This is a genomic window from Mesonia ostreae, from assembly GCF_031845265.1.
GTDB classification, from domain to species: Bacteria; Bacteroidota; Bacteroidia; order Flavobacteriales; family Flavobacteriaceae; genus Mesonia; species Mesonia ostreae.
Map to the genome: position 1 here is coordinate 1 of NZ_JAVRBG010000016.1, position 57,671 is coordinate 57,671.

At 35.7% G+C, this 57,671-nt stretch carries 51 protein-coding genes, 2 tRNA genes, 3 rRNA genes and 1 riboswitch (1 of these 57 running past the window's edge); of the genes, 28 read left to right on the top strand and 28 right to left on the bottom strand.

Going from position 1 to position 57,671, the window contains the following annotated elements:
- Positions 1 to 332: 332 nt before the first annotated feature.
- The 5 genes from rrf to RLT85_RS13405 form a co-directional block, all read right to left on the bottom strand.
- Positions 333 to 441 (bottom strand): 5S ribosomal RNA (gene rrf, locus RLT85_RS13385).
- A gap of 132 nt (positions 442 to 573) precedes the next feature.
- A 23S ribosomal RNA gene (locus tag RLT85_RS13390) occupies positions 574 to 3,406 on the bottom strand.
- A 166-nt stretch (positions 3,407 to 3,572) separates the two neighbouring features.
- Positions 3,573 to 3,646 (bottom strand) — tRNA-Ala (locus RLT85_RS13395).
- Between the two features lie 157 nt (positions 3,647 to 3,803).
- A tRNA-Ile gene (locus RLT85_RS13400) sits at positions 3,804 to 3,877 on the bottom strand.
- 108 nt (positions 3,878 to 3,985) lie between these two features.
- A 16S ribosomal RNA gene (locus RLT85_RS13405) occupies positions 3,986 to 5,509 on the bottom strand.
- Together the 16S, 23S and 5S rRNA genes with 2 tRNA genes alongside form the textbook arrangement of a ribosomal RNA operon.
- Positions 5,510 to 6,227: 718 nt before the next feature.
- Between RLT85_RS13405 and RLT85_RS13410 the strand changes: the two genes are divergently transcribed.
- From RLT85_RS13410 to RLT85_RS13420, 3 genes are all read left to right on the top strand, one after another.
- Positions 6,228 to 6,617, top strand: coding sequence for a DoxX family protein (locus RLT85_RS13410; protein ID WP_311402557.1), 390 nt, complete (start codon positions 6,228 to 6,230; stop codon positions 6,615 to 6,617).
- Positions 6,618 to 6,798: 181 nt separating this feature from the next.
- On the top strand, positions 6,799 to 7,377 hold the full coding sequence (locus tag RLT85_RS13415; RefSeq protein ID WP_311402558.1) for an alpha-ketoglutarate-dependent dioxygenase AlkB family protein: 579 nt from the start codon (positions 6,799 to 6,801) through the stop codon (positions 7,375 to 7,377).
- On the top strand, positions 7,374 to 7,658 hold the full coding sequence (locus RLT85_RS13420; RefSeq protein WP_311402559.1) for a TIGR03643 family protein: 285 nt from the start codon (positions 7,374 to 7,376) through the stop codon (positions 7,656 to 7,658). Before RLT85_RS13415 ends, RLT85_RS13420 begins: the two co-directional genes overlap by 4 nt.
- A gap of 86 nt (positions 7,659 to 7,744) precedes the next feature.
- Here RLT85_RS13420 and RLT85_RS13425 read toward each other — a convergent pair whose 3' ends face one another.
- Positions 7,745 to 8,530, bottom strand: coding sequence for a S1/P1 nuclease (locus RLT85_RS13425; protein ID WP_311402560.1), 786 nt, complete (start codon positions 8,528 to 8,530; stop codon positions 7,745 to 7,747).
- Between the two features lie 124 nt (positions 8,531 to 8,654).
- Here RLT85_RS13425 and RLT85_RS13430 point away from each other — a divergent pair, with 124 nt between their 5' ends.
- The 3 genes from RLT85_RS13430 to RLT85_RS13440 all read left to right on the top strand — a co-directional run bounded on the left by RLT85_RS13430 (position 8,655) and on the right by RLT85_RS13440 (position 11,828).
- The gene (locus RLT85_RS13430; RefSeq protein ID WP_311402561.1) at positions 8,655 to 9,584 is read left to right on the top strand and encodes an alpha/beta hydrolase; all 930 of its coding nucleotides are present in this window, start codon (positions 8,655 to 8,657) and stop codon (positions 9,582 to 9,584) included.
- A gap of 67 nt (positions 9,585 to 9,651) precedes the next feature.
- Positions 9,652 to 10,920, top strand: a complete 1,269-nt coding sequence (locus tag RLT85_RS13435; protein ID WP_311402562.1) for a DUF819 family protein — start codon at positions 9,652 to 9,654, stop codon at positions 10,918 to 10,920.
- A 176-nt stretch (positions 10,921 to 11,096) separates the two neighbouring features.
- The gene (locus RLT85_RS13440) at positions 11,097 to 11,828 is read left to right on the top strand and encodes a DUF4369 domain-containing protein (protein ID WP_311402563.1); all 732 of its coding nucleotides are present in this window, start codon (positions 11,097 to 11,099) and stop codon (positions 11,826 to 11,828) included.
- Between the two features lie 480 nt (positions 11,829 to 12,308).
- On the opposite strand, the gene RLT85_RS13445 is transcribed toward RLT85_RS13440, so the two are convergent.
- The 3 genes from RLT85_RS13445 to dnaK form a co-directional block, all read right to left on the bottom strand.
- Positions 12,309 to 13,310, bottom strand: coding sequence for an LLM class flavin-dependent oxidoreductase (locus RLT85_RS13445; protein ID WP_311402564.1), 1,002 nt, complete (start codon positions 13,308 to 13,310; stop codon positions 12,309 to 12,311).
- A 206-nt stretch (positions 13,311 to 13,516) separates the two neighbouring features.
- Positions 13,517 to 13,699: a hypothetical protein gene (locus RLT85_RS13450; protein WP_311402565.1), complete on the bottom strand. Its 183-nt coding sequence runs from the start codon at positions 13,697 to 13,699 to the stop codon at positions 13,517 to 13,519.
- Positions 13,700 to 13,934: 235 nt separating this feature from the next.
- Complete coding sequence (gene dnaK / locus RLT85_RS13455) at positions 13,935 to 15,848, bottom strand: molecular chaperone DnaK (protein WP_311402566.1); 1,914 nt, start codon at positions 15,846 to 15,848, stop codon at positions 13,935 to 13,937.
- 244 nt (positions 15,849 to 16,092) lie between these two features.
- On the opposite strand from dnaK, the gene RLT85_RS13460 reads away from it, so the two are divergent.
- Entirely contained in the window at positions 16,093 to 17,526 is a 1,434-nt protein-coding gene (locus RLT85_RS13460) for an L-serine ammonia-lyase (protein ID WP_311402567.1), read from the top strand.
- A gap of 81 nt (positions 17,527 to 17,607) precedes the next feature.
- Entirely contained in the window at positions 17,608 to 18,243 is a 636-nt protein-coding gene (locus RLT85_RS13465) for a SanA/YdcF family protein (protein ID WP_311402568.1), read from the top strand.
- 57 nt (positions 18,244 to 18,300) lie between these two features.
- Here RLT85_RS13465 and RLT85_RS13470 read toward each other — a convergent pair whose 3' ends face one another.
- From RLT85_RS13470 to RLT85_RS13485, 4 genes are read right to left on the bottom strand one after another with little or no spacing between them, the layout of a single operon-like run.
- Positions 18,301 to 18,942: a GFO_1091 family lipoprotein gene (locus tag RLT85_RS13470; protein WP_311402569.1), complete on the bottom strand. Its 642-nt coding sequence runs from the start codon at positions 18,940 to 18,942 to the stop codon at positions 18,301 to 18,303.
- Positions 18,943 to 18,954: 12 nt separating this feature from the next.
- Complete coding sequence (locus tag RLT85_RS13475; RefSeq protein WP_311402570.1) at positions 18,955 to 19,476, bottom strand: GFO_1090 family protein; 522 nt, start codon at positions 19,474 to 19,476, stop codon at positions 18,955 to 18,957.
- 10 nt (positions 19,477 to 19,486) lie between these two features.
- Complete coding sequence (locus RLT85_RS13480; RefSeq protein WP_311402571.1) at positions 19,487 to 19,942, bottom strand: PG0215 family putative anti-sigma factor; 456 nt, start codon at positions 19,940 to 19,942, stop codon at positions 19,487 to 19,489.
- Positions 19,929 to 20,441, bottom strand: a complete 513-nt coding sequence (locus RLT85_RS13485; RefSeq protein WP_311402572.1) for a GFO_1088 family ECF-type sigma factor — start codon at positions 20,439 to 20,441, stop codon at positions 19,929 to 19,931. Before RLT85_RS13485 ends, RLT85_RS13480 begins: the two co-directional genes overlap by 14 nt.
- Before the next feature lie 113 nt (positions 20,442 to 20,554).
- On the opposite strand from RLT85_RS13485, the gene RLT85_RS13490 reads away from it, so the two are divergent.
- Positions 20,555 to 21,949 (top strand): GFO_1087 family putative carboxy terminal peptidase, encoded by a 1,395-nt coding sequence (locus RLT85_RS13490; protein ID WP_311402573.1) that lies wholly within the window; start codon positions 20,555 to 20,557, stop codon positions 21,947 to 21,949.
- A 66-nt stretch (positions 21,950 to 22,015) separates the two neighbouring features.
- On the opposite strand, the gene RLT85_RS13495 is transcribed toward RLT85_RS13490, so the two are convergent.
- From RLT85_RS13495 to RLT85_RS13510, 4 genes are read right to left on the bottom strand one after another with little or no spacing between them, the layout of a single operon-like run.
- Positions 22,016 to 23,005, bottom strand: a complete 990-nt coding sequence (locus RLT85_RS13495) for a T9SS type A sorting domain-containing protein (RefSeq protein WP_311402574.1) — start codon at positions 23,003 to 23,005, stop codon at positions 22,016 to 22,018.
- Positions 23,005 to 24,300 carry a T9SS type A sorting domain-containing protein gene (locus tag RLT85_RS13500; protein ID WP_311402575.1) on the bottom strand — a complete coding sequence of 432 codons (1,296 nt, stop codon included), beginning with the start codon at positions 24,298 to 24,300 and terminating at the stop codon, positions 23,005 to 23,007. The genes RLT85_RS13495 and RLT85_RS13500 overlap by 1 nt, the downstream gene beginning before the upstream one ends.
- 20 nt (positions 24,301 to 24,320) lie before the next feature.
- Complete coding sequence (locus RLT85_RS13505) at positions 24,321 to 25,397, bottom strand: YncE family protein (protein WP_311402576.1); 1,077 nt, start codon at positions 25,395 to 25,397, stop codon at positions 24,321 to 24,323.
- 1 nt (position 25,398) lies between these two features.
- On the bottom strand, positions 25,399 to 27,231 hold the full coding sequence (locus tag RLT85_RS13510) for a TonB-dependent receptor plug domain-containing protein (protein WP_311402577.1): 1,833 nt from the start codon (positions 27,229 to 27,231) through the stop codon (positions 25,399 to 25,401).
- Between the two features lie 33 nt (positions 27,232 to 27,264).
- A riboswitch (cobalamin riboswitch) is annotated at positions 27,265 to 27,475 on the bottom strand.
- A gap of 65 nt (positions 27,476 to 27,540) precedes the next feature.
- On the opposite strand from RLT85_RS13510, the gene RLT85_RS13515 reads away from it, so the two are divergent.
- The 7 genes from RLT85_RS13515 to RLT85_RS13545 all read left to right on the top strand — a co-directional run bounded on the left by RLT85_RS13515 (position 27,541) and on the right by RLT85_RS13545 (position 33,457).
- The gene (locus RLT85_RS13515; RefSeq protein WP_311402578.1) at positions 27,541 to 28,677 is read left to right on the top strand and encodes an ABC transporter substrate-binding protein; all 1,137 of its coding nucleotides are present in this window, start codon (positions 27,541 to 27,543) and stop codon (positions 28,675 to 28,677) included.
- A gap of 1 nt (position 28,678) precedes the next feature.
- Positions 28,679 to 29,701 (top strand): iron chelate uptake ABC transporter family permease subunit, encoded by a 1,023-nt coding sequence (locus RLT85_RS13520; RefSeq protein WP_311402579.1) that lies wholly within the window; start codon positions 28,679 to 28,681, stop codon positions 29,699 to 29,701.
- A 2-nt stretch (positions 29,702 to 29,703) separates the two neighbouring features.
- Positions 29,704 to 30,486: an ABC transporter ATP-binding protein gene (locus RLT85_RS13525; RefSeq protein ID WP_311402580.1), complete on the top strand. Its 783-nt coding sequence runs from the start codon at positions 29,704 to 29,706 to the stop codon at positions 30,484 to 30,486.
- Positions 30,487 to 30,543: 57 nt separating this feature from the next.
- Positions 30,544 to 31,920, top strand: coding sequence for a DNA recombination protein RmuC (locus tag RLT85_RS13530; protein WP_311402581.1), 1,377 nt, complete (start codon positions 30,544 to 30,546; stop codon positions 31,918 to 31,920).
- Positions 31,921 to 31,931: 11 nt separating this feature from the next.
- Positions 31,932 to 32,297 carry a 6-phosphogluconate dehydrogenase gene (locus tag RLT85_RS13535; protein WP_311402582.1) on the top strand — a complete coding sequence of 122 codons (366 nt, stop codon included), beginning with the start codon at positions 31,932 to 31,934 and terminating at the stop codon, positions 32,295 to 32,297.
- Positions 32,298 to 32,448: 151 nt separating this feature from the next.
- Positions 32,449 to 32,991, top strand: coding sequence for an acyl-CoA thioesterase (locus RLT85_RS13540; protein ID WP_311402583.1), 543 nt, complete (start codon positions 32,449 to 32,451; stop codon positions 32,989 to 32,991).
- Positions 32,992 to 33,061: 70 nt separating this feature from the next.
- Positions 33,062 to 33,457 carry a lipocalin family protein gene (locus RLT85_RS13545; RefSeq protein WP_311402584.1) on the top strand — a complete coding sequence of 132 codons (396 nt, stop codon included), beginning with the start codon at positions 33,062 to 33,064 and terminating at the stop codon, positions 33,455 to 33,457.
- Positions 33,458 to 33,509: 52 nt separating this feature from the next.
- Here the strand turns inward: RLT85_RS13545 and RLT85_RS13550 are convergent, their stop codons facing one another.
- Positions 33,510 to 33,905, bottom strand: coding sequence for a DUF423 domain-containing protein (locus RLT85_RS13550; RefSeq protein WP_311402585.1), 396 nt, complete (start codon positions 33,903 to 33,905; stop codon positions 33,510 to 33,512).
- Between the two features lie 217 nt (positions 33,906 to 34,122).
- Here RLT85_RS13550 and RLT85_RS13555 point away from each other — a divergent pair, with 217 nt between their 5' ends.
- Positions 34,123 to 34,737 (top strand): transcriptional regulator, encoded by a 615-nt coding sequence (locus RLT85_RS13555; RefSeq protein WP_311402586.1) that lies wholly within the window; start codon positions 34,123 to 34,125, stop codon positions 34,735 to 34,737.
- A gap of 1 nt (position 34,738) precedes the next feature.
- Positions 34,739 to 35,446 carry a DUF3307 domain-containing protein gene (locus tag RLT85_RS13560; RefSeq protein ID WP_311402587.1) on the top strand — a complete coding sequence of 236 codons (708 nt, stop codon included), beginning with the start codon at positions 34,739 to 34,741 and terminating at the stop codon, positions 35,444 to 35,446.
- 147 nt (positions 35,447 to 35,593) lie between these two features.
- Here RLT85_RS13560 and RLT85_RS13565 read toward each other — a convergent pair whose 3' ends face one another.
- From RLT85_RS13565 to rpmH, 3 genes are all read right to left on the bottom strand, one after another.
- Entirely contained in the window at positions 35,594 to 36,064 is a 471-nt protein-coding gene (locus RLT85_RS13565) for a PepSY-like domain-containing protein (protein ID WP_311402588.1), read from the bottom strand.
- A 290-nt stretch (positions 36,065 to 36,354) separates the two neighbouring features.
- A complete protein-coding gene (gene carB, locus RLT85_RS13570; protein WP_311402589.1) occupies positions 36,355 to 39,207 on the bottom strand; it encodes a carbamoyl-phosphate synthase large subunit in 2,853 nt (950 codons plus the stop codon).
- Between the two features lie 109 nt (positions 39,208 to 39,316).
- Positions 39,317 to 39,475: a 50S ribosomal protein L34 gene (rpmH, locus tag RLT85_RS13575; RefSeq protein ID WP_311402590.1), complete on the bottom strand. Its 159-nt coding sequence runs from the start codon at positions 39,473 to 39,475 to the stop codon at positions 39,317 to 39,319.
- Between the two features lie 265 nt (positions 39,476 to 39,740).
- On the opposite strand from rpmH, the gene RLT85_RS13580 reads away from it, so the two are divergent.
- The 4 genes from RLT85_RS13580 to RLT85_RS13595 all read left to right on the top strand — a co-directional run bounded on the left by RLT85_RS13580 (position 39,741) and on the right by RLT85_RS13595 (position 43,415).
- Positions 39,741 to 40,559, top strand: coding sequence for a hypothetical protein (locus RLT85_RS13580; protein WP_311402591.1), 819 nt, complete (start codon positions 39,741 to 39,743; stop codon positions 40,557 to 40,559).
- Between the two features lie 104 nt (positions 40,560 to 40,663).
- Positions 40,664 to 41,194, top strand: a complete 531-nt coding sequence (locus RLT85_RS13585; protein WP_311402592.1) for an RNA polymerase sigma factor — start codon at positions 40,664 to 40,666, stop codon at positions 41,192 to 41,194.
- Positions 41,194 to 42,000 carry an anti-sigma factor gene (locus tag RLT85_RS13590; protein ID WP_311402593.1) on the top strand — a complete coding sequence of 269 codons (807 nt, stop codon included), beginning with the start codon at positions 41,194 to 41,196 and terminating at the stop codon, positions 41,998 to 42,000. Before RLT85_RS13585 ends, RLT85_RS13590 begins: the two co-directional genes overlap by 1 nt.
- Before the next feature lie 227 nt (positions 42,001 to 42,227).
- The gene (locus RLT85_RS13595) at positions 42,228 to 43,415 is read left to right on the top strand and encodes an LETM1-related biofilm-associated protein (RefSeq protein ID WP_311402594.1); all 1,188 of its coding nucleotides are present in this window, start codon (positions 42,228 to 42,230) and stop codon (positions 43,413 to 43,415) included.
- A 5-nt stretch (positions 43,416 to 43,420) separates the two neighbouring features.
- Here RLT85_RS13595 and RLT85_RS13600 read toward each other — a convergent pair whose 3' ends face one another.
- Genes RLT85_RS13600 through RLT85_RS13610 form a run of 3 tightly spaced genes read right to left on the bottom strand, consistent with a single transcriptional unit; the run spans position 43,421 to position 45,877 of the window.
- Positions 43,421 to 44,179: a LytR/AlgR family response regulator transcription factor gene (locus RLT85_RS13600; protein WP_311402595.1), complete on the bottom strand. Its 759-nt coding sequence runs from the start codon at positions 44,177 to 44,179 to the stop codon at positions 43,421 to 43,423.
- A gap of 12 nt (positions 44,180 to 44,191) precedes the next feature.
- Positions 44,192 to 44,497 carry a 2TM domain-containing protein gene (locus RLT85_RS13605; protein WP_311402596.1) on the bottom strand — a complete coding sequence of 102 codons (306 nt, stop codon included), beginning with the start codon at positions 44,495 to 44,497 and terminating at the stop codon, positions 44,192 to 44,194.
- Between the two features lie 27 nt (positions 44,498 to 44,524).
- Positions 44,525 to 45,877 carry a 2TM domain-containing protein gene (locus tag RLT85_RS13610; protein ID WP_311402597.1) on the bottom strand — a complete coding sequence of 451 codons (1,353 nt, stop codon included), beginning with the start codon at positions 45,875 to 45,877 and terminating at the stop codon, positions 44,525 to 44,527.
- A 263-nt stretch (positions 45,878 to 46,140) separates the two neighbouring features.
- Between RLT85_RS13610 and RLT85_RS13615 the strand changes: the two genes are divergently transcribed.
- The 6 genes from RLT85_RS13615 (at position 46,141) to RLT85_RS13640 (ending at position 52,565) form a co-directional block, all read left to right on the top strand.
- Positions 46,141 to 46,602, top strand: a complete 462-nt coding sequence (locus tag RLT85_RS13615; protein WP_311402598.1) for a hypothetical protein — start codon at positions 46,141 to 46,143, stop codon at positions 46,600 to 46,602.
- On the top strand, positions 46,602 to 47,027 hold the full coding sequence (locus tag RLT85_RS13620) for a hypothetical protein (RefSeq protein ID WP_311402599.1): 426 nt from the start codon (positions 46,602 to 46,604) through the stop codon (positions 47,025 to 47,027). Before RLT85_RS13615 ends, RLT85_RS13620 begins: the two co-directional genes overlap by 1 nt.
- Positions 47,028 to 47,169: 142 nt before the next feature.
- The gene (locus tag RLT85_RS13625) at positions 47,170 to 47,664 is read left to right on the top strand and encodes an RNA polymerase sigma factor (RefSeq protein WP_311402625.1); all 495 of its coding nucleotides are present in this window, start codon (positions 47,170 to 47,172) and stop codon (positions 47,662 to 47,664) included.
- Between the two features lie 3 nt (positions 47,665 to 47,667).
- Complete coding sequence (locus RLT85_RS13630; protein WP_311402600.1) at positions 47,668 to 48,285, top strand: DUF8845 family protein; 618 nt, start codon at positions 47,668 to 47,670, stop codon at positions 48,283 to 48,285.
- A gap of 92 nt (positions 48,286 to 48,377) precedes the next feature.
- The gene (locus RLT85_RS13635) at positions 48,378 to 51,293 is read left to right on the top strand and encodes a PEP/pyruvate-binding domain-containing protein (RefSeq protein WP_311402601.1); all 2,916 of its coding nucleotides are present in this window, start codon (positions 48,378 to 48,380) and stop codon (positions 51,291 to 51,293) included.
- Positions 51,294 to 51,296: 3 nt separating this feature from the next.
- Complete coding sequence (locus RLT85_RS13640; RefSeq protein WP_311402602.1) at positions 51,297 to 52,565, top strand: serine hydrolase; 1,269 nt, start codon at positions 51,297 to 51,299, stop codon at positions 52,563 to 52,565.
- On the opposite strand, the gene RLT85_RS13645 is transcribed toward RLT85_RS13640, so the two are convergent.
- The 4 genes from RLT85_RS13645 to RLT85_RS13660 form a co-directional block, all read right to left on the bottom strand.
- On the bottom strand, positions 52,562 to 55,282 hold the full coding sequence (locus RLT85_RS13645) for an Npt1/Npt2 family nucleotide transporter (RefSeq protein WP_311402603.1): 2,721 nt from the start codon (positions 55,280 to 55,282) through the stop codon (positions 52,562 to 52,564). The two genes, RLT85_RS13640 and RLT85_RS13645, sit on opposite strands and share 4 nt — an antisense overlap.
- Before the next feature lie 111 nt (positions 55,283 to 55,393).
- Positions 55,394 to 56,320, bottom strand: a complete 927-nt coding sequence (locus RLT85_RS13650; RefSeq protein WP_311402604.1) for a serine hydrolase — start codon at positions 56,318 to 56,320, stop codon at positions 55,394 to 55,396.
- 145 nt (positions 56,321 to 56,465) lie between these two features.
- Positions 56,466 to 57,272 (bottom strand): lysophospholipid acyltransferase family protein, encoded by an 807-nt coding sequence (locus RLT85_RS13655; protein WP_311402605.1) that lies wholly within the window; start codon positions 57,270 to 57,272, stop codon positions 56,466 to 56,468.
- 47 nt (positions 57,273 to 57,319) lie between these two features.
- Positions 57,320 to 57,671, bottom strand: the 3' portion of a protein-coding gene (locus tag RLT85_RS13660; protein ID WP_311402606.1) for an NUDIX hydrolase. The gene runs 290 nt beyond the window's last position; only the last 352 of its 642 coding nucleotides appear in the window; its start codon lies beyond the right edge, outside the window — the gene reads right to left on this strand; its stop codon occupies positions 57,320 to 57,322.

Below are 57,671 nucleotides of genomic sequence, written 5' to 3' on the forward strand. Positions count from 1 at the left end.
AAACTGAAATCGAAGTGAAATCTTAAAAATGCTTTTCGGTGGCTAAGTTATTTACAACAGCCTCGAAATTTCGGGGGTATCGAAGCCACAATCTCTTTGAAGTAGTCGGAAAGCGAAACTGTAATCGAGTCAAAAAATAATTAGATGTATTTTCCAAATAAAGACTGGTGCACCCCCAAAGCTTCGGGAGTATCCCGCTGCGTTAATCTAGTGTTACAATGTCCCAAGTCGCTTTACAATCGTATGGCCTATCTCTAAATCTACCTAGTCTAATCCTTAAAAAAAGGTCATAAAAAAAACCCTTCACTTAATCTAAGTAAAGGGTTTATAAAAAAAGGCGACGACATACTCTCCCACAATAAGCAGTACCATCTGCGCTAACGGGCTTAACTTCTCTGTTCGGAATGGAAAGAGGTGAGCCCCGTTGCTATAATCACCTTAAACTGGTGATAGGTGTTTGATTGTTATAGCAAACAGCCATCTAATAAGTTGACATATGGAAAAAATAAAAAAGACTTCGAGATAATATACATAGCATTAGGAATTTACCTCCCCCAGTTGCCCGGGGGAAGAGTACATAAGCTATACGGGTTATTAGTACTACTTGGCTATGACATTACTGCCTTTACACCTATAGCCTATCAACGTGGTAGTCTCCCACGACCCTTTAAAGAAATCTCATCTTGTGGTGGGTTTCGCGCTTATATGCTTTCAGCGCTTATCCCTTCCAAACGTAGCTACCCAGCAGTGCTCCTGGCGGAACAACTGGTACACCAGAGGTTTGTCCAATCCGGTCCTCTCGTACTAGGATCAGATCCACTCAAATTTCTTGCGCCCACTGTAGATAGAGACCGAACTGTCTCACGACGTTCTGAACCCAGCTCGCGTGCCACTTTAATGGGCGAACAGCCCAACCCTTGGGACCTTCTCCAGCCCCAGGATGTGACGAGCCGACATCGAGGTGCCAAACCCCCCCGTCGATATGAGCTCTTGGGGGAGATCAGCCTGTTATCCCCGGAGTACCTTTTATCCTTTGAGCGATGGCCCTTCCATGCGGAACCACCGGATCACTATGCTCTACTTTCGTACCTGATCGACCTGTATGTCTCTCAGTCAAGCTCCCTTTTGCCATTGCACTCTACACACGATTACCAACCGTGTTGAGGGAACCTTTAGAAGCCTCCGTTACTCTTTTGGAGGCGACCACCCCAGTCAAACTACCCACCAAGCACTGTCCTTCCAGTGGAAGTTAGGCTTCAAACAAGTAAAGGGTGGTATTTCAACAATGACTCCACCACACCTGGCGATGCAGCTTCAACGTCTCCCACCTATCCTACACATCACTTGTCCAAAGTCAATACTAAGCTATAGTAAAGGTTCACGGGGTCTTTTCGTCCCACAGCGGGTAATCGGCATCTTCACCGATACTACAATTTCACCGAGCTCATGGCTGAGACAGTGTCCAGATCGTTGCACCATTCGTGCAGGTCGGAACTTACCCGACAAGGAATTTCGCTACCTTAGGACCGTTATAGTTACGGCCGCCGTTTACCGGGGCTTCAATTCAATGCTTCGCTAATGCTAACATCTCCTCTTAACCTTCCGGCACCGGGCAGGTGTCAGGCCATATACATCATCTTTCGATTTAGCATAGCCCTGTGTTTTTGATAAACAGTCGCCTGGACTCTTTCACTGCGGCCCACATTGCTGTGGGCGACGCTTCTCCCGAAGTTACGCGTCTATTTTGCCTAGTTCCTTAGCCATGAATCTCTCGAGCACCTTAGAATTCTCATCCCAACTACCTGTGTCGGTTTACGGTACAGGCTGCTTTACTCGCTTTTCTTGGAAGTCACTCCCCTGGATTATCACCGCCGCCGTAGCTTAAGTGTACTATCGTAATCTTATCGATTACTTCAACGTACTATTCCGTCAGTACGCACCAAGTTTATGCCTCCGTCACTTTTGTTGTAAAGCAGGTAGCAGAATATTAACTGCTTGTCCATCCACTACCCCTTTCGGGTTCGCGTTAGGTCCTGACTAACCCTCAGCTGATTAGCATAGCTGAGGAAACCTTAGTCTTTCGGTGTGCGGGTTTCTCGCCCGCATTATCGTTACTTATGCCTACATTTTCTTTTGTAACCAATCCAGCATACCTCGCAGTACACCTTCAAATTTGTTACAATGCTCCCCTACCACTTATAACTAATGTCATAAGTCCATAGCTTCGGTAATATGTTTATGCCCGATTATTATCCATGCCGAACCGCTCGACTAGTGAGCTGTTACGCACTCTTTAAATGAATGGCTGCTTCCAAGCCAACATCCTAGCTGTCTAAGCAGTTCAACCTCGTTTATTCAACTTAACATATATTTGGGGACCTTAGCTGATGGTCTGGGTTCTTTCCCTCTCGGACATGGACCTTAGCACCCATGCCCTCACTGATAAAAATCATTTTATAGCATTCGGAGTTTGTCAGGAATTGGTAGGCGGTGAAGCCCCCGCATCCAATCAGTAGCTCTACCTCTATAAAACTAAATTATCGCTGCACCTAAATGCATTTCGGGGAGTACGAGCTATTTCCGAGTTTGATTGGCCTTTCACCCCTACCCTCAGGTCATCCCAAGACTTTTCAACGTCAACGGGTTCGGTCCTCCACTTTGGGTTAACAAAGCTTCAACCTGCCCAAGGGTAGATCACACGGTTTCGCGTCTACCACTACCAACTATATCGCCCTATTAAGACTCGCTTTCGCTACGGCTCCAATTCTTAAAATCTTAACCTTGCTGGCAACGGTAACTCGTAGGCTCATTATGCAAAAGGCACGCCGTCACAAACCGAAGTCTGCTCCGACCGCTTGTAAGCGTATGGTTTCAGGGTCTATTTCACTCCTTTATTCAAGGTTCTTTTCACCTTTCCCTCACGGTACTGGTTCACTATCGGTCTCTCAGTAGTATTTAGCCTTGGCGGATGGTCCCGCCGGATTCATACAGGGTTTCACGTGCCCCGCACTACTCAGGATACCACTATCTTCACTTCCTTTACCTATACCGGGCTGTCACCGTCTTTGGCCAAGCTTTCCAACTTGTTCTAGTTCATCGAGTGTTAAATGTCGTGGTCCTACAACCCCATAACGTCCGTAAACGGTATGGTTTGGGCTTCTGCGCGTTCGCTCGCCGCTACTAGCGCAATCACTATTGTTTTCTCTTCCTCCGGGTACTTAGATGTTTCAGTTCTCCGGGTTTGCCTCCTTGCGGATACTATACCTTCAGTATAGTGGGTTGCCCCATTGGGATATCTGCGGATCAATTTGTATGTGCCAATCCCCGCAGCTTTTCGCAGCTTATCACGTCCTTCATCGCCTCTGAGAGCCTAGGCATTCCCCATACGCCCTTAAAAAGCTTATGTCTTTTACCTAAATTGCTCTTTACTATCTCTAGTAAATTAATTTAATATATTTATTTTCTGTGCTTATAAATAAGCTACAGAGTTCTCTCGTATTCTTTATTCTTTCAATATGTCAATGAACGTTCAATAATTAAAAATTAATAATTATCAATTCTTAATTAAAAAGTGGAGAATATCGGAGTCGAACCGATGACCTCCTGCGTGCAAGGCAGGCGCTCTAGCCAGCTGAGCTAATCCCCCATATACCAGTAGTTAGTACATAGTAGTTAGTAGTTAGACTATAACCACTACTCAACTTCCAGAATTTCCTTTATAATCTTTATGAACTTTTTTAAGCAATAATTAATCTTTCATAATTATTAATTAAATTGTAGCCTTCTTCCTTTAACTACTTTCGTAGTCTCAGGCAGACTCGAACTGCCGACCTCTACATTATCAGTGTAGCGCTCTAACCAGCTGAGCTATGAGACTGCATTATCTTTAGTATATAAATTGACAGAATTAAGATCTTATAAAACTCTTTTAGAGTTCCGTAGTCGATTCTAGTATTGCGCGTGTACTTAAAAGTACTTGCTCTAGAAAGGAGGTGTTCCAGCCGCACCTTCCGGTACGGCTACCTTGTTACGACTTAGCCCTAGTTACCAGTTTTACCCTAGGCCGCCCCTTGCGGTAACGGACTTCAGGTACCCCCAGCTTCCATGGCTTGACGGGCGGTGTGTACAAGGCCCGGGAACGTATTCACCGGATCATGGCTGATATCCGATTACTAGCGATTCCAGCTTCACGGAGTCGAGTTGCAGACTCCGATCCGAACTGTGATAGGGTTTATAGATTCGCTCCTTCTCGCGAAGTGGCTGCTCTCTGTCCCTACCATTGTAGCACGTGTGTGGCCCAGGACGTAAGGGCCGTGATGATTTGACGTCATCCCCACCTTCCTCACGGTTTGCACCGGCAGTCTGGCTAGAGTTCCCGACATCACTCGCTGGCAACTAACCACAGGGGTTGCGCTCGTTATAGGACTTAACCTGACACCTCACGGCACGAGCTGACGACAACCATGCAGCACCTTGTAATCTGTCCGAAGAAATACCTGTTTCCAAGTACGTCAGACTACATTTAAGCCCTGGTAAGGTTCCTCGCGTATCATCGAATTAAACCACATGCTCCACCGCTTGTGCGGGCCCCCGTCAATTCCTTTGAGTTTCATTCTTGCGAACGTACTCCCCAGGTGGGTTACTTATCACTTTCGCTTAGCCACTCAGTCTCAATCGACCAAACAGCTAGTAACCATCGTTTACGGCGTAGACTACCAGGGTATCTAATCCTGTTCGCTACCTACGCTTTCGTCCATCAGTGTCAGTACATTATTAGTGATCTGCCTTCGCAATCGGTATTCTGAGCGATATCTATGCATTTCACCGCTACACCGCTCATTCTAACCACTTCATAATGACTCAAGACCAACAGTATCAATGGCAATTCTACAGTTAAGCTGTAGACTTTCACCACTGACTTATTAGTCCACCTACGGACCCTTTAAACCCAATGATTCCGGATAACGCTTGGATCCTCCGTATTACCGCGGCTGCTGGCACGGAGTTAGCCGATCCTTATTCGTAGAGTACCGTCAATTCTCTTCGCAAAGAGAGGTTTCTTCCTCTATAAAAGCAGTTTACAACCCATAGGGCAGTCTTCCTGCACGCGGCATGGCTGGATCAGAGTTGCCTCCATTGTCCAATATTCCTCACTGCTGCCTCCCGTAGGAGTCTGGTCCGTGTCTCAGTACCAGTGTGGGGGATCTCCCTCTCAGGACCCCTACCCATCGCTGCCTTGGTAAGCCGTTACCTTACCAACTAACTAATGGGACGCATACTCATCTATTACCACCGTAGTTTTAATTAAAAAATGATGCCATCTCTTAATACTATGGAGGGTTAATCCAAATTTCTTCGGGCTATACTCCAGTAATAGGCAGATTGTATACGCGTTACTCACCCGTGCGCCACTCGTCATCTGGTGCAAGCACCAATGTTACCGTTCGACTTGCATGTGTTAAGCCTGCCGCTAGCGTTCATCCTGAGCCAGGATCAAACTCTTCATCGTTGTTTCATTATAATTTTACAATACTATAACTAATCAACTGGAATTTTTAATTACCGAAATTTACATCTCAGTAAAGACTCAAAATTATTCTATAAAATCTTAATCTTTATTCGTTTCTTTTTAAATAACTTGCGCTATTCTAAAGATACACTGTCAATTCAATACTTCAATGAACTTATTTAAAAGCTACTCTCATAACTTTTCTAGTTAAAATAAAAGGAATCGAACCTCTTCTTTTCTCGCCCATCCAAGGGATTTTAAATTTAATTTTTTTAAGAACTCTTAACACTTATCGTGTTAGCGGCTGCAAATGTAAAACGTTTTTTCTTTGTGGCAAAATAAAAATTGAAATAATTTTTATTTTTTTTCAGAAGCCAAAACTTTTTAAGAACGCACCCAACTAATTCGCTAAGCGGACGCAAAACTAATACTTATTTTTACTATCACAAGGCTTTTTTGAAAAAATATTTAAAACTTTTTTTTTCGAAAAACAATCCGTAAATAATCAATGAACTACCGCGCCAAAGCGGGGTGCAAATATACAACCTTTTATTCCACTATAACAAAAGAAATTGTAAGTTTTTTTTGTAAATTGTTCATGTTAGATTTAAAACGCTGGAAGTAAAGGAAATAATTTTATTAAAAAGAACAACGAATGAAATTACCTGTACAATATTTGTTCTACAAGACTTAAAAATAGTTAAACCTTATGTGTATTATGGGTGATTTATTTACCTTTCCTCCTATGGAATACTTTACTTGGCACTTATACCTTATGAGCGGTATGTATATTCTCGCTGGAACTCTTCACTTTATAAAACCCAAAACGTACCTAAGGATTATGCCTAGGTATTTACCAGTACACCTCAGTTTGGTTTATTTAAGTGGAGCAGCAGAAATTTTATTGGGTACTCTCCTTCTATTTAAAGATTATAAAGACTGGGCTATTTATGGTATTATATCTATGTTATTGGTATTTCTTTTAGTGCATTTTTATATGTTAAGTTCAAAGAAAGCTGGAGCGGGTATTCCTAGATGGGCTTTAATATTAAGACTGCCGCTTCAATTTTTATTGATTTGGTGGGCTTATTTTTATTTGCAATATTAATACCATTTTGACTACTTATTCTCGCATATAATTTGTTTCATTTACGCCTAATTTTCATCAATAAATAAATCCGTAGTTAAAACTATGCATTAATTTTTCGATTTCATCTAAACAAAAAATAATTCAAATTAAGAATACTACATTAAATAATTAAATTGATATAATTCCGTGACAACGTACTATGATACCTCTATTTCTACCCGATGCCGATATTCATTATGAAAGCAATTTTCTAGAAGCATCTGAATGCGATTCTTTATTTGAAACCTTAAGAACTCAGGTTGATTGGCAGCAAGACGATATTAAAGTCTTTGGCAAAACTTACGCCCAACCCAGACTTACAGCTTTATTTGCTGAGAATAAAAAAACATATTCTTATTCTGGTATTAAAATGGAACCCAAATTATTTTCCGAAGAACTTTTAATCTTAAGAGATCGATTAAAGCGCATTACCGGAATTCATTTCACCACTTGTCTTTTGAATTTATATCGAGACGGACAAGATAGTAATGGCTGGCACGCAGATAATGAAAAGGAGTTAGGATCTAATCCGCAGATAGCTTCTATTAGTATAGGTGCGCCAAGATTTTTTAAATTAAAACACAACAACTTAAAAGAAGAGAGACATAAAATTTTACTAGAAAACGGAAGTCTCTTGTTAATGAAAGGAACTACACAACATTACTGGAAACACGAAATCCCAAAAACCAAAAAAAAAGTGGGAGAACGAATTAATTTAACCTTTAGAATTATAAAATGAATATAGAAAAAGATTTTACGGAAAGAGAATTAGATAGAATTATAGAAATGGCTTGGGAAGATAGAACTCCCTTTGAAGCGATAGAATTTCAGTTTAAGGTCACCGAAGACGAGGTAATTAAAATCATGCAACGCGAAATGAAAGCTTCTAGCTTTAGAATGTGGAGAGCTCGCGTACAGGGAAGAAAAACAAAACACGCTAAACTAAGACCTGAGGATACAAAGACTTTTAAGTCTAGCCGACAAAAGAGCATTTCTCAAAATAAAATTTCTAAGCGCTAATAAAAATCCCCCACAGTTATGCTGTGAGGGATTATATAGTAGTAGTAATTGTAAATTTTTGCTTGGTTCAGCGAAACAATCATAGCCTAACCATATAATTCGTTCAAGATTTTGGCTAATCTAATGCCGCCTTTTTGCAATTGAATTTTTAATTGCGGAAACCAATCGTACATGTAACGGTATCCTAAATTTTTATTCTCTTCAACAGATTGATAAATAGATTCTGCCATAGTTCGTGACTCCAAAGCCCAAGTTTCAGCGTTTCCTTTGGCTATATCTTTAATCTCTGTTTTAGAAAGTTTTCGAGCGTGCGTAGATAATTCCGTAAAGCTCATATCGTAGCTATCAATCATATTAGAATCCCACACCCGATGTAAGTTCGAATCTTTCCCAAACCACTTTACATCTATATCATTTCCTCCTTTGTCATACGCGTGACCTACGTGTAAAGGTTGGTGCAAATCACCTACTAAATGAATCAACATTTTTAGATAAAATTGCTTATCTCTACGCTCTGTATCTTCAGATTGTAATTTAGAAATGCACTCTTCAATTCCCCAAACTGCATTCTCACCAAGCTCTTTCTCTACTTCTGCATAGGTTTTCCCAGAAGGAATGTTTACATAATGCCATTTATTATAACCTCTAAAGGCTTTATCACTTTTAATTTCGTCTGCATACGTAGAAGCAATTGCGATGCTGTTACCATCCAATAACTTAGTAATTCTTTTTATGGCTTTCTTAGAAAGGTGTTTTTGCGCAATTTGTGCTGTAGACCGATGTCCATTCTGGCCCCAATCTTCGGTAGCCAATGCTTTTATAGAAGTTACACAAAACAACAAAAGCACACTTAAGGAGATAATTTTCTTCAAAACTTTTTTTCTGCAAAAGTAATAATTTACTTCAATTAAAAGTTTTTCTTTATCATAACTTCACCGCATTCATAAACAACATTCGGTTTAAAGTATCGTTCTTTATTCAAAGAAATTAAATGGTATGAAAAAGTTCTATATTTTATTATTGATAGGTTTTGCTCAACTTTCAATGGCTCAAACCAAAATTGTTTCTCACGACATAAAGATAAATCAGTTTGTAGAAGGAACGCTGGTTACTCCTACCTCAGTTAATTCAAGTCCGTTAGCCATTATATTAAATGATGCGGGAGCTGTAGATCGTAACGGCAATGAGAGAACACAGATCAATAATGCTACAAAAAAACTAGCCGAAGCTTTAGCGCAAAATGGAATTGCTACGTTTAGGTATGACAAGAGAATTTTTAGAGCTGAAAAATTAAAACTTAGAGAAAGAGATTTTAGATTTGACTTTTTTGTTGAAGATGCTATCGCGTCTCTAAAATATTTTAAAAATAAAAATAAATTTTCTTCCCTATATATTATAGGCCGCGGTCAAGGTTCTTTGGTGGGAATGCTAGCGGCTCAAGAATTAGCAGATGGTTTTATTAGCATTGGCGGAGTTGCAGAAAGCATTGATCAAATTATTATCGATCAAATTAAGAATCAGGCTCCTGGTTTAAGTGAAGATGCGGTTCGCGCTTTCGCGGAATTAAAAGAACGCGGAAAAGTGTATAATTACAGCCCTGCATTAGAATCTATCTTGCGAAAAAACTTACAACCTTTTATGGCTTCTTGGATGGCATATTCTCCCGAAGAGGAAATCAAAAAGCTTAATATACCCGTACTTCTTCTGCATGGAGGGAAAGACTTACAAGCAAGTTTAGATAATTTTGAGCAACTAAATAAAGTTAAACCCTCTGCTTCAAACAAGTTGATTGAAAATATGAATTACGTGTTAGTGGATGTTAAGGGACAAAATGATATGGTGAATCAAAAAACGTATTATAATAAAGATCTTGCTATTTCTCCAAAACTTATGGAGAGCATTCGTGCATTTATTCAACAAAAATAAGAAGTCTCTTGGTAATTTATTTGATGTTTTATTAAAGTAAGTATATTTACCAAAAATTAACATTTTTATGGAAAACGCACCTGTTTTTACAAACGATGCTATCGTCTTCGGAATTTTAATGCTCATCTTGGCTGCAGTATTTTACACTTCATCTGCCAAAACTGGATTTTGGAAAAGCTTTTACAAAGTAGTCCCCGCACTTTTAATGTGCTATTTACTTCCAGCTATTTTCAATACGCTAGGAATTATAAGTGCCGAAGAATCTCAGCTTTATTTTGTTGCTAGTAGATATCTCCTTCCCGCATCCTTAGTTTTAATGACCTTGAGCATTGACTTAAAAGCAATTTTTAATCTAGGCCCCAAAGCATTAATTATGTTTTTTACAGGAACTATTGGGATTGTGATTGGAGGTCCTTTGGCCATCTTATTAATCTCGGCCGTCTCTCCCGAAACCGTTGGTGGTTCTGGACCAGATGCGATTTGGAGAGGTTTAGCTACTCTTGCAGGAAGTTGGATTGGTGGTGGCGCCAACCAAGCAGCCATGCTAGAAATATTCAAGTTTAATCCAGAGAAATATGGCGGAATGGTTTTCGTAGATATTGTAGTGGCTAATCTATGGATGGCCGTAATTTTAATGGGAATTGCAAAAACCGAAAAAATTGACAAGTGGTTAAAAGCAGACTCTTCGGCTATAACTAAACTTAAAAATAAAGTTCAAGATTATACCGCTGGCATCAGTAGAACTCCAAGCCTAGCCGACTATATGATTATGTTAGGATTAGCTTTGGGAGCAGTAGGTTTTGCACATTGGGGAGCCGATGGGATTTCTGCTGGTTTATCTAATAATTTTGAGGTTTTTAACGACAAGTCTTCTGCCCTATCTTCCTTTACCTCTACTTTCTTTTGGATGATTACCATCTCTACGCTTATTGGGATTATACTTTCTTTTACTAAAGCAAAAAAGTATGAAGGTGCAGGAGCGAGTAAAATAGGAAGCATTTTTATTTACATTCTAGTGGCTACTATTGGAATGAAAATGGATTTATTGATGATTTTTGAAAACCCAGGTCTTATCGCTATCGGTTTGGTTTGGATGACAATTCACGCTGGTTTACTGGTTGGAGTTGCCAAGCTTATTAAGGCTCCTTACTTTTTCTTGGCGGTAGGAAGCCAGGCAAATGTAGGAGGCGCTGCTTCTGCGCCCGTAGTTGCTGCTGCTTTTCATCCTTCTTTAGCTACGGTAGGCGTACTTTTGGCGGTGATGGGTTATGTGGTTGGTACTTGGGCTGCTTATCTTTGTGCAGTATTGATGGAAGTAGCTTCGGCTGGAGTTTAAGAATGATTCTCTTCCACTAATATTTCATTGTAATCGATAGTTTAATTATTGAATCAGTATAAACTATAAAACCCAATTCAGAAGAAATTTTTAATTATTATTTCATCTTTCAAGTACTAAAATCCTTTGGTGGGATTCAATAAAAAAAGCATCTTTGCACCCAATTAAAAAAGAAAATGAGAAAAATATTTATTGCCGCAGTTAGCTTATTGCTTATCGTTTCTTGTCAGACCAAAGAAACCAATTTTACGCTTACCGGAAACATTAAAGGACTTAAACAAGGTAAGCTTTATTTACAAAAAATAGAAGATACCTTGGTAGTGAATGTAGACTCTGTGGTTATTGATGGAGATGCGAACTATACGCTAGAAGCATTTTTAAAGGAGCCTGAAATTATGTTTCTTTACCTAGACAAATCAGACGGCGATAGAAATGATGATATTGTAGATTTCTTTGCGGAAGAAGGAGAAATGACCATTAATTCTAGTCTAAATAATTTTGTAAGTGATGCTAAGATTACCGGATCTAAAAATCAGGTAGTTCTAGAAGAATACGAAGGCATTATCAAAAGATTTAGCGAGCAAAATTTAGATTTAGTCAAAGCCAGTTTTGATGCGGAAAAAGCTGGAGATCAAGAAAAAGTTTTAGCCGTGAATAAATCTTATGAAAATATACTAAAGAGAAAGTATTTGTATACCGTTAACTACGCGATTACACATAAAGACAAAGAAGCTTCGCCTTACATTATCATCACCGAGGCTTTTGATGCCAATGTAAAATATTTAGATACCGTTTATAATTCTTATGATAAGAAAGTTAGAAAATCTAAGTACGGGAAAGAATTAAAAGATTTAATCAAACAGCATCGTAAAATCTTAAAATTAGACAAGAAGGTAAGTAAAAAATAATTTTTTTAAGCTTGAGGGCAATTGAAGGTTTATGCAAAAACGTCTTGATTCCGCTCGACGTGACAATCAAGAACCTCCGTAAATTAAACTCTCTGAAGGATTAAGTGAATATGTAGTGAAAACTTTTTCTTAACGGAAATAAAAAGCGTAAGCTCAAAAGGCTTGCGTTTTTTTAATTCATAGTGCCTGATTGAAGTTCTAGATCTTGTTAACTTGAACCCGTCCGCAGTGAATTCATTCTGAAGCGCTTATTTCTGGTTCTCGTAGTGATTTGTAAACTAATTTGGTGAGATTCTGAAATAAACCCGCCTGAATGGTACGGGCAGGTTTAGAATGAAAGTTGTTGATGCTTTTGAGTCGGTTCACTCTTCAAAATCAATAACTCTTAAATAGGAAACTATTACTAACTAGATAATAAAAGTTAAATCTATTATCTAAACAAGAAGCAATCTATTATCTTAGTCAGGCACAACTCATTTTTTACTCTTGCAATTCCTGCATAATTTCAGAAAACATGGCATAAGATTTTAAGCGATCTTCTTGTTTATAAATATAAGACGCAACTATGACCTCATCTACCTGAGTTTCTTCTAAAAACGCTTTTGTTTTAATTTTTACGTTTTCTTTATCACCTATAAAAGCATAACGCATCATTTGCTGAATACTAGGATGATTGGCAATTTCTTTCAACTCGGTTGTCATAGAAGTCGGAGCTTGTAAATAATCAATATTACCAGTTACCACACCCAAAATCATTCGTAACATAGACGTGGAAAGAATTTCGGCTTCATCATTCGTATCTGCAGCAACCACATTAATCCCTGCAATGGTGTAGGGCTTATCTAAATATGCTGAAGGTTGAAAGTTTTCATGATAAATTCTTAAAGCTTTATGTAATTGTGCGGGTGCAAAATGACTGGCAAATACATAAGGTAAACCTTTATTAGCAGCAACGTGAGCGCTATCTGTACTGGATCCTAAAATATAAATAGGCACCTCTACTCCTTCTGAAACATAAGAACGCACTCGCTCTTTATTTTCTTCGGAAAAGAAATGATGAATTCTATCTACCTCCTCTGGAAATTGATGCACGGCTTTCATTCGATCTGATCTAATGGCCTGTGCCGTTTCTTGATCTGTTCCTGGTGCTCTTCCCAAACCTAAATCGATGCGATTGGGATACAAGTTTCCTAAAGTTCCAAATTGTTCTGAAACGATTAAAGGAGAGTGATTGGGCAACATTATGCCTCCAGAACCTACTCGTATTTTTTGAGTTCCTCCAGCAATATGACCTATCAATACTGATGTTGCTGCACTGGCAATACTTTTCATATTGTGGTGCTCTGCCAACCAAAATCTATGGTAGCCCCATTTCTCTGCTTGTTGAGCTAAATCTAAACTCTTTGCAAAGGTCTCTTTAATACTAGAATCTTGCGCTACAGAAGCTAAATCTAAAATAGAATATAAGGTTTTATTTTTCATAGTTTTAATATAGAAAAACGCACCTCTTTTTGGGAGTTGCGATTAGTATTATTTAATTAGTCAAAATTCGTTTAATTCATCTGACTATTTTAATTTAAAAAATAATGCAATTTAAAATTTTGTCGATTTTAAGTACAAAAAATTACAGGATTAATCAGGATTTTTACGAAGTGGTTTATTCACAAAAATTTTCTCTTTAAGTTTAACTACTTCGTTTTATTTTTTTTTCTTAAACTAAAAAAGTATAATGATAAAAATCCTATTACACCGCCGATAGCTGCAGACCAAGCACTAGTATCCACAAACTCTTTAAGAACAAAGCCCATGGTAGCAAATACGACGATGGTTACCAAAATTGGAATGTAAATTTCTTTTTTCTTAAGGTTCATAGAGTATGAGTTATGTTAATTACAAATTAAAGCAATTTAGCTTACATCAAAAAAAAATCTGGTTTAATTTCTTTGTTGCGTAAGGGATTGCAGCGGCATCCTTTTTTGCTTTTTTCTAGCAAAAAAGATATAGCGAAAAGCCCGACCCTTGCTTTTTCTGCAAGGATTACGCCCAAAAAAAAGCACGAAGAATAAATCTTCGTGCTTTTCTATTATTTAGATTCTTGGAAGCGTATTACTTCACTTCTTCGAAGTCTACGTCTTCTACGTCGTCTCCGCTTTTAGCTTCTTCGCCTTCAGCATTACCTCCAGGTTCTCCTTGTGGAGCTCCATTTTGTTGTGCTTCGGCTTGGGCTTTGTACATTTCTTCAGAAACGCTCTTCCAAGTCTCGTTCAACTTATCTAAAGCTGGCTCAATTTTCTCCAACTCTTTAGTTTCGTATGCTTTTTTCAATTCATCTAAAGCATCTTCTACAGGTTTCTTTTTATCATCAGAAAGTTTATCTCCAAACTCTTTAATTTGCTTCTCGGTTTGGAAAATCATAGCATCCGCCTCATTTAGCTTATCTACTTTTTCTTTCGTCTTTTTATCTGCTTCAGCATTAGCTTCGGCATCAGATTTCATTTTCTCGATTTCCTCTTCAGTTAATCCAGAAGAAGCTTCAATACGAATGTCTTGTTTTTTACCTGTTGCTTTGTCTTCGGCACTTACTTTAATAATTCCGTTCGCATCGATATCAAAAGTTACTTCAATTTGTGGAGTTCCTCTTTGTGCTGGTGGAATTCCGTCTAGGTGAAATTTACCAATCGTCTTATTATCGGCTGCCATAGGGCGTTCACCTTGTAACACGTGAATTTCTACAGAAGGCTGATTATCTGCCGCCGTTGAGAATACTTGAGATTTCTTAGTAGGAATCGTCGTATTGGCTTCAATTAATTTGGTGTTCACGCTTCCCATAGTTTCAATACCTAAAGAAAGTGGCGTTACATCTAATAAAAGAACGTCTTTTACATCTCCTGTTAAAACTCCTCCTTGAATTGCAGCTCCTAAAGAAACTACCTCATCTGGGTTTACTCCTTTACTTGGCTTTTTGTCAAAGAATTTTTCTACCGCTTCCTGTACTGCAGGGATTCTTGTAGAACCACCTACTAAAATTACTTCATCAATATCACTTTTAGAAATTCCGGCAGCTTTCATTGCCTTTTCACAAGGTTTGATGGTTCTTTTTACTAAATCTGAAATTAATTGCTCAAACTTAGATCTAGATAAAGGTCTTACCAAGTGCTTTGGTCCACTAGAAGTAGCGGTAACATAAGGTAAGTTAATTTCAGTCTGACTAGAAGAAGACAACTCAATCTTTGCTTTCTCTGCCGCTTCTTTTAGACGTTGTAAAGCCATAGGATCCTTACGTAAATCAATGTCTTCGTCTTTTATAAACTCTTCGGCCAACCAATCGATTACCACCTCATCTACATCATCACCACCTAAGTGTGTATCTCCATCTGTAGCTAATACTTCAAATACTCCATCTCCTAATTCTAGGATAGAAACATCGTGCGTACCACCACCAAAGTCAAATACTACAATTTTTTGGTCTTGTCCTTTTTTATCTAATCCATAAGCCAATGCTGCTGCGGTAGGCTCGTTGATAATTCTTCTTACTTTAAGGCCAGCAATTTCACCCGCTTCTTTAGTTGCTTGACGCTGAGAATCGTTGAAATATGCAGGAACGGTAATTACCGCTTCAGATACATCCTGTCCTAAATAATCTTCTGCTGTTTTCTTCATTTTTTGAAGAATCATAGCAGAAAGTTCTTGTGGCGTATACAAACGACCATCAATATCTACTCTTGGGGTATCGTTATCTCCTTTAACCACTTTATAAGCTACACGACCAGCCTCTCTAGAAGACTCAGAGAATTTATTTCCCATAAATCTTTTAATAGAAGAAATCGTTTTTTCTGGATTGGTAACCGCTTGACGCTTTGCTGGATCACCTACTTTAATCTCTCCATCTTCTACAAAAGCAATTACAGAAGGGGTTGTTCTTTTACCTTCGGCATTAGGAATTACCGTTGGCTCATTACCTTCCATTACAGAAACACAAGAGTTGGTAGTTCCTAAATCAATTCCAATTATTTTACTCATAACTATATATTTTAATTTTTTGTTTTTTAATTCGGTAAGCATAATTCAATCTCTATGCCAGCAAAAAAAATGTGACAGGTTGTCATTATACTTTTTTAAAACCTTAATATAATGACAAGCGTTGGTTTATTTAAGGTACTATCTCTATTTTCGCTTAAAGCGGAATAAAAAAGCTTGACAGCTATGGAAAGCACAATTATTTCTGCCATCTTTGTAGTTGGTAAATTTTTAAAATAGTTTTCAAATGGAGAAGAGAGAATGCATTAGTGTATTTGACATGTTAAAGATTGGGGTTGGACCTTCAAGCTCGCATACTTTAGGTCCGTGGCGTGCTGCCCAACGATGGATTGAAGAATTGAAAGTGAAAAATATTTTTAATCAAGTAAAAGAAGTTAAAGTAGACCTATATGGTTCTTTATCTCTTACGGGAGAAGGACACGCTACAGATATTGCCTCTATACTTGGCCTCTGCGGATATGACCCCGTAACGATGGATCTCTCTCAACTCGATGAAATTATTGATACCATTAATAGTTTTAAACGCTTAGAGCTGAACGGAGAAAAACAACTCGAGTTTGATCCTAATACGCAAGTGATCTTCAATAAAAACTTCTTAGATTTTCACCCCAACGGAATCAAATTTACTGCCACTTTAGAAAATGGAAATACTTCTACCGCAACCTTTTATTCTATTGGCGGTGGCTTTGTAGTGAAAGAAGAACGAAAAAATGCCAAACAAAATAATGAAGTCTTTGCTCAGTTTCCTTATTCTATAGAAAAAGGAAGCGAGTTGCTTGCATTTTGTAAACAAGAAAATAAAAATATTGCAGAAATTGTCTTAGAAAATGAGAAGTCGCTACGCAGTGAAGAAGAAATCCATAAAGGTTTAGAAGACATTTGGAAAGTGATGCTAGAATCTATGTATGAAGGTTGCCATACTAGCGGAGTCTTACCTGGCGGATTAAACGTACAGCGTAGAGCTCACGGAATGCATCAAAAACTTATAGGCGATAGAAAATACAATACTCCCCAAGAGTGGCTAGAAGTGATCCGGAATACTGAGGTAAAATTTAGAGAAATCTTAAAATGGGTAAGTTGTTACGCTATCAGCGTTAATGAAGTCAATGCTTCTCTGGGAAGAGTGGTAACGGCACCAACCAACGGAAGTGCAGGAACCGTACCCGCCGTAATGATGTATTATATGACTATAGAAAATCACGACGCTACGTTTGAGCATTTAAAAGAATTTATGCTCGTTGCAGGAGAAATAGGAAGTCTCTTTAAAAAGGGAGCTACCATCTCTGCTGCCATGGGGGGATGCCAAGCTGAAATTGGTGTTTCTTCATCTATGGCTGCTGGCGGACTCACACATCTTCTAGGTGGTTCTCCAGAACAGGTATTAATGGCGAGTGAGATTGCGATGGAGCACCATCTAGGTTTAACTTGTGATCCTATTGCGGGATTGGTACAAGTGCCCTGCATTGAGCGCAATGCGATGGGAGCCATAAAAGCGATTAATGCTGCCGAAATTGCATTAGAGAGCGATGCGAGTAAAGCTAAAGTCCCCTTAGATAAGGTGATTGAAACTATGTGGGATACTGCAAAAGACATGAACTCTAAATATAAAGAAACCTCTGAAGGTGGTTTGGCCGTACGCGTAAATATGAGCGATTGTTAAATCAAAAGACGCAGTATTCCAACATCAATATTCGTGATTTTCAAAGCTTCAAGAGAGACTAAAAGAGCAAAGATCTTTCCCATGATTAAAAAACTAATTATTGTCTTTATCTCATTAGTTGTTTTATTATTTGCCTTTATACTGCTTTCTAATATGATTGTAGTTCAAGGAGCCATAGGCAAAACTTTTTCTAAGGTTGAAGCCATAGAAAAGAATAAAGTGGGGATGGTTTTAGGAACCGCAAAGTATTTAGTGAACGGACAGATTAATTTATATTTTAAATATCGCATTGATGCTACGGTAGAACTTTTTAAAAACCATAAAATTGATTTTGTTTTAATTAGTGGAGACAACGGAAGCATCTATTACAACGAACCCCAAGATTTTAAAAAAGAACTCATTAAAAAAGGAATTCCTGAAGATAAGATTTTCTTAGATTATGCTGGCTTTAGAACTCTAGACTCTGTGGTAAGAGCAAAAGAAATTTTTGGACAAGACAGTATTACCATCATCTCTCAAAATTTTCATAATGAACGCGCTATCTATTTAGCTAATCATTTCAATATCCAAGCCATTGGCTATAACGCTCAAGATGTTTCTCAACACTATGGCTTTAAAACCAGCGTGAGAGAATATTTTGCCAGAACTAAAGCTTTTATAGATATAATTATTGGAGTAAAGCCTAAATTTTTAGGAGACAAAATTAAGATTGAATAAAAAAATCCCGAGCCAAACTCGGGATTTTTTAAATTATTTCCTTCAAATTTATACAGATTACACAGACTCTTGAATAGTATCTTCCGAAGCATCTTTTATAACTTCTTGTTGCCCTTGTTTTTTGTCTATTCTATTATTTAAACTATCCTTTTGATTGCCTAACATATCCATTAGTGGTTCTAACGAATTTATATTGACATTTACCTCTCCGTTCCCAACAGATTTTGCCAACTTCATTATTTCGCCTACGTTCATATTATCTCCTAAGACTCTAGCCAAGGCAAAGCCTTTTTCCTCATCATTTCCATAGACAATAATCTCATCTATAGCGTCTTCTTCTCCCAAGTAAGCAATTCTAACTCCGCTTTGTACAGATCCCATACGCATCAATAAATTATATTTCTTATCGTCTAAAATCTTTTCTACGACATCGCGTTCCTTTTCATAGATTTCTTGATTATTTCCGTTTAAGGGCAGCGCTAAAACCACAGCTTTTTTTATAGATTTAATTACTTTTTGATCTTTCTCTTCTAATTGAGAGTTATCACTTAGGAGTAAGCTTGCCGGTAAATCTAAGATCATAAAGTTCTTATTGTCTTGATGATCTACATAATAACTTTGCAGCGTAGGTTCATTATTACACGAAACCAAGGCTAATCCAGCTACCAACAGCATTAAAATATTTATTTTCTTTTTCATGTTTTCTCTAACTTAATTTACTTTTTCTAATTCTTCAGCACCTGGTACTTCTAGATCTTTGGCTAGTTTAGACACTTCTTTAAGGTCTATATCGCCCGTAATAGAAAGTACAACCGTCATAGGTTTACCATCATCCTCTCCCTGCATCAACATCAGCAATTCGCTTACATAGTTTTTTTGGCTTCCGGGTTTAGAATAAAACTGTACATTTTTCTTATCATCTTTAAAGCTCATCAGTTTTTCTAGAGAGCTAGAGCCTATGTAACTATTAAAGTCTTGTTTCATTTCTGCTCCAATTCCAGTATTTTCCGTAGAAATCACTTTAATATTCTTTAAGTTCTCTATAAGATTAATATACTGCTGCATCTCTGGATCATCGCTATCTAAATCTATTTCGGCTAAAAGCTTAAACATATTACTTGTGATCACCATAGCGCTTACTTCGCGCATCTTCTCATAACGCTCAAAGGATTGTGCGTTCCCAAATACGGGAGCCATCAAAATGGCCATAACTATTAGAATACTCTTTTTCATCTTTATTTATTTATTTCGTTATTATCAATTTGTTTTTTGTTTTCTGAATTTCCCTCAAATACATTAAATTCTCTTTACTATTGGCTACCGCTCCCGTGACCATATTAAATAGATCTTGTGTATTTTTCATCGCTAGCTCGTGATTTCCTTCTACCACCGTATGGCCTTTTTGAAAATCGGAGAATTGAAAAACGCTTAGTGCTAAAACCAATATCGCTGCAATGGAGCTTAGTGTAAGCAGTAATTTCTTTTTGTTTAGCTTCCGCGGAAGCGTAATCACTTTTTCTTCTTCTGCTAAAACAATCTCTTTCTCTGTCGCAAAAAACTGAAACAAAGGACGGTACTGCTCTAAACTTGGGTCTACATTGCCCGAAGAAAAATAATCTTGCAGTAATTTTTCTTCTTTCAACGTGGTTTCTGCTTCAAGGTACTTTTCTAAAAGCGACACTATCTTATGCAATTCCATAGTTGTGTTTTTTTAATATTTCTTTTCTAATTTTTTTTCTGGCTCTTGAGAGTGCCACTCTAATCGCAGTAGGATTCATTTCGGTGATTTCTACCATTTCTTCATATTCCAACTGCTCTATATCTCTTAACTGAATCAACATTTGTTCCTGTTCCGTTAAGTTTTTAATAATTTCCTTTACTTTTAAAAGCTCATCTTTTGCTTCAATTTCATTTTGTAAAGAAGTCTTCTTTCCATCTTCGTAATTGCTATGTATAATTCTTAGGTTGTTGTTCTTCTTGGCTTTTAATTGGTCAAAACAATAATTCTTGGTAATCGTCATGGCTAAAGCTTGCGGACTCCTATAATCTTCTAGCTTATCTTTCATCTTCCACAACCTAATCATCACTTCTTGCGTGGCATCTTCTGCCGCATCTTTAGAAACCAATAACCGCAAAGACAAACGATAAATTTTATCTTTTATAGGATTCACAAATTCTAAAAATAACTTTTGGTTCAATGTATTTTTATTTGGTGGTTTCTATAAGCTTGACGCTTCCATATAATATTTGTTACAAAGGAATTCGTTTTTATTAAATTGTGTTTAACTTTAGCACTCATTAATCCCATACTATGAAAAAATTAAGTTGTTTATTACTCCTAATTATTACGTCACTTTCCGTTAGCTCGTGTTTTAAAGATCTAGATGATGAAAAAATACAAGCCAGTGATCTAGAGATTCAAGATTTTATCTATAAGGTGATGCGTAAACATTATTTATATAAAGCTGAGAAACCAGTATTAGCCGATGATAGATTTTCTGATAATGCTGAACGCAATGCCTACCTCAACACTTTTATGACACCAAAAGATTTATTCAATGGCCTTCTATATAGTCAGGATCGTTTTAGCTTCTTAGTAGATAATTATAGGCAATTAGAACAGCAGTTTAATGGGATCACCAAAAATAACGGAATGGAGTTTGGGCTCGTACAAATACAATCTAGCGGTGAGGTGTTTGGCTATGTTCGCTATATACTTCCCAATACTTCTGCGGAAGCAAACATGGTAGAAAGAGGAATGATTTTTAACCGCGTAGACGATCAAATTCTTACCGCTACAAATTTTAAAAGCTTACTTTCTCCCGATAATTACAGCATTGGTTTAGCAACTTTTGAAGATGGAACCTTAACCCCGTTAGAAACCAGCATCAACCTACAAAAGCAGCAATACACAGAAAATCCTGTTTTTATAGCCAATACTTTAACGGTAGAGCAACAAAAAATAGGCTATTTGATGTATAACGGATTTAGAGATAATTTTGATGCGGAGCTGAATAACGCTTTCGCGGATTTTAACGCAGACGGTATTCAAGATTTGGTGATTGATGTAAGGTATAATGGCGGCGGAAGCATTGAAACCTGTAACGATTTAGCCAGTATGGTAACAGGGCAATTTAACGGCGAATTATTTTCTACCCAAGTATTTAACGAAAATTTTAGCGATGAAGAAGTTCTATTTAATAATAAAATAAGTACCGGCGCTAACATAAATAACCTTAACCTAAATAAAGTTTATATTTTAACCACCGGAAGTTCGGCTTCTGCTAGCGAATTATTAATTAGCACTTTAACACCTTATATAGATGTAGTGCAAGTAGGAACGACGACCGTAGGGAAATTTCAGGGTTCTAGAACTTTTTATGACTCTAACAACTTTTCTAGAAATGGAACTAATCTTAATTTAGGTCATACCTATGCCGTACAACCTTTAATTTTAAAATCGGTTAACGCCAACGGATTTACAGATTATGTAAATGGCTTAACACCTAACATAGAAGTTAGCGAAGATTTCTCTAACTTAGGAGAATTAGGAAACCCAGATGAAACTTTACTAAAAGCCGCTTTAGATGATATTTTGGGCAACGGAAGACCGTCTAGAAGAAATCAATCGTTAAATTTTAAAACTTTGGGCGAAAGTAAAATGTACAATGCTACTTATCAACGCATGTATGTGGGAAATGAATAAACCTTCAAACAAAAAATCCCGCTTTTTCTAGAAGCGGGATTTTTAATACATTGTTTTAGATGCCGATTACTCCTTTATCAATTTAAACAAATAATTTTTCTTTACAGAATTTATTTTAACCATATAAATTCCTTTAGGCAATTCTGAAACTTCTAATCGTTGCTCTTTAGATAAATTTATATACTTCTTCACTAATTTTCCTAAAGTGGAATAAATTTCAACATTATCAACCCTATTTTCACTTTCAATTTTAATAAAGTTAGTAGCTGGGTTGGGGTAAATAGCAATACGTTGTACCTCTTTCTCTCCCGCACTTAAATTTTGCTGATTAATTACTCCTACGCCATCCAAATCGAAACCACTTGAATAAAAAGGAGTTGGAAAAGGATCGTTTATAGCATTTCCTTGAGAACCATATCTTGCATAGTTAGGGTCTATACTTCCTACTACATCAATTATTTTTACGTGAGTAATACTATTTTTATCTAATAAAGGATCGTCATCAATATCATTTAAGTCGAATGGTGTACCAAATAAAGCTTTATACTTTCCTGCCAAATTATTAAGGTAAGTCGCATCTAGATTTCCAAATCCGCCAACTTGGGTTTGTGTTTGGGTTTCACTATGAGAAGGAAAACGGAAATAATTAACTCCATCTGAACTTACCTCTACGAATGCCAACTCCAAAAAAGTTTCGCTAAATGAGTTTTCAAAAACTGCAAAATCGTATCCACTCCCATTTGATATTGGCGTATGGAAGGTTAAAATTGCTTCTCCTGCGTCTCCCAAACTCACTACTGAATTTGAAACTACACCTATTGCATTGCTAGGATCTCCATAAGTTGCATAATTACTCCCTTCATGCTCAAAAGTGGGCTCTTCAATATTTACATATCCTCTTTCTATTTCTACTCCACTCGCCCAATCTACAAAAATTGAATTATCTGAAGCTATTGCCGTAGATCCTGTTTGTCCTGCTGGCGGTGCATAAGATTGACTTAATACCGTTGCAGAAGCCAGAAGAAATGCGAAAATCGATAAATTCTTTACTACCATTACTTAATAATTAATTTTAAGGTTTGTTGTGTATTTTCTTGCTGAACACGCACTAAATAAACCCCAGTGGAAAGTGTATTTACAGAAATCCCGTTATTGGTGTAGGTTGCTTTTTTAACTAACTTAGCATTTAAGTTATAAATACTAACTTCTGCTGCTTGTTGCGTAGTTAGGAATAATTTATCTACCGTTGGGTTAGGGTAGATTGCCAATTGAAGTTCTTCTTGCGTTTGTTCTACAGATAAGTCTTCGGCCTCATATTTATAAATTCCATTAGGAATTAATCCTACCGTATAACTATTTAAAAAATTTCCTGTAACATCGTATGTATGTATAATTCCATCTGTTACATAATCTAACGCATCTGCTAAATAAAAAGTATCATCTATTAAAGAAAGACCATAAGATATCTGTAAACTCTCTGTTGTGGTATCTATAAATGGAGTTGTTGATAAAGAAGTATCTATAAAATCAAATTCAAAAATATTATTATTTAGAACATAATATGCTATTCCATTTTCAACTTCTAAAAAATCTGGGTGTTCTCCTGTTGCAAAATCAAATTCTTCAATAGCGGTGTTATCCGTTAAATCTATTCTAAAAAGCTTGGCTTGTGTTTCCGTTCCTGTCCAAGCAGGCATTCCTCCACAAAGTACATATAGGTAATCATCATCCACTTCTAAAGAGTTTGGAATATCAGCCAAGGTAATTTCAGAAACACTATAATCTGTTAAGTCTATAACAGAAACTGAATTCCCGTAGCCATAACCTCCTTGATGCCCCACAAAAAGAGTGTTCCCTTTTTTAACAATCTCTTCAGGACCTTCAGCTACAGCTATATTATCTATTACCGTATAATTTTGTAAATCTATAACCGCCACATAATCATCTGTGGTATCTGTAGGATCTCCCCAGTTGGTCACATAGGCAAGTCCATTATCAAATGCTATGTAACGTGGGTTATCTATACCACTGGTAATAGTTGTTATGTGCGAAAAAGAAACTCTATCTACTACATTTATTTCGCTAGAACCATTAGAAACAATATAAGCTTCATCTCCTTCAAATCCCATTCCTTGAGCAACTTGTCCTAAATCTAATTCTGTATTTTGATTTGCAAATACATTGTTAGATAAATTATTAGAATCATCTAAAAAAGATACCGAAGCTGTATTGGTTCCAAACATACCTTCGTTTAAAATAAAAACGCCGTCATCATACGTGTTTTGTGCAAAATTATATTGCGAAATTAATCCCAATATGCATACGATTAAAAATGTGTAATTCTTTGTCATGATTTTCTTGTTTTAAAATATTAGTTGTTAAAATAAAATCCGTTAGGGATAAGTTGTACTGAATAATTATGAAGCAATTCTCCTTGAGTTGAATACGTAAAAACTTCTCCGTTTGAAGTATAATCTTTAGCATCTGCAATATAGATTACATCGTTATGAATGCTAAAGCCATATAATACCGATACATTTTGCGCTTCGGTAGAAAATAATGGAGAAGAAGGCAAACTAAAGTCAGCTATATTTAGCTGAAAAATATCTCTACCAATTACGTAATGTAACTTGTTATTGTTTTCTACTAAAAATCCTGGATGAATTTCTTCTGAAAATTCTAGTTCCTCTTCTACCGTTTGTGATGCTAAATTGATTTTAAAAAGGCTTGCATTGGTTTCCTCTCCAGTCCAATTTGCTTTTCCAGAGCATAACACATATAAAAAATCGCCTTTTACGACTAAACCATCGGGCACATCATTTACCTCTATAGAAGTCTGCAAGGAATTTGTCGCAGTATTGATCACAGAAATAGTATTACCGTAGCCCCAACCTCCTTTATGAGCCACGTAAATCTTTCCGTTTTTCTTGACTAGCTTCTCTGGTCCTTCTGCCACCTCTATTTTTTGGACCACTTCGTAATTTTCTAAATTGATAACCGCTATATAATCATCGGTAATATCTGCAGGATCTCCCCAATTGGTGACGTAAGCAAAGTTGTCATCAAAAATAATATATCGAGGATTCAAGATTCCCTCTTCCAAGGTAGTGACAGATTCCATCGTATATCGGTTTACCACTTCAATGGTGTTAGAGTTATTAATGAGTATATAGGCAAGGTCCTCATGAAACCCCATACTTTGAGCTACGTCTCCCAAGTTCCTATTATTTTCAGCAGAAAATACAGCGTTGTAAACCGTTCCCTCTTCACTTATAAAAGAAAGTGACGCATTGCTATAAGTGAAACCTCCCTCATTGAGCACAAAAAAACCATTAGTATATTCTCCTTCTGGTAAAGTAGGGTTTTCAATTGTTTCATCATCTTTAGAACAACTGCTTAGAAAGACAGCTATAAGAAGTAAAAGCCAAACATTACTATTTTTTTTCATCTTAAAAGTTTAAATTTAGATATGCATTAAAATTTCTGCCAGGCATAGGCCTGTTGAGAACGCTCGCATAAGATTCGTTCCAAAGATTTAAAAGTTGTATTCCTAGTTTATATTTTTTCTGCTTTCCCAAAGCATATTCTAGCCCCAAATTACCTATCATATAATTATCAAGAATATGTTCTGGCGCATTGTCGGTGGTGGTATATACCTCTCCATTATTCAAGTATTGGTAATACGTAGAGAAGTTTTTAAACGAATAAGAAAGTGAAGCGGTGAACTTGTGATAAGGCACGTAAATAAGTTGATTTTTTGTCGCTTGATTTTCTGAAACCGTATACGCATAGGTTCCATCTAAGGCGAACTTATGCGCTCCTATCTCTTCTTGAAAGTGAAACATCGTTTCTAGTCCGTAGATTTCTACACGCTCTGTATTTTGAGGACGCCAAACTCCGGAAACGTCCGGAACCCAACTCAGTAAATTTTCTACGGAATTATAATAGACCGTAAACTGAAACGTATTTTTCCAAAATTTAAATAGATTAGAAATTTCTCCTTGGTAAGACAATTCTGGACTAAGCTCTGTATTCCCCACTCCTTGCCAATACAAATCGTTATACGTAGGGATTCTAAAACTTTTGGAAGTGTTGATCTTTAAGTGATAAAAATCGGTAAATTGAGTGCTGATTCCTGCGGAATATAAAAAGGGATTTTCATAATCTTCGTTTAATTCCTGCCGAAGACTTACTTCATATAAAACCTTATCGCTAATTTGATGTTTAATTCCTAAAATTACCGATCCTAGGTTTCTAATTTCTTGAGAAATATCTGATCCCTCACCGTCATTCCGAGTATAATTCAATTTCCCCTGAAGCGCTATTTTTTTGGTCAATCTATAATTCAGGTTATATTTTACAAATAAACTTTCCACATTTCCGTAGGTGAAAAAATCATTATTTACATTAGGGTAATATTCGTAATCTTCTGTAATGTATGCAAGTTTGGCGCTGGAGCTAATTCGTTTATAATTCCTACCCCATTCTAATAAACTCCGCGTATTGAAATCGTAATATTTTGTAGCCAAGGCATTGGGGGTGGGCAAGGAAAAATTTCTCTTTCCGTCGTAGATATTGGAAAAAAGACGAATCTCATCAAAACGGGATAATTTAATTCCACCTGAAAGAGCGATATTCGTATTATGATAGTTTCCGTTTTTATTCTTTCTTTCGGTACCTAAATACGGATAATCGTTATCTGAGCCATTTCTTGAATAGCCTAAAGAAAAAGAAGTGTTTTTTTCTGAATAAGCAGTTTTATAATTAACTCCGTAAGTATTAAAGCTGCCGTAATTCAAGAACACTGAATTTCGAAAACCTTTATGATATTCTAATATATTTTCTAGATAAATACTTCCGCCAATCGCATTGCTACCATCTTCTACTCCGCTACCACCAGGTTTAACGACAATCTGGTCAAAGCCACGAGTATTAATGGTGTTAAAATCGGTTTGTCCCGTCGTTTGAGAATTAATGTTGATCCCATTCCAAAGCACCGCAGTTTGTGAAGCAGTCGTTCCCCTAAATGAAGGAGAAGAAACCATCCCTGCACCATTTTCTTTAAAATAAACGTTAGAATTAAAATTGAGTAGATTGGTTAACGAAGCTTGATTTCTTTTTAAAACACTATCATTAAGCACCGTATAATTTCTGGTATAAGAAGAGTCTTTTAGACGAATATCTTGTAGCAAGACTTCTCCCAAAACGTTAATCGTATCGTTTTGAGCCGCTCCTTGTAAGAAACAAAGAATACCTAAAAGAGTAAGAATAAAGTACTTCATACACGCCCGACCCTTTACCCGAAAGTCTCAGTTTTTTAATTAAAAATACTGGCAGGTCTCCTGGCTTGCGTCTTTTTGATTATCCTTCCCATTTTAAAAAAACAGTGGATTGAAGTGAATCAAAAGCATCTCTCTACAGAGACTAAGCGTACAGTTGCGGGAACAGCTTCCGAATTTAACGAAATTCCCTTTTAATAAACAGCTGATTGACTATAACTGTTTAACCAATTTGAAGACAAAAGTAAACATTTTACTCACTTTGAGCATCAGAAAATGAAATAATCTTACTTTTGTTGAAAATATTACATCTTGAAAAATACATTCTTCATTTTAAGTTTACTTATCATCGTTTCTTGCAAAGAACAAGAAAAGAAAGAAACAAAAATAAACGCTCTGCAAGGAAAAGAGGTGGCTATTGACTATGCCAACGGATTTTCTATTACCAATTATGAAGATTATAAAATTATAAAAGTGAACAGTCCCTGGCCTAAAGCCGAAGAAGAATTCACTTACGTATTGGCAGAAAAAGGAGTTGAGCTTCCAAAAGAATTGAGCTATAATCAACGCGTGACTATTCCTGTAAAGAAAATGGTGGTGACTTCCACCACACATATTCCGTCTTTAGAAAGTTTAGGTGTTGAAAATACTTTAGTTGGTTTTCCCAATACCAAATATGTTTCCTCCAAAAAGACAAGAGCCTTAATCGATGAGGGAAAAGTAAAAGAATTAGGAAAAAATGAAGCAATCAATACTGAAGTCTTACTAGATATTCAACCCGATGTAGTGATTGGATTTGCGATGGAAGGTGGTAATAAAACCTTCAATATCATCCAAAAAAGCGGCATTCCTGTGGTTTACAATGGTGATTGGATAGAAGCGAATCCTTTAGGTAAAGCAGAATGGATTAAATTCTTTGGTGCCTTTTATAACAAAGAAGACTTAGCTTCAAGTATTTTTAAAGAAATTGAAACTTCGTACAACGAAGCAAAAAAAATAGCTGCAAACGCTCAAGGGAAGCCTAGTGTTCTCTGCGGTTCTATGTACAAAGATGTATGGTATTTGCCTTATGGAGATTCTTGGCAAGCAAAATTTATTAAAGACGCCAATGCAACTTATTTGTATAAAGATACTCAAGGCAGCGGCAGTATTTCTATGGCTTTTGAGAGTGTCTTAGAAAATGCTCAAGATGCAGATTTTTGGATTGCGCCGGGGTCTTTTACTGCCTATGAAACGATGACAAATGCAAGCGAGCATTATGACAAGTTTAAGGCTTTCCAAAAGAAAGAAATTTATTCTTATGCAGGAGTTTTAGGAGAAACAGGTGGAGTTTTATATTATGAACTAGCTCCTAATAGACCAGATCTTGTATTAAAAGATTTGATTAAAATATTTCATCCAGACTTATTAACCAATTATGAAACTACGTTTTTTAAACCTCTAGATTAACTTGAAAAACCTAGCTACTTATTTTTGGGTTGGAATCCTCATTTTGATTCTTTCGGTGTTTCTAAATATTAGTTTAGGCTCGGTTGCTATTCCTTTAGACGAAGTTTTAAAATCTATTTTTCATCTGAATGTTAGCAAAGAAAGTTGGCAATATATTATTTTGGATTATCGCTTACCAAAAGCATTTACCGCTATTTTAGTAGGTTCTGGTTTAGGCTTAAGCGGATTGCTAATGCAAACATTATTTAGAAATCCGTTGGCTGGTCCTTATGTGTTAGGCTTGAGTAGCGGTGCAAGTTTGGGCGTGGCTTTGGTTATTATGGGCAGTAGTCTTTTTGGCGGAGTCGCAGCTGGATTCATGCTTTCTAAATGGACTTTGGTGATTGCCTCTAGTTTGGGAAGTTTCTTGGTTTTATTGGCAATTCTAGCCGCTTCTTTTAGAATAAAAGACACCATGGCCTTGTTAATTATTGGGTTAATGTTTGCCAGTTTAACCGCTGCGGTAGTAAGTGTACTCTCCTATTTTAGCTCGTCTCAACAACTCCAACAATATGTTTTTTGGTCGTTTGGCAGTTTAGGGGATTTGTCTTGGGTAGAAGTAGGAATTTTATTTCTTTTTTGGCTTATCGGGATTATTCTCAGCATCTTTTGCATTAAAAATCTTAACTCCCTTTTATTGGGAGAACACTACGCAAAAAGTTTAGGGACGAATTTAAAACGAAATCGCTTTTTGGTCATTTTGGCAACCAGTTTAATCGCCGGAAGCATTACAGCCTTTGCAGGTCCCATTGCATTTATAGGATTGGCCGTTCCGCACTTGGTACGTCAAATTATACCTAGCAGCAACCATTTAATTCTAGTGCCCGCTGTATTAATTGGTGGCGCCATTTTAATGCTTATTTGTGATAGCATTGCTCAAATTCCAGGAAGCGGACTTACACTTCCCATCAATGCTATTACCTCTCTAATTGGCGCACCCGTAGTCATTTGGCTCTTGGTAAGAAAAAAGAAACTCCTGTTTTAAGTATGAAAAAGCAAACCTCTACCTCCATTTTAACTACGCGTAACTTAAGTATAGGTTATGAAGATAAGTTGGTGGCAAAAAATATAAACCTCAACATTCATCCAGGAGAATTGATTGCGGTGATTGGCGTTAATGGATCGGGGAAATCTACTTTACTAAAAACCATTACCAAAGAATTAGAGCCCACTTCTGGAGAAGTATTTTTAGAAGACACTGCTTTAGAGAAAATATCAGCAAAAGAGATTTCAGAAAAAATAAGCATTGTGCTTACCGAAACTCATTTTTCAAAAAATTTAAGCGTCAAAGAACTAATTGCCTTAGGAAGGCACCCCTACACCAATTGGCTGGGCGTTTTAAGTCAACAAGATAAAGAGGCTATTTATAATGCGATTGAGTTGATAGATCTTCAGGATTTAGCAGATAGAAAGTGCAGCAGTTTAAGTGACGGACAGTTACAAAAAGTGATGCTTGCCAGAGCACTTGCGCAAGATACTCCGCTTATTATTTTAGACGAGCCCACCACTCATCTCGATTTGTACCACAAAGCCTTTGTTTTAAAACTGCTGAAAAAGCTATCTAAAACCACTCAAAAGGCCATTGTGTTTGCTACCCATGAAATCGATTTAGCCTTGCAATTGTGTGATCAGATTATACTGATAAATGATGGAAAAGTATTTCAACAAACGCCAGAAGAACTCATCAAACAAAAACACCTAGAACATCTTTTCCCCAGCGACCTTATTCAGTTTGATGCCGTAAGTAAAAGCTTCAAAATTAAAAGTTAAGTATTTTAACTTAGGAGTGCTTATATGTATATTTGAAAGATTTATTACTAGAATCTCATGCAAGAATCTCATCTTCTTATCATTGCCGGAATTTTTATTTTTCTTAGCGGAATTATATTAGGCATCTTGATAAAGCATCTAAATAGTAGCAAAAAAACGGCAGACTTAGAAAGTTTTGGTAAACAGAAAGAATTAGAGCTGAATGCTTTACAAGAGCAACAAGAAAAATCTGAAGCTTATTTTTTGACGCTTAAAGCGGAAATGCAGCAAGAAATTAAGGAAACTGGAAGAGACCGCGAGGAAATTAGAAGTGAGAAAGATTTCTTTAAAAATGAGCTTACGCGGAAAAATGTAGAGTTTGAAAATTTAAAACAACGTAACGAAGAACAGAAGAATGAAGTAGCGCAACTGCAAGAAAAATTTCAGAAAGAGTTTGAAAATTTAGCCAATAAAATCTTAGAGCAGAAATCAGAAAAGTTTACACTTCAGAATAAAGAAAATATTCAAAATATTTTACATCCGCTGCAAGAGAAAATTAAAGTCTTTGAAGAAAAAGTAGATCGAAACAGCGAAAATTCCTTAAGAAGACACGCCGAATTAGGAAAACAACTCGAATTTCTCAATGAACAAAATGTAAAAATTAGTGAAGAGGCTACAAACCTTACCAAAGCTTTAAAAGGTGATACTAAAATGCAAGGAAATTGGGGTGAAATGATTTTGGAAAGAGTCATGGAACGCAGCGGACTTCAAAAAAATAGCGAATATTTTGTACAGCAAAGCTTTACTACCCAAGATGGAAAACGAGTTATGCCCGATGTAGTGATTAAATTACCTGGAGAAAAGAAAATGATTATTGATGCCAAAGTTTCTCTCAATGCTTACGAGCGTTATATGAATGAAGACGACGAGACTCAAAAGCCGATGCATTTAAAAAATCATTTGATTTCTGTAAAGAAAAGAGTGGATGAATTAAGTAAAAAGAACTACCATCAACTTTACCAAATGGAAAGTCCAGATTTTGTATTGCTTTTTATTCCTATTGAGGCGGCATTTGCGATTGCTTCAAATAAATATCCTCAATTATACAATGATGCTTTTGATAAAAATATTATTATTGTTACACCTACCACCTTACTTGCGGTTTTAAAAACCATTGATAGTATGTGGCAAAATGAAAAGCAAAAACAAAATGCGATTGAAATTGCTACTCAGGCAGGCGCTTTGTACGATTCTTTTGCTAACTTAACCGAGGAGTTATTAAAGCTAGGAAGACAGATAGGAACCGTACAAGGCAGTTATGAGACGGCAATGAAAAAGCTTACGGGAAAAGGGAACTTGATTCGTAGAGTAGAAAAACTGAAGAAACTTGGCGCAAAAGCCAGTAAACAAATAGATCAAAAATTGGTGGGTCTTAGTAATGATGAGGATACTTAATTTATAGAAAAATGAAAAAAACACTTATTTATATATTACTCGGTATAGCGCTAGTGGCTATTATTTTTTACTCTTTTATTTACTTTGTTCCTTATAGTAAAGGTACACGAGCGGGAGAGCTTATTAAATTTAGTAATCGCGGCGTAATCGTAAAAACGTGGGAAGGTGAAATAAGTCAAGGGATTAGTGGGGCTCAAATTTTTACGTTTTCAGTATTAGATCAAGAAGAGGAAGTCATTGAGAAACTGAATACCTATCAAGGAGAATATGTAGAACTTACCTATGTAGAAAGATACGGGACTTTTATTTTTTGGGGCGATACCAAATATTTTATCACAGAAGTAGAACTTTCTAATTCACCTCATTTTAGAAGATAAATTTAAGCTTCATCCAATTTAATTAATGAACTAAAAATAGTGCGCAAGGGATTGCAGCGGCATCCTTTTTTAGATTTCTGCGAGAGCAGAAATCTAAAAAAGATATAGCGTAAAGCCCGACCCGTTAGGGATGCGCCCAAAGAAAACAATTATGAATATAGAATTTAGAAATGTTGAAGAATCTCAAATCGAGATGTGCGAATTAATGCTTCCTTCCCACTCTAATTTTAATGGAAAAATTCATGGAGGTCATATTTTGTCTCTGCTAGATCAAATTGCTTTTGCTTGCGCTTCTAAACATAGCCGTGCATATTGCGTGACCGCAAGTGTAGATACGGTAGATTTTTTAAATCCTATAGAAATTGGCGAATTGGTAACGATGAAAGCATCTGTAAATTATGTAGGAAATTCTTCTATGGTGATTGGGATTAGAGTGGAAGCAGAAGATATACAAACTGGCGTGGTAAAGCATTGTAATTCATCCTACATTACGATGGTAGCTAAAGATGATCAAGGAAATTCGGTGAAAATCCCCGGACTTATTTTAGATAATGAAAATGAAATACGACGCTTTCTAAAATGTGTAAAGCGTATGAAGATGAAGCAACATAGAACTGAAGAATTTCATGAAACCGATTTTTCATCTAAAAAGTATTTAGATGAACTGCAAAAATACCGAGTAATACTACCTTAAAGGTTAAACCTCTATAAAAATATGTATTTGCTATCGTATTTTTGGTATATTATCTAAAAATAAACTATCTATGAAAACAAAATTATTACTCTTAGTTGTAAGCATCTGTCTTTTTAGTTGCTCTCCAAACATTGTGAACACGTGGAATATTGATACTTATGAAGTGGTGAACGATAAGGGGCAAAATACTTCCGCTCAAAATATTGGAAGCATAGAATTTAAAAGAAATGGAAAAGGAACTAAAAATATAAGCTACAGTGTTTTTCAAAATGACTTTATGGACGAAAGTAATTTTAAGTACCAATTAAGTGAGGGCTATATCGTTATTAAAAATGAAGATAAAAATGCAAAAGATAAATCTGCACTTAACAAAACTTGGATTATCGTAAGCGATAAGAAGAAAAGTCAAGTTTGGAAATCTACCGATGGCGGTAAAAGTGTTCAAACTTTAAAATTGAGCAGGTAAAAACTACCGAAATATCTATGAAAACCACCTTTTAAAAAAGGTGGTTTTTTTGTTATAAGAATTTTCCGTACGAAAGAATATAAATGAGCATACACGCCCAACCCGCTACCAAAAGCAAACCTCCTAATGGTGTTACTGGTCCTAGTAGTTTTATTTTATTTCCCTTGGCGGAAGTAATACAGAGACCATATATGCTAAAACTGAAGAGAAAAGTTCCTAGTATAAATAACCAAACCATGATTACTTCTACTGTATTTACCAAAGGAAATTGAACTCCTACGATTAAAAGTACAAGGGCGTGGTACATTTGGTATTTGACTCCGGTTTCAAAACTAACTAATTGTTCCTGATTGAAGATTTTCTTGAGTGCGTGCGCTCCAAAAGCACCAAATATAATCGCCAAGCCGCCGTATAAGGCAGCAAAAATTAAGGTTAATTCTTTTATCATAGATTTATTTTGAAGTATTAAATTGGTGTGGTTGATATTGCAAAGATAAAAACTAAAGCTTGGCTTCTAGCATAAATCATCCTTTTGAATTCTATCTAAACCGAGCTCAGCATTCCTTTCTTATTTTTAATATATATCGCCTTAAAAAGCGATAATCGAAATTATCGTTTAATTAGACGATAATTGTATATATCGTTTTAAATACCGATATTTGAATATGACAAGTATAATCACAGGAGATATTGTGGCTTCTAGAAGCAAGCACAGTCCAGACGAATACCTAAATAAGCTGCGTTATGCCTTAGAAATCATTCAGCCGCAAAAATCCCTTTGGGAGATTTTTAGAGGAGATAGCTTTCAGGTAGAAATTGAGAACCCCTTACAAGCTTTTTGGAGTACGATCTATATAAAAGCGGTAATCAAGACGATTAAAAATTTGGATGTACGAATGGCCATTGGGATGGGTGATAAAACCTATGAAGCTCCCCAAATAACCGAATCTAACGGCTCTGCTTTTATACGATCTGGAGAAATCTTCGAAAATTTAAAGAAAGAGAAGACCAATCTCGCCATAAAAACAGGAAAAGAGTTTTTAGATAAAGAATTAAATACTTATTTTCAATTGACCTTAATTGCGATGGATTATTGGACAGTCAACTCGGCGGAAGTAATTCAACTCACGATGGAAAATCCTAAGCATAGCCAAAAGGAACTAGGTCTTCTTATCGGAATTAAACAAAATACGGTAAGCGAGCGTCAAAAGAGAGCTTTTTGGGAGGAGCTTCAAGCTTTTAATGAAGTGTTTTCTCATAAAATAAAATCTATACTATAATATGCTACTGGCACTGCAACTTTTATTCGCGCATTTTTTGGGAGATTTTCTTTTTCAGCCTTACAGTTGGGTAAAAGATAAAGAGCGTAGAAAGTTAGCTTCGCCAAAACTGTATTTCCATATCCTGGTTCATATAGGTTTAAGCTATTTATTTATGTGGGATTTTAGCTTGTGGTATATTCCACTTATTGTTGGTGGAACTCATCTTATCATAGATGCTGGAAAATTAAGTTTACAAAACGACAGGAATAAGCGGTCATTATTTTTTATAGATCAGGTTTTACACCTCATCGTCATCTTTGTGATTGCATTTGCTCGAAAAGGAAATTTACAATTGATAAATATTCCTAAAGAACTCTGGCTCTATCTCTTAGGAGCATTTTTGGTGACCAATCCCGCTTCCATAAGTATAAAAACACTTATCTCTGTCTATACTCCAAAAACGGAAATAGGCGAAGATGATTCGCTCAACAATGCAGGGAAATATATTGGTATTTTAGAACGCTTATTGGTGTACGTTTTTATTATTACACAACATTGGGAAGGCGTAGGCTTTTTAATTGCTGCTAAATCTATCTTCCGCTTTAGCGATCTCACTCAATCTAAAGACCGAAAGCTTACCGAGTATATTCTTATAGGTACTTTACTGAGTTTTGGAATTGCTATTGGAGTAGCGCTTATGGTAAACGTTTTGCGTTTCGCGGTATAAAACGCCAAAATCCCAGATATATACTGGGATCTCACGCTTTTTAACTTATCCAGAAGACTAAAATCTTAAGCTACGGAAAATTTCATCTATACTAAATCTACTCAAAAGAGAAGGATTTTAAAGACTTAATCCTTCAACTGGATTGGTTTAATTGTTCTCTTCTCTTACAAATTCTCCTGCAAGAGTGAAATATAAATCAAGACCATTAGATAAGTCGATTTCATACTCTGTACTTTCCGTATCAATTCCAATCATTTGTAAATCTGCATAATTCTGAATTACATAATTAGCTATAGACTCGGGTACAATTCCTTGCGGAAGTTCTTGGGTTTGTCCATCTACATCTAACCAATTTCCTTCCGAAGAAAAATCAACTTCGAAACCGTTAGATAGATTTACTTCATATAAAGTTCCGTCGGGTTCTACTTGGTTGTTTTTCTCTACTCTTGTGTAGGTTGTATTTGGAAAATAAGTGGTCACAAATGTTTTTGCTGAAGCAGGAAGCTCTTCAGCTTGAATAACTTGATCGCTGTTAGAGTTTTCATCATCATTACTACAGGAAATTAAAGTGAGCACACTCAAACTTAAAAAGGCTACGGGTTTTAGAAATTTTTTCATCAGTATATGTTTTAGAATTTAAGTAAAACTAAACAGGGAATCTGGAAACATGTTGGAAGAGATAATTAATTTTCATAATACAAAAGAGGCTGTCTAAAAAGATTTGAATACTGTTATTCTGAAACTGCCCGTACTATTCAGGCGGATTTATTTCAGAATCTCATCATATTGATTCGCAAATCAGTATGAGAACCTGAATCAAGCCCGCCTGATTGAATTCACTTCGGGCAGGTTCAGAATGACAGAAATAGACTTTTTAGACAGCCTCTTAAATCTATAATTTATTTTTCTTAACTCGTTAAGTACATTTTTCTACGAGCGTATAAGTCGTAAAACTCATCATCTCTTAGGCTATCGATAAATAAAATACTTTCTCCTGTACTTTTCATTTCAGGACCTAATTGTTTATTTACATTGTGAAATTTATCAAATGAGAAGACTGGTTGTTTAATGGCATATCCTTTCAATTGCGGATTAAAGTCAAAATCGGTTACTTTATTTTCACCTAACATCACTTTGGTCGCATAATTTACATACGGTTCTCCATAAGCTTTTGCGATAAAAGGTACCGTTCTAGAAGCTCTAGGATTAGCTTCAATAATAAATACTTTATCATCTTTAATTGCAAACTGAATATTAATCAATCCCACTGTTTTTAATGCTAATGCAATTTTATGGGTATGATCTTTTATCTGCTGAAGTACTAAATCTCCCAAATTAAAAGGAGGTAATAGAGCATTGGAGTCTCCAGAGTGAATTCCGCAAGGTTCAATATGTTCCATAATTCCTATGATGTACACATTTTCTCCGTCACAAATCGCATCCGCTTCTGCTTCTATAGCTCCGTCTAAATAGTGGTCTAATAAAAGTTTATTATTTGGAATGCTACGTAATAAGTCTACTACGTGCGTTTCTAACTGTTGTTTGTTAATGACAATTTTCATTCCTTGTCCTCCTAAAACATAAGACGGACGTACTAAAATAGGGAAATCCAATTCATCGGCTAGTGCCAAGGCTTGATCTGCATTTTCGGCAGTTCCAAACTCTGGGTAAGGAATATTGTTTTCTTGCAATAAGGTGGAAAAACTTCCTCTGTCTTCAGCTAAATCTAAGGCTTCATAGCTGGTTCCCATAATTTTTATTCCGTAGCGATCTAATTTTTCAGCTAACTTTAAGGCGGTTTGCCCACCTAACTGAACAATTACACCTTCTGGCTTTTCGTGACGAATTATATCGTAAATATGTTCCCAGAATACAGGTTCAAAATAAAGCTTATCGGCAATATCAAAATCGGTTGAAACGGTCTCAGGATTACAGTTAATCATGATGGTTTCGTAGCCACATTCCGCGGCAGCGAGAACACCGTGTACACAACAGTAATCAAACTCGATTCCTTGTCCAATTCGGTTAGGACCAGAACCTAGAACGATGATTTTTTTCTTGTCGCTTACTTCACTTTCGTTATCGGTATATTTTGTTCCATCGGGACGCTCTACTTGATTCTCGAACGTAGAATAATAATATGGAGTCTGCGCTTTAAACTCGGCCGCACACGTATCTACCAATTTATAAACGCGGTTAATGTTAAGTTCATCACGTTTATTATACACTTCACTCTCTAGACAACCTAACATATAAGCCACTTGACGATCTGCAAAACCTTTTTGTTTTGCTTCCAATAGCAAATCTTTATCTAGATTGTCAATAGTGTAGTTAGATATTTCTCTTTCTAGAGATAATAATTCTTCATATTGCTTTAAGAACCACATATCTATCTTGGTAATCTCGTGGATTCTACTTAGAGGAATTCCTAACTGTATTGCATCATAAATCACAAATACGCGATCCCAGCTGGCATAGGTTAATTTCTGAATAATTTGATCGTAATCTTTATAACCTTTACCATCGGCTCCCAAGCCATTACGCTTAATCTCTAAAGATTGTGTTGCTTTTTGCAAGGCTTCTTGAAATGAACGGCCAATCCCCATTACTTCTCCAACAGATTTCATTTGGAGACCTAAAGTTCTATCTGAGCCTTCAAATTTATCAAAATTCCATCGGGGTATTTTAACAATCACATAATCTAAAGCGGGCTCAAATAAAGCCGAAGTAGATTTAGTAATTTGATTTTCTAATTCGTCTAGATTGTACCCAATGGCTAGTTTTGCAGCAATTTTTGCAATAGGATATCCTGTTGCTTTAGACGCTAAGGCGGAAGAACGAGAAACACGCGGATTAATTTCAATCGCGATAATGTCTTCATTTTCATCTGGACTCACGGCAAACTGCACGTTACAACCTCCAGCGAAATCACCAATACTACGCATCATTTTGATGGCCATATCTCGCATTCTCTGAAAGGTCTCATCACTTAGAGTCATAGCAGGCGCCACGGTAATTGAATCTCCCGTATGAATCCCCATAGGATCCATATTCTCAATGGTACAAATAATAACTACATTATCATTTTTATCGCGAAGTAATTCTAACTCATACTCTTTCCAGCCAATTAGGGCTTTATCAATCATCACTTCGTGAATAGGAGAAATTTCTAAGCCTCTACTGAGTAAATCATCATAATCTTCCTCTTTATGAACAATACTTGCTCCTGCTCCTCCCAAGGTATATGAAGCTCTAATTACCAATGGAAAACCAAATTCTTGAGCGATTTCTTTTCCTTTAAGGAAAGAAGTTGCTGTAGCTTGAGGAGCCATTCCTACCCCAATCTTTAGCATAAGCTCTCTAAACTGTTCGCGGTCTTCTGTTATATTAATAGCATTTATATCTACCCCAATAAGCTTCACTCCAAAATCTTCCCAAATTCCTTTTTCATCCGCTTCAATACAAAGGTTGAGTGCTGTTTGTCCTCCCATGGTTGGTAGTACAGCATCAATTTGTGGGTGTTCTTTTAAAATCTCTATAAGCGACTTTGTGGTTAAAGGCTTTAAATATACATGATCGGCCATGGTTGGGTCGGTCATTATAGTTGCGGGATTGGAGTTAATGAGAATAGTTTCTATTCCATCTTCTCTTAAAGAACGTAAAGCTTGTGTTCCTGCGTAATCAAATTCGCAGGCTTGTCCTATAACGATTGGTCCAGAACCAATAATTAAGATACTTTTGAGGTTGTTATTTTTAGGCATTACAATGGCTTAATTTTATGACACTTATAAAAAATACAGTAATTTTTGGGTATAAAAAAAGGCGTTACGCAATGGCAACACCTTTATATTTAACAACTAATAAAAAACATTAGTGTTTATGTCTATTTTCTGAAGATACAGAAAGTTTCTTTCTACCTTTAGCTCTTCTTCTAGAAAGCACTTTACGACCATTTACACTTGCCATACGCTCTCTAAAACCGTGCTTGTTTTTTCTTTTTCTCTTCGAGGGTTGAAACGTTCTTTTCATCTTAAAATATCTTTAATCTTCGTTGAATATCTTATTTATAATTACCAAAGCAGTTCTGCTTTTTAAACTGCGGGCAAATATACAACAAGTTTTTAGTCTCACAAATCTAACTTAAAAATAATTTTTAATTTTTTTAAGTGTTAAAAAATATGTGAAAAGAATCCATATGGCATTCTAATATCTAAAACTATGTTAAGCTTTTTTAAAATTGATGCTCATTAAAATTTAACCCCTTAAATTAGATTTAAATTTAAAAAAGTCAACCATGAAAAAAACAAGTTTAATCTTATCGGCTATCGCTTTAGTTTTTGCAACCTCTTGTAACAATGATACTAAGAAGGAAGAAAAAAAGACAGAAACCGAGATGAGCTCTACAGAAGATAATGCTCAACAAGATCAAAAGATCACATTGACCAAACTAGAAGGTTCGCCAGAGTTTGCTAATTCTGGTCTAAAACTGAAATCTCCTACCGATACTAAACAGTCTAAAAAGGAGATAGAATTTGATTTTGAAGTATCAAATTATGAATTAGGCGCACAAACTGAACCAGAGCAACCTAATATGTTAGCTTCCTCAGATAAAGGGCAACACATCCACTTTATCTTAGACAATGAGCCTTATTCTGCTCACTATGAATCTAAGTTTTCTAAAACTTTAGAACAAGGAGATCACGTAATGATTGCGTTCTTATCTAGATCATATCATGAAGCGGTAAAGAATGAAAACTCTTATGTAGTGAAAAAATTCTCTGTAGGAGAACCTACTCAAGATCAAATGATGGAGGTAGATTTTGAAGCGCCACATATGTTTTACAGTAGACCAAAAGGAACTTATAAAGGAGTGGACACGAAAAAAGTAATGTTAGATTTCTTTTTAGTAAATACAGATCTTGCCACAGATGCTAATAAAGTAAGAGCTACAATTAATGGAGAAGAATTTATGATAGACGATTGGGTACCTTACGTTATGGAAGGTTTACCTATGGGAGAAAACACGGTAGAACTAGAATTATTAGATGCAGATGGTAATCTTATTGATGGTCCATATAACAAAAGCACTAGAACTTTTATGCTAGAGAAGTAAAAATTTACATCTTTTTTACATTTTTATAAAGGCTACATATTATTTGTAGCCTTTTTTATTAAAAAATTATTACATTTATACCATACCAATTTTAATTATCGCGTATGCAACCAGACGGACTCATTGCAGAGTTACAAAACAAAAATCCTAAGGCTTTCGAACGTATTTATGAACGTTATTCAGAAAGTTTATTTGGGGTTATTTATACTATTGTGAGGGATCAACGTATTGCAGAAGAAGTTTTGCAAGATTCTTTTATAAAGATCTGGGATAACGCAGAGGCTTATAATTCATCCAAAGGTAGATTTTTTACGTGGGCACTTAACATCGCAAGAAATACTGCTATAGATAAAACAAGATCTAAGGCCTTTAAAAACAGTAAGAAAAACTTAACCGCCGACTTTTTCGTAGATATATTAGAAGACAAGAGCAGTTTCTCCAATCGGGTAGATGCCATAGGAATTAAAAAATACATTAAAGCTCTAAAGCCTTATTGCGAACAAATTATTGAGCTTCTCTACTTTAAAGGGTTTACGCAAGCAGAAACCGCCAAGGAGCTAGACACCCCTTTAGGAACTATTAAAATAAGAAGCAGAAACTGCATTCAATCACTTAGAGATATTTTGGTAAAGTAATGAATATACAAGAATACATATCGTCAGGCGTTTTGGAACTCTATATATGCGGTGCTTTAACCGAAGAAGAATCTAAGGAAGTAAGTACAGAGCTAAAAAAGTATCCAGAAATTGAGAAAGAAGTAGAACAAATTGAAAATTCGCTACTTCAACTCTCCTCTGCCGTGGCGCCTTATGACCCTGTAAAAATGTACGCAATTATAAAAAATAAGCTGCATTTAGAAGACAACCCAAAAACAATTCCGATTCATCGAAAGAAAAAGAAATCAAATATTGTACTTTATTTAGGTTGGGCAGCCAGTATTGCTTTACTTATAGGACTTTTCTCCGTGTTAAATGATCGCAATCAATTGCGAGAAAATTTAAACGTGGTTAATGCCCAAAAAGCGCAGATGGAACAACAAATTGATGATGCAAACGCTTCCGCGGAAAAGAAAGAAGAATTACTCAGCATATTTAGAGATAAGAATATACTAACCGTTCCGCTTGAAGGACAAAAGGTTGCACCTGAAGCTTACGCAGCTGTGCATTGGGATAAAGCTACTAATAAAGTGTATATAGATGCTAAGAATTTACCCACGCCGCCAGAAGATAAAGAATACCAAGTTTGGTCTTTAACTTTAGAGCCTTTAACGCCTACCAGTATTGGAATGTTATCTAGCTTTACGGAAGATGAAAATAAGATTTTTATGTTAGATAATACCAACTCTTCTCAAGCCTTCGGGATTACTTTAGAGCCTAAAGGCGGAAGCAAAACTCCTACGATGGAGCAATTGTACACTTTAGGAATGGTTAAAAATAGCTGATTTTAAAACCTCGATGCTTTCTAAAAGTACACACATCAAAAAGCCCTTCAATTTCTTGAAGGGCTTTTCTAAACTAACTAAAAACTCAAAAACCTAAAGTGATTCTCATAGCAATTTTTAAAAACTTGATTTTCCAGTTTTAAAAGCTCACTTTCCAATACTTACGAAAAATAAAACGATTTGGTTTTTAAAATCGATAAATTTTTATCTTTACACCAAAAAACTGCATGAACCCTTCTGCTTCTGGCTGGATTAAAAAATACCTTCGCTATTTAGATAAAGAACAAGGGCATTTTAGCTTTTCTGAAACTACATTTTACCAACAGCTTAGAGCTAGTGGTTTTATTTATGCCAATAGTATTAAAACGGTATCGCCTTTACAAAAGACAGATTTAAAATACACCACAGAGGAGTTGACAAAAATCAATATGTTCGACGCGTTGGTGTATATTCATAGCTCAAAACATCCAGAATTACCTTTAGAAAAAGCAGTCGATGAAATTGTATTGTTTTACACTCAAATACAGAAAAAAAGCGCCTCTCCTTTTACTTTTTTAAAGCTTAAAATTTCTCCTGAAGAAAAACTAGAGAAAATATTACAGGAAAGAATACAGATTAACAATTCTATTATCAAGAAGAATTTTAGTCATCTTATTACCAATGCGCTACTTTTTATTGATGTGTTGGCTTTTCAGGAATTTCTTAGAAAAAAAGAAGACATTCATATCTACTTGCAAGAGTTTGAAAATATGGTTGCTGGTGTAGTGTACCAATCTTTTAAAGCAAAAAAAGAAAGAACCAAATATGACGAGTTGATATTACAAATGCTTAAAAGCTCTTTTAGGTTTCATAAATTAGATCTTGATAAAGAATATCATTACGATCCCCAACTTATCAATGATCTTTTAGAAAAATATTATTTAATAGATTTAGCTTGTGTCACAGTTTATAATGATGAAAAGATTGAAAAGGAAGAAGCAGAATTTATCAAAAAACTAGGAATTCAGTTAGGTTTAGAAGGTAATAGTGTAGATATTTCTCTTGTAGAAATGCGATCTTTCTTTACGGAATTTAAAAATCAGATTACCTACTTTCAAAGCTCTAATGCGCTTAATAACCTGTATAAAAACTCTAATCGTATGGTAAAACTGTTGGTCCTGAGAAATAAAAACCGACTTATTAGAGAATTGCTTGAGAGTAAAGAATTGGTGGTTTTACTTTCTAAATCTACCCACAAAAACTTAACGGAAGAAGAACGCGTGAAAGTAAAAAACCAATTGTTAGATATTTGCAAATCTATTCCTTCGTTGGCTATATTTATCATGCCTGGAGGAAGTGTGCTCTTACCTATACTTATTAAGTTTATTCCGCAATTATTGCCCTCAGCATTTAATGAAAACAATTTAGAAGAATAATGCTATTATTGCGCTAACCATTCTTTAAAATCTTTTACGCGCTCTCTACTTACAATCACCTCATGCGCTTTAAAATTTTTTAACTTCAGCTTTACGCGACTATTGGTATAACTTAGCATATCTTCAATGGCATTAATGCGCACTACATATTTTCTACTGATTCTATAAAAATAATCGGGGTCTAAGTCTTCCTCCAAACTTTCTATCGTTTGGTCTATCAAGTAATTTCTACCTGCTAAGGTTTGCAAATACGTGCCTTTATTTTCACTGTAAAAACAAGAAATATCCTCAACTGGAAACATTTTTAAATGCTGTCCCACTTTAGTCACAAATCTTTTTTTAAAGACCTTCGCTTGCTGCTGAGTTAAGATATTTTTTAATTCCGTTAAGGGTAAATGCGCAGAATTTTGTTGTTTGTATTTTCGTTTAAACTTCTCAAAAGCCCGCATTAATTCTTCTTGATCTATGGGCTTTAATAAATAATCTACGCTATTTAATTTAAAGGCTCTTAAGGCATATTCATCGTAGGCGGTTGTAAAAATAATCGCGCTATCTACCTTAACCTCTTCAAAGATCTCGAAAGAAAGTCCGTCGTTTAATTGAATATCTAAAAAGATAAGATCGGGATGCGGATTCTCTAACAACCAAGCAATAGATTCGTTTACGGCGTGCAAAACCGTATTTGTCTCCACTCCCATTTTGCTTAACATACGCTGCAATCTTCTTGCGGAAGGCTTTTCGTCTTCAATAATAATTACATTCATAAGTTTGCTAATTTATTCCCAGCGTTGTTGCGTTACTTCTTCCTCTTCCTGCATATATTGCTCAATTTTCTTCTTTTCCCCATTTTTATTAAAAAAGGGATTAATTCTAAAAGCACTTGCCGCATTAAAAGCTAATCCTACGCCCCAACCTGCCGCTGGCCATAAAAACCAAGGATATTCATAGAAACCATCTTTAAAATTTAAAAAAGCTAAAAAACCTATGATTACGATATAAGTGATTAAATGTATATAAAAGGCTTTTATCTCTTTTACACGCTCTTTTGCTTCGTAGTAACGCATTTCTTTATCTGTTTCCATTTTGAGTAAGTTGTTAGTTGTTAGTCATTAATTATTAAAATCATCTTCTTCCATCAACTGTTTTATTTTTCGTTGCTCCCAGTCTTTTCCGAAAAACGGATTGTGATCAAAAGCTTCTATATAATGAAAAAATAAGCCTATCCCCCAACCTATGGCGGCAAATAAAAACCACGGCGTTCCCAAACCATTACTCATCCAATTTACAAAGAACAAAAAAGGAATAACAATACAATATGCCGTTAAGTTTCCGAAGAAAGCTTTTTCTGCTTTTACCCGTTCTTGCGCGCGTTCTAATTTTTCTCGTTTGGTCATGTCTTCATCTGTTTTAATAGATTCTTTTATAATGCTGATTTGCTTAGTCAACATAGGAAGCTTTACTGTGAAAGTGGTTTTGTCTTGTTGTATAAGCATCTTTCGGGAAGTTAATAAAGCATAACGTTGCTGAATATTTTGCAACCCAAAACCTGAGCTTTTCCCTAATATGTTTTTCTTCCGCAGATTATTTTTTATGACTAAAAATTCTTTTTCTTCGGTAATTACTATTTCTAAAGGCTGGTTGGGTGAAACTACATTGTGTTTTACCGCATTCTCTAGAAGCAATTGTAACGATAACGGAACAATTTTAGCTTCTGGTTGTAAGAGGTTATCTGGAATATGAAATTGTATACTGTCTTCAAAACGCATTTTTAGCAAACCTATATAACGCTTAGCAAATTGTAGCTCTTCTTCTACTGCGACCAATTCTTTATTTTTTTGTTCCAACACATAACGGTAGACTTTAGAAAGTGAAGTGGTAAAATCTTGCGCCGCATTGGGGTTTTCTTCAATAAGAGAGGTAAGTACATTAAGACTATTGAATAAAAAATGCGGATCTAACTGATTTTTTAACGCATCAAATTTAGCCGATGCCGTTCCGGCAATTAATTTTTGTTCGGTTACTCTGTTCTCTTGTATCACTTTATAAAAATAAGCAGCGTGTAGAAACAAACTAACAATTACCGATAATAGGAACGGAAACAAATACCTACTAGGAGTTTCATTTTGGAGAAATTCAGAAAAGAGCATACTTTGCTCAATCCATACTAAATGAATTATCCTGCAAATTCCAAAAGCAAATAAACTTACAAAAGTAGACCCCACCACTCCTATAATAAATCGCTTTTTACTCTCGCTGTGCCAATCGTATTTTTTCTCCAACCATACAAAATATACAAAATTGAAAAGTGTAATCACAAAGCAGTAAAGAAATTGAATCCCTATTTTCTTACCGTCAAACCAGATGGTATAATCCAAGCCTGCAAAGAAAAACTCTAATAATAGGATGATTAAAGTCACTCCTATAGAGATTCTAAACAATATTTTAAGATGTCTTGGGCTCATGAAATTATCAATTACACAACAAATATCTTCTAAAAGTAGGTATTCGGAAAAAAGAAAATACTCAATTGTAAGATTTAAGGTACGAATTGTAATTCTTTTTTTTTTGGATTTTGTTGTGCAAAACACGCATCTTTGTAACTTCAAAAAAAGCAATACCTATCCAATACTTCCAGAAAAAATACCTTTCTACCCTCTCGCTTTTGTTCATTTATGTGATACATCTACTCTTTATATATCACATAATTACGGAAGAAAAAAACCTCTTGTACGCCAGTGTGTTTACTTCGGCTATTTTGGTTTTGGTTTCCATTGGCTACTTGTATCTCTTTCAAAAAGATAGAAAACTAAAATTAGGGGCTTGGTATCTCATAATTGCGGTAATACTTGGTGCTTTAGCCACGACCTATCTATATATTGGGTTAGGCATAAGCGCTGTGATCAGTTCGGCTTTGGTTGGTGTTTTGGGTGGATTTGTGCCTAAAAATTTTCCTTTTCCGCATAAAGGTCAGTCTATTCGTATGGCCATTTACTGCGGTTCTTTTATAGGAATGGGTCAGGCATTTCTAGAACATCATTATCTTTTTATAGCTTTCGCCGGATTAGTAAGCGGAATCTATTTTTGCATTTCAACAAATCAATTAAAAGGTTTTGGCGGAAAGTTGGGGACTTTAGCTTTTGTGGGCGTTGCCGTCTCGTATTTTTTAACCTATATTTTCTTTACCTAATGGAAATCGCAATATATCTTCTTTTCGGAATTTTAGGTGCGGTAATTCCCTATGGTCTTACCAGAGAATTAGCGGTAGAACCTGTAAAAGCTTCGGCTTTACCGAGTTTAATTTTAGCATTAGGATTTTATTTCTTTCCGCAAATAGTATCAGAAAATCTCAACTTTCATATTCCCGTGATCTTTTTTGGTGCCTCTTTTGTTGGCATGGTAAGTAAGAAAATTCTTCCGTATTACTTAGAAGTTGCTTTAGCGGGGATTCTTTTTAGTATGCTTTACCTCAACGCCAGTAGTTTTTTTAATGGTTATGGTGGTGGTTTAGGAACGCCTGCCTGCATTTCGGTATTAAGTATATACGGACTCAAGAAAGTAAAAACTTTGGTTAGGTTTTTTTCCGTAAAGAAAAATTCAGATGCCAAAAACTAAGATTACACATTCTACCTCATTCTCTCTTACATAAAACTGGAAACCTATAGGGTACGTTTAAAAATTTTCTTTTTAACGATATTTTCTATTTAACTTGTAACAATTCAGAAATAAAACTACTAATAATTTGTAATTGGGATTAGTGAAAAAAGAAACCGAACATACATTTGTTAAGTTACTAGAGGAACACCAAAATATTGTGCATAAAATTTGCCGCATGTATACGTATGACAAAGCTTCGCACCACGATCTTTTTCAAGAAATCACTATTCAGCTTTGGAAAGCTTTTCCCAAATTTAGAGGAGACTCCAAGTTTAGTACTTGGATGTATAGAGTAGCTTTAAACACAGCAATTACGCTATATAGAAAGTCGAAGCGAAAACCTCATACGCAAGATATAGAGCAGTTTAACTTTAAGATTAAAGCAGAGGAATATGACGACACCACAGAGCAGCAGTTAAAAATTATGTATGCTGCCATTAGAGAATTAAACGATATAGATAAAGCATTAGTGTTTCTTTATTTAGAAGGAAAAAATTATAGCGATATTTCAGAAACTTTAGGTATTACAGAGGTTAATGCGCGAGTGAAGATGAACAGAGTTAAGAAAAAACTGAAGAATATTTTAAGTGCTTAGATTATGGACGGATTAGATTTATTAAAGAAAGATTGGAAAAATCAGGAAGAAAACCTTCCGCACTTTGAGGCAGAACAACTGTATAAAATGCTACATAAAAAGTCTTCTTCTGTAGTGAAATGGATTTTTATTATTAGCCTTATCGAGTTAAGTTTTGGGATACTTCTAAATGTCTTTTTTATGGACAAGCAATTTTGGAATGAAGTGGACAGTATTCACTTAAAGACCGCCACAATTGTTATTTACATTATTAGTTATTTAATTACGATTGCATTTGTCGTATTTTTTTATAAAAGATACCGAAGTATTTCTGTAGCAGATTCTTCTTACTTGCTCATGAGAAACATCTTAAAAACTAGAAAAGTAGTAAAATACTACATTCTTTTTGTTCTAATTTCTTCTGGGATCACCATGATGCTATTTTACATTTATACACTTTTATACACGCCTGAAATTTCAAAAAATCTAGAGGAAATAGGTTGGATTAGTATTATTGGGATTGGATTTATAGCAATAATTCTATTTTTATTGTTTTTATGGGGAGTTTACACCTTACTTTACGGAATTTTACTTAAAAAACTACTTCGCAATTACACCCAACTAAAAAACTTAGACTTCTAAATTTGTGATGCTTAAACATTTCTTTTAGACTATTTTAACAAAACTTATAGTTAGATTTGAAAGCATTTTATAACTAACCATAACCTTACTATATGTTGAAGCATTTAATTGTTTTTGCCTGTACCCTTTTTGTCTTTACCTATTCTACAATCTCTATGGCTCAAAAAATTTCTAATGAAGAAATTGAGAGCAGAATAGCTAACTATAAAGAACTTATACGTGGGCCTTACAAAAAGATAGAATGGTTTTGTGACGATGGCACCACTAGAGATTCTAAAGATCCTTGCCCCGATAAAATTGGCGGAATACAACACGCCAGCTATAAAACTGAAATAGAAGAACTTCATAAAAAGAATCACCTTTTCTTTGCAGATATCTTAGCATATACAGATAAGAATGATTTTTGGGATGCTTCGCAAGATCAGTCTAGATTAAAACAATACATGCTTAATAAATACCTCAACCGGGTAGATGATGGTTGGATTATGCGTAGAGCTCAGTTTTACAGAGGTTCTGTACAATCTGAAGATGAACAAGAATGGGGAAAAGACTTTTACAATTGGCTTTTAACCAGTGATTCTAGGTTGCAGGAAAACTTTTTGCTCATTAAGCAATCTCTTTTAGAAATTCCTCATAATGAAGACACTCCTTATGCGCAAATTATGAGAACGCTAAGTAAGACGATTGCCGATGAGAATCCTAAGTTTATGGATATTCGTACCAAAATACACGGCCAACCTACAGAATCTGATATTCAATTGGTAGAAGATTTTTCTAAAAAACACCAAAAAGAGTTAGATGAAAATGTTATGAATGAGTTGGATTCACTAACTATAGCGATGAAAACTTTCTACGCGCCTGTTAACTTATCTAGTTTTAATAAAGATGCAATGGTTTTGCCAAATGAACATTACATAAGAATACAATTAGAAAAATTTGCCGCTACCTCCATAGATTCTTTATCGCCTATTGAATTGATAGAAGACACTTCTAGTTTAATGTGCGATATTAGAACGCAAATTTATACCGTTAAAAGCCCGTCAGATCGTTTACAAATGTTAGATGTTTTAATTGATTTAGAAGCCATTGTTTTTAAGAATTCATCTAAATGGCAACCAAAAACATTACAAGATCAAATTTACAAAGTATATACTTTGGCGCAAGCTGCAGCAAGCGCGGGATATATTGAGTGGTGGGAATGGAACCAAATAGAAAATCAACTTCAGTTAAACACTATTAAAAACACCAATTTGGAAGAATTAGCAACTGTAGAAAATGCTGCAAGACGCCAAGTAGAATGGAGCGCTTCGCTAATTAATGCCATTTATGAAGATGACATCACCATATACGCAGGTTTTGAACCTAAAATTATTGGATTTATAGACAATGCCGTACGCTCTTCTATCGCTTTAAAACTAGGAGAAACCGTAAGTGAATTGAGCGATTTTATAAAAAAAGAAGCTAAGCTTTCTAATACCTTACTCAATCTTAAAAACCCCAATGATGCTAGAGGACTTAATCCTGGATACGCTAGGGGTAAGTTAATTATCGTAGAAAATGAAGATGTAGAGATAAACCCGAATAATATTTATATTTTCCAAAAACCGCCTGCAGATTTAAAACCCGTTGCCGGAATTGCTACCGTAGCAGAAGGAAACTTAGTATCTCACGTTCAACTTCTAGCGCGTAATTTAGGTATTCCCAACAGCGTTATTTCTGCTGAAAATTTTAAGGACTTTAAAAAATATGATGAGAAAGAAGTATTTTATGCCGTTTCTCCAAAAGGTACCATAGTTTTTAAAGAAGCTACTGCTATGAGCAAGGAAGAAAAAGATCTTTTTGAAGAAAAATCTTCTAATAAGAAAGAATCTAAAATTGCGGTTCCTATAGATAAAATTAAGTTACAGAAAAACGATTTACTCAATTTAACAGAGATTGATGCTAGAAGTTCTGGTATCTACTGCGGACCTAAAGCAGCCAACTTAGGGCAGTTAAAAGCCATGTTTCCTAATAATGTGGTGAATGGCTCTGTAATTCCCTTTGGGATTTTTAAAGCACATATGAACCAACCTATGCCTTTGCAAAGCGGTTCTTATTGGGATTATTTAAAAGCTACTTTCGCTGAAGCGGAAGAAATGCGCGAAGATCATGTAGATGAATATGAAATTGAACAATGTCAATTAGACCGACTTTTCCAGCTTCACGATGCGATTCAAGAAATGGAACTTCAGCCGGAATTTGTAAAGAAACTAGAGCAAAGTTTTCAGCTTAATTTTAATAAGTCTATTGGTGAAATCCCAGTATTTTTACGTAGTGATACCAATATGGAAGACTTAGGTAATTTTACTGGTGCTGGTTTAAACCTTACCGTATTTAATGTGGTGAATAAAGAAAAAGTGCTTCAAGGAATTCGGGATGTTTGGGCTTCGCCTTATAGCGAAAGAAGCTTTAAATGGAGGCAAAAATATTTAACCAATCCAGAAAATGTATTTCCTTCTATTTTAATTATTCCATCGGTAGATGTAGATTATAGCGGCGTTTTAATCACTAAAGGCATTAGCAATAACAAAGAAGATGACCTTACCGTTGCATTCAGCAAAGGAGCTGGTGGCGCAGTAGATGGGCAATCGGCAGAATCTTGGCTTATTGAAATGCCTTATGGGGCTAGCTTAATTTCTCCTTCTCGAGAGAATAACTACAATAGGCTTCCAGAAAACGGAGGTTTAGAGCAAAGGACCACTTCCTTTCATCAATCTATTTTATCACAACAAAATATCAATCAAATAAGAGAGTTTTCTAAAAAGATTCGCTTAACAATTCCGCAGAAAACAGAAATTTCTAACACGGGTCCTTATGATGTAGAACTAGGTTTTGAAGGTGATAAACTCTGGCTTTTTCAAATACGTCCGTTTGTGGAAAATGACAATGCCTTAAGTTCTTCTTACCTCCAGTCTATAAGTCCAAAAGTAGATCAAACAAAGACAATTTCTCTAAACACTAATCTCTAGTTTATGAATATTTTTAATAAAATAACGCTTACTTTTTTAGTCATCTCTACTAGTATTATGGGAGGCTTGTATTCCTTTTATCCAATAGACGGTTACTCCTCTACCAAGATTGCTAGACTTGCCCGTTTAGAGAAAATAGCCAACGATACTACCCAAACCTTAAAATTACCAAATGGAGCTTTATTACCGCTTAATTGTATAGAATTACAGTTAACGGAGCGTAAAGAAGATTCTGTAAATGCAATCTTAACGGAAGATAAAGCTTTCGCTGAAAAGCTAAAAAAAGTTGTCCCATCGGGTAATTATTCACTTACGGTTTTGGATATGACCAATCCTAAAGAGTTGAAATACGCCGAACATAAAGAATCTATAGGCTATCAACCTGGTAGCGTTGGTAAATTAGCAGTAGTTACAGCTCTTTTTAAGCAATTGCACGATATCTGTCCAGAGTCTTGGGATGCTAGAACTGCTTTACTAAAAAATAAAGTGGTAAGAGCTGGCGAATGGGCAATTTATGACCACCATACGGTTCCTGTTTACGATATAGAAAACGATAAATTGGTAAAAAGAAAAGTTACAACAGAAGATGAATTTAGCTTGTATGAGTGGTTAGACCACACTGTATCTGTAAGCAACAATGGCGCTACCAATGTAGTGTGGCGAGAAGCATTATTAATGGCTGCTTTTAAAGACAAATATGAATATTTAACTCAAGAAGAAATAGATACATATTTTAAAGACACTCCAAAAAAAGAGCTTACTTTATTAGCGAATAAAATTGTAAATGAACCTTTAAGAGACATAGGTATAAGTAAAGATGAGTGGCGATTGGGAAGCTTTTTTACATCTGGCGCTAATAAATTTGTAGGCGATATTGGTGGTAGTATTGGCACTCCGCTTGGTTTAATGAAATATTTGGTAACCTTAGAGCAAGGGAACCTAATCGATGAAAACTCTAGCTTAGAGATTAAACGCTTATTGTATTTAACCGATAGAAGAATTAGATATGCTTATTCTTCAAGAATTAAAGATGCAGCCGTTTATTTTAAATCGGGTAGTTTATATTCTTGCGATAGATCTAATGGACAAAGCTGCGGAAAATACGCCGGAAATGTATATAATTATATGAATTCTGTTGCCATTGTAGAGCATCCTAACGGCAAAAAATATATGGTTTGTTTAATGACCAACGTCCTAAGAAAAAATTCTGCTTATGACCACATGGCTTTGGCATCTAGGATTGATGAGGTTATTAATGAGGAAGAAATCTAATCTACTTTCTTTAAATTTTCTACTGCTAAGGCGGCAAAATTTCTAATGCGAATATCTTTATCGGTTACCATGCGGTGCACTAGTTTTAAATAGTTTTTGTCTTCAATATGTCTCAATAAATATAAAACTGCCAATTTTATTCGTACATCCTTTCCTTTTAGTAACATCTGAAAACACCTGTATTCACTAGGAACTTCTATCAAACTAGAGTCCAACTCTTCATTGCTAGCGCTAAGAATAGTGTTTTCTACCAAAGGCAATAAGGTATGTCTTAAATTAGGCTGCAAAAGTGTATCTAGAAATTCGATTGCATTGGCACGTACTTCTTGCTTTTCGCTTTTAATTCCCAGGTATGCAATGTTAACATCCTTAGAATTATACTCTAGCTCTAACAAAGTGAAAATTTGTTGTAAGCCATGATCTAGGCGCTTCTCTAAAATTTCAATCAGGCTATTTCTGGCAGAAAATTCTTCCATTTCACTATCGCCAACCAATTCTAATCTATAATTTTTGGTAATCTTCTTCTGCAACTCCATCGCAATTAAAGTATTATGATACAGCTTGCATTCTGACAAAATCAATCGCACCACATCCTTTTTACTGAATTTTAGGCCTTTGTTCTTCTCTTTCATAACTTGCAGAGCCTTAGCAGCTTCCAAGCGAATGATGATATCTTTATTCCGCAGCAGCATAAACAACGTATTTACGCTTTCTTGGTTATTAAACCTAGATAAGATATTAGGTACAAAGCGTTTGGCATTTTCTGAAATTAAATTATTTTTTAAACGCTTCAGCAGCATCTTTATCACCCCAGAACCATACTGATGTAGTGCTTCTTCTGCATTTTCCCTAAATTCTTTTGTTTCAAGAAAACTTAACAAATCATCTATAAAAAGAATGTGAGCGCTATACCCAGAGGCTTCAATCGCGGCTTTAATTACTTCGTCATTTCTATTGTTGAAATGTGCTTTGATAAAAGAATAATACTTAGGTATTCCCGAAAAACCTATCGCCTTGATCAACTCTACGGTTTCTTGAATCCTGTGATGATCGCTGGGAAGATTCACCGATTCTATACTTTTTTCTAATCTTCTATCCAAACTATAGCGCTCTGCCAATTTTTGATTATCCCGAGATTCTTTAGCTAAACAAAATAAGGCTGCAGAAGAAATGTATTGATTTTCCTGATTAAGATAGGTGTCAAAAATTTTTAAGTCGTTGATATCTGTATGTGTAAGTAAATACTGCATGGCCGCCAAAACAACCTCATCGTCTTTTTGATTGACTAATTTTTCTACTTTCTCTACCGCTGTCCCCTTATCGAGTAAATATAAATTTCTAATGGCTGCTGCTTTTACAGCTACGGAAGAATGATCTAAAAGAGAAACCACCTCGTTTTTTAAACGTTTGTCTTTAATTTCATTAATCTTACTTAGCATATACAAAATCTCTGACTCCTCCCCTTCTTGCAATACTTTTAAAATGGTGGCATTGGTAGAAATGTGACTTCCTTTTTTCCTTTTATTGAAATGATGATTGTTGCTGAAGTTAATCAGGTTTTGTCTAAAAGACTGAAAGTAGGTTTTTCTAACCCTATAGATAAAGTAAAACCAAATCAGAACCAGTGCTAAAATGAGTAGAGAAACTTGAACAGGTCCAAAATCCAAACCTTTAATCACAAAAATAAGCAAACATCCTGCGATTCCTGTGGCAATACTATCTACTACGACATCTATAAAAGATTTCGTCTTGTTTTTAATATCTGTAGGCACTGGAAGCACCAACATTTCTGAAGCCGCTTTATTGATAGATTGTTTTAAACTTCCATCAACAGATTTCATTAAGATTACTACCCAAAGCTCTGGAAAAATAATAAAAACCCCAACCGCTATCAATATCCCAACCGGAAGAAGAATTAAGGTAGATGCTACTCCCCAAACTCCCACAATTTTACGTGTTAGGAAAAGTTGAATCATCAAAGAAGCAAGATTGAAAGTGGAGAACCAAAACCCAAAGAAGGATGCTAAATCATCAGAATCTGTGATTGCTTTGGAGGCTAAATCACTAAATTGAAAATCTACTAGTTTTGCGGTAATCACACTAACTCCCACAATTCCTGCGATATACGTTAAGTGTTTGGATTTTAAAATGAGTTTAAAGGAAGATTCATTGGTGGCATAAGAACGTTGCTTTTGTCTAAAGTAACCAAGGGTTTTTATTTTCTTCCTCCAGATATAGTGCAGCAATGGAATACATCCCAATAAGATGAGAGAGGCAACTACCATCAAGTTATCATTCCCTATAGAAGGTGCCAAAAGATTGGTAAGATAACCTCCAAAAATTCCTCCTGTAATTGCACCTGCACCAATAAATCCGAAAAGCCGTTTTGCTTCCCGAATATTAAACACCAAATTGGCTAAAACCCAAAATTGTGAGGTGGTAAGCAAAGCAAAAATTGCAACCCAAACATAATAGAAATATAGCAACTCTGTTGAGAAGTAATCGTAGTTGAGCAGTAATTTTAAAGAAAGAAAAATTGCCGCGGAAACCATTAAAGTCGCCGTAACAATTTTTAATAAAGAGAATCTTTTGAGCGCTTGATTATAAAAAAAAGAACTTCCTATGGCTACCAAAGCTACAAGAAGGTAGGCATTTGGTAAAGCATCTGAAGTTAATTGAGATAAAAACAACGCATTAATAGTAGGTTTGACTATCAATAGCGTTGTGATTATTAAAAATATATAGAGTTGCATTAGTAGCGAAATCCTTACTTCGCCGCTCCGAATTCCAAAACTCTTTTGTAAAAAAATCTTAATCATTTAAGGAAACTATGTAGTCTCCAAAGAACGTGATTTTTTAATAACTTTTTCAATTGGTTCCACTAAATCTCTTATAATTTGTTCACCATTAGCGTCTTCTATCAACGCTACAAGAATATATTTCCTTCCATCCTTTCCCCAAACTAACACAGAGTCGGCGTGGTAATTTTTCCAAGAACCCGATTTTCTAAATACACGAGCCTCTGGAGCTATTCTGTCTAAAGTATTTACAAATTTATGATGTAAGTTAGAATCTTCCATAATATCCAGCATCTGCTTAGACTTATCCTGAGAAACCAAGTTACCAGTAAGCATTTTGTAATAGAATCTACATACTTGCTTTACGGTAGCGGCGTGACTTAATCCTTTTAAAGGGTCTGGGTTTCTTGCACCAGAGGCTGCATAACGCTTTCCTACCCAAAGACCACCACCTTGTGCTTCATCATACAACTTGTAAGCCGGACTTTGAAGTACGTCTGCTATTTTTTTATATCCCAATCTATCAATCATCCTAGTAGAAGCATGATTATCTGAGCGATTGATCATCGCTTTAAGATCTTTCTTTACGGCATCACTTTCTTCCAATTCACATTTTTCTATAGCATCCATAGAAGCTAAAAGAATAGCGATTTTTGGTAAGCTCGCCGCATACATCATTTCTGTACTATTGATTCCAGCATAGTTGGCTTCGTAAACATTATTCAAATCAACAACACCAATAGACATTTTCTTATTGTCAATTAATCTTTTCCATTTAGGATTACTCAAAATTTCATCTTCTAACAACACTTGTAACGGTGCAGCTGATGCCTCTTTTAGAGGAACAATTTTTTTGAAATCTGTAAAGGGGAGAGCACTTTGTTGTGCTAAGGCAGAAAAAGCAGAAGAGAAAACGGTTAAGGTAAGTAAGATTTGGACAAAATTTCTTTTTAACATATAGTAAGTTTTGCTTAATTAATTATTATTCAAATTTAATTAAATGTTAATCATAACCAATTGAAAATTAGTTTTTAACATCTGTATCAATAACTACAAGCATCCTGCCATAGTATAAAATTGATGTTAAAATTTAAAATAAATTTTACTCCTTATAGCTATATCTTCTTTGTTCATTTAATTTTTCTTGCTCTAAGAGAACTTCTTTAGGGATTACTTTTACGAAAGAAGAATGCTGTTCTATTGCCATTTCGAGCCTTTCAATAATGCTTTCTACAGATTCTTCATCGGTAAACTCCATAGGCTCTTTAATCACTATAGATTGTAAGATTCCTTTTTTCTTGACTCTAATTCCTTTTTTATCGAAAGATCTTCTAAACCCGTCAATGACAATAGGTACCACCACCGGATTATATTTTCTAATAATATGAACCGTTCCTTTTCGTATAGGTTTCCAAGGTTTGGTCGTTCCTTGAGGGAAGGTAATCACCCAACCGTCATCTAAAGCAGTTCCAATACTGGTGATATCGCTCATTTTCACTTGGCGGTTTACATCTTTCCCTTTATCTCTCCAAGTTCGTTCCACAGTAATTGCGCCCGCATATGAAAAAATTCTTGCCAATACTCCAGCTCTCATGGTCTCTCTGGCGGCGATGTAATAGAGGTTTAATTTAGGATTCCATAAATACATTACATTTTTTATGGAGTTTGTCCTTCCGCTTAAACTAGCATTAAAGACGTGAAACATCGCTACTACATCTGCAAAATAGGTTTGGTGATTGGAGATAAAAAGCACATTTCTATCTGGAAGGTCTTTTATAATTTCAGATCCTTCAATTTGTAATTGATTAAATCCGCGGTAACGACGATGCGTAATTACACCTAAAATTCTAATGATCCATTTTTTTATAAATAAAAGGTGACCAAAAGGACTTCTTTTGAATAATCCCATAGTTATTTTTTAAATTTAAAAGACGGCTAATATACAAAAAGCGTTCTTTATATTAAGTTTTTCAAGACCATCTTTACTTCGCTAAGCATCATAGCTGTTGCTCCCCAAACCACATGACCATTCAGAAGAAATGCTGGCACATCTACATCTGTAGCATAAGAAGTGCTTAATCTTTTTTGCACTAAGCTAGAATCATTTAAAAAATCTTCTAGTTTCACTTCTAAGATTCGCTCTACTTCGGTTTCTTGTCTTACAAAGTTTGGAGTGTGATTGGTTATTCCTATAAAAGGATGCACCCAAAAATTAGAAGGCGGTATATAGATTTTGGTAAGCGTTTTTAAAATATTAATATTCTCTGGGCGCACCCCCACTTCCTCATAGGTTTCTCTAATTGCGGTG

Bases quoted from the DNA above. Each gene is read 5' to 3' on its own strand.
- RLT85_RS13635 (WP_311402601.1), top strand. From the start codon at position 48,378: ATGTTGAAGCATTTAATTGTTTTTGCCTGTACCCTTTTTGTCTTTACC.
- RLT85_RS13525 (WP_311402580.1), top strand. From the start codon at position 29,704: ATGAAAAAGCAAACCTCTACCTCCATTTTAACTACGCGTAACTTAAGT.
- RLT85_RS13650 (WP_311402604.1), bottom strand. From the start codon at position 56,320: ATGTTAAAAAGAAATTTTGTCCAAATCTTACTTACCTTAACCGTTTTC.
- carB (WP_311402589.1), bottom strand. From the start codon at position 39,207: ATGCCTAAAAATAACAACCTCAAAAGTATCTTAATTATTGGTTCTGGA.
- RLT85_RS13465 (WP_311402568.1), top strand. From the start codon at position 17,608: ATGATTAAAAAACTAATTATTGTCTTTATCTCATTAGTTGTTTTATTA.
- RLT85_RS13560 (WP_311402587.1), top strand. From the start codon at position 34,739: ATGCTACTGGCACTGCAACTTTTATTCGCGCATTTTTTGGGAGATTTT.
- RLT85_RS13640 (WP_311402602.1), top strand. From the start codon at position 51,297: ATGAATATTTTTAATAAAATAACGCTTACTTTTTTAGTCATCTCTACT.
- RLT85_RS13480 (WP_311402571.1), bottom strand. From the start codon at position 19,942: ATGGAATTGCATAAGATAGTGTCGCTTTTAGAAAAGTACCTTGAAGCA.
- RLT85_RS13460 (WP_311402567.1), top strand. From the start codon at position 16,093: ATGGAGAAGAGAGAATGCATTAGTGTATTTGACATGTTAAAGATTGGG.
- RLT85_RS13550 (WP_311402585.1), bottom strand. From the start codon at position 33,905: ATGATAAAAGAATTAACCTTAATTTTTGCTGCCTTATACGGCGGCTTG.
- RLT85_RS13445 (WP_311402564.1), bottom strand. From the start codon at position 13,310: ATGAAAAATAAAACCTTATATTCTATTTTAGATTTAGCTTCTGTAGCG.
- RLT85_RS13430 (WP_311402561.1), top strand. From the start codon at position 8,655: ATGAAAAAGTTCTATATTTTATTATTGATAGGTTTTGCTCAACTTTCA.
- RLT85_RS13565 (WP_311402588.1), bottom strand. From the start codon at position 36,064: ATGAAAAAATTTCTAAAACCCGTAGCCTTTTTAAGTTTGAGTGTGCTC.
- RLT85_RS13605 (WP_311402596.1), bottom strand. From the start codon at position 44,497: ATGGAAACAGATAAAGAAATGCGTTACTACGAAGCAAAAGAGCGTGTA.
- dnaK (WP_311402566.1), bottom strand. From the start codon at position 15,848: ATGAGTAAAATAATTGGAATTGATTTAGGAACTACCAACTCTTGTGTT.
- RLT85_RS13495 (WP_311402574.1), bottom strand. From the start codon at position 23,005: ATGGTAGTAAAGAATTTATCGATTTTCGCATTTCTTCTGGCTTCTGCA.
- RLT85_RS13620 (WP_311402599.1), top strand. From the start codon at position 46,602: ATGGAAATCGCAATATATCTTCTTTTCGGAATTTTAGGTGCGGTAATT.
- RLT85_RS13510 (WP_311402577.1), bottom strand. From the start codon at position 27,231: ATGAAGTACTTTATTCTTACTCTTTTAGGTATTCTTTGTTTCTTACAA.
- RLT85_RS13585 (WP_311402592.1), top strand. From the start codon at position 40,664: ATGCAACCAGACGGACTCATTGCAGAGTTACAAAACAAAAATCCTAAG.
- RLT85_RS13540 (WP_311402583.1), top strand. From the start codon at position 32,449: ATGAATATAGAATTTAGAAATGTTGAAGAATCTCAAATCGAGATGTGC.
- RLT85_RS13580 (WP_311402591.1), top strand. From the start codon at position 39,741: ATGAAAAAAACAAGTTTAATCTTATCGGCTATCGCTTTAGTTTTTGCA.
- RLT85_RS13610 (WP_311402597.1), bottom strand. From the start codon at position 45,877: ATGAGCCCAAGACATCTTAAAATATTGTTTAGAATCTCTATAGGAGTG.
- RLT85_RS13440 (WP_311402563.1), top strand. From the start codon at position 11,097: ATGAGAAAAATATTTATTGCCGCAGTTAGCTTATTGCTTATCGTTTCT.
- RLT85_RS13545 (WP_311402584.1), top strand. From the start codon at position 33,062: ATGAAAACAAAATTATTACTCTTAGTTGTAAGCATCTGTCTTTTTAGT.
- RLT85_RS13415 (WP_311402558.1), top strand. From the start codon at position 6,799: ATGATACCTCTATTTCTACCCGATGCCGATATTCATTATGAAAGCAAT.
- RLT85_RS13555 (WP_311402586.1), top strand. From the start codon at position 34,123: ATGACAAGTATAATCACAGGAGATATTGTGGCTTCTAGAAGCAAGCAC.
- RLT85_RS13475 (WP_311402570.1), bottom strand. From the start codon at position 19,476: ATGAAAAAGAGTATTCTAATAGTTATGGCCATTTTGATGGCTCCCGTA.
- RLT85_RS13490 (WP_311402573.1), top strand. From the start codon at position 20,555: ATGAAAAAATTAAGTTGTTTATTACTCCTAATTATTACGTCACTTTCC.
- rpmH (WP_311402590.1), bottom strand. From the start codon at position 39,475: ATGAAAAGAACGTTTCAACCCTCGAAGAGAAAAAGAAAAAACAAGCAC.
- RLT85_RS13410 (WP_311402557.1), top strand. From the start codon at position 6,228: ATGGGTGATTTATTTACCTTTCCTCCTATGGAATACTTTACTTGGCAC.
- RLT85_RS13450 (WP_311402565.1), bottom strand. From the start codon at position 13,699: ATGAACCTTAAGAAAAAAGAAATTTACATTCCAATTTTGGTAACCATC.
- RLT85_RS13535 (WP_311402582.1), top strand. From the start codon at position 31,932: ATGAAAAAAACACTTATTTATATATTACTCGGTATAGCGCTAGTGGCT.
- RLT85_RS13420 (WP_311402559.1), top strand. From the start codon at position 7,374: ATGAATATAGAAAAAGATTTTACGGAAAGAGAATTAGATAGAATTATA.
- RLT85_RS13630 (WP_311402600.1), top strand. From the start codon at position 47,668: ATGGACGGATTAGATTTATTAAAGAAAGATTGGAAAAATCAGGAAGAA.
- RLT85_RS13530 (WP_311402581.1), top strand. From the start codon at position 30,544: ATGCAAGAATCTCATCTTCTTATCATTGCCGGAATTTTTATTTTTCTT.
- RLT85_RS13590 (WP_311402593.1), top strand. From the start codon at position 41,194: ATGAATATACAAGAATACATATCGTCAGGCGTTTTGGAACTCTATATA.
- RLT85_RS13655 (WP_311402605.1), bottom strand. From the start codon at position 57,272: ATGGGATTATTCAAAAGAAGTCCTTTTGGTCACCTTTTATTTATAAAA.
- RLT85_RS13505 (WP_311402576.1), bottom strand. From the start codon at position 25,397: ATGAAAAAAAATAGTAATGTTTGGCTTTTACTTCTTATAGCTGTCTTT.
- RLT85_RS13435 (WP_311402562.1), top strand. From the start codon at position 9,652: ATGGAAAACGCACCTGTTTTTACAAACGATGCTATCGTCTTCGGAATT.
- RLT85_RS13470 (WP_311402569.1), bottom strand. From the start codon at position 18,942: ATGAAAAAGAAAATAAATATTTTAATGCTGTTGGTAGCTGGATTAGCC.
- RLT85_RS13600 (WP_311402595.1), bottom strand. From the start codon at position 44,179: ATGAATGTAATTATTATTGAAGACGAAAAGCCTTCCGCAAGAAGATTG.
- RLT85_RS13595 (WP_311402594.1), top strand. From the start codon at position 42,228: ATGAACCCTTCTGCTTCTGGCTGGATTAAAAAATACCTTCGCTATTTA.
- RLT85_RS13500 (WP_311402575.1), bottom strand. From the start codon at position 24,300: ATGACAAAGAATTACACATTTTTAATCGTATGCATATTGGGATTAATT.